Annotated in this window: 57 protein-coding genes; 22 read left to right on the top strand and 35 right to left on the bottom strand. The window is 61.8% G+C overall.

Annotated elements, in window-relative coordinates; genetic code table 11:
- Positions 1–306 precede the first annotated feature (306 nt).
- Positions 307–663 (bottom strand): hypothetical protein, encoded by a 357-nt coding sequence (locus AC1DVN_RS15065; protein WP_229757007.1) that lies wholly within the window; start codon positions 661–663, stop codon positions 307–309.
- A gap of 125 nt (positions 664–788) precedes the next feature.
- Here AC1DVN_RS15065 and AC1DVN_RS15060 point away from each other — a divergent pair, with 125 nt between their 5' ends.
- Complete coding sequence (locus tag AC1DVN_RS15060) at positions 789–1223, top strand: cupin domain-containing protein (RefSeq protein WP_003945598.1); 435 nt, start codon at positions 789–791, stop codon at positions 1221–1223.
- Here AC1DVN_RS15060 and AC1DVN_RS15055 read toward each other — a convergent pair.
- The gene (locus AC1DVN_RS15055) at positions 1212–2417 is read right to left on the bottom strand and encodes a cytochrome P450 (protein ID WP_477993977.1); all 1206 of its coding nucleotides are present in this window, start codon (positions 2415–2417) and stop codon (positions 1212–1214) included. The genes AC1DVN_RS15060 and AC1DVN_RS15055 overlap by 12 nt on opposite strands.
- A 139-nt stretch (positions 2418–2556) precedes the next feature.
- Between AC1DVN_RS15055 and AC1DVN_RS15050 the strand changes: the two genes are divergently transcribed.
- The 3 genes from AC1DVN_RS15050 to AC1DVN_RS15040 all read left to right on the top strand — a co-directional run bounded on the left by AC1DVN_RS15050 (position 2557) and on the right by AC1DVN_RS15040 (position 6361).
- Positions 2557–3417, top strand: coding sequence for an SDR family oxidoreductase (locus tag AC1DVN_RS15050; protein ID WP_019746912.1), 861 nt, complete (start codon positions 2557–2559; stop codon positions 3415–3417).
- Positions 3414–4142, top strand: coding sequence for an acetoacetate decarboxylase family protein (locus tag AC1DVN_RS15045; RefSeq protein WP_007734116.1), 729 nt, complete (start codon positions 3414–3416; stop codon positions 4140–4142). The genes AC1DVN_RS15050 and AC1DVN_RS15045 overlap by 4 nt, the downstream gene beginning before the upstream one ends.
- A gap of 95 nt (positions 4143–4237) precedes the next feature.
- Entirely contained in the window at positions 4238–6361 is a 2124-nt protein-coding gene (locus tag AC1DVN_RS15040) for a neutral/alkaline ceramidase (RefSeq protein ID WP_477993976.1), read from the top strand.
- Here the strand turns inward: AC1DVN_RS15040 and AC1DVN_RS15035 are convergent.
- Complete coding sequence (locus tag AC1DVN_RS15035) at positions 6314–7510, bottom strand: MFS transporter (protein ID WP_477993975.1); 1197 nt, start codon at positions 7508–7510, stop codon at positions 6314–6316. The two genes, AC1DVN_RS15040 and AC1DVN_RS15035, sit on opposite strands and share 48 nt — an antisense overlap.
- Before the next feature lie 143 nt (positions 7511–7653).
- On the opposite strand from AC1DVN_RS15035, the gene AC1DVN_RS15030 reads away from it, so the two are divergent.
- Positions 7654–8100, top strand: coding sequence for a MarR family winged helix-turn-helix transcriptional regulator (locus AC1DVN_RS15030; RefSeq protein ID WP_003945852.1), 447 nt, complete (start codon positions 7654–7656; stop codon positions 8098–8100).
- On the opposite strand, the gene thrS is transcribed toward AC1DVN_RS15030, so the two are convergent.
- Positions 8097–9317 carry a threonine--tRNA ligase gene (thrS, locus tag AC1DVN_RS15025; protein WP_477993974.1) on the bottom strand — a complete coding sequence of 407 codons (1221 nt, stop codon included), beginning with the start codon at positions 9315–9317 and terminating at the stop codon, positions 8097–8099. The genes AC1DVN_RS15030 and thrS overlap by 4 nt on opposite strands.
- 330 nt (positions 9318–9647) lie before the next feature.
- Here thrS and AC1DVN_RS15020 point away from each other — a divergent pair, with 330 nt between their 5' ends.
- Together AC1DVN_RS15020 and AC1DVN_RS15015 are read left to right on the top strand one after the other, a co-directional pair.
- Positions 9648–10922 (top strand): DUF445 domain-containing protein, encoded by a 1275-nt coding sequence (locus AC1DVN_RS15020; RefSeq protein ID WP_019746908.1) that lies wholly within the window; start codon positions 9648–9650, stop codon positions 10920–10922.
- Positions 10923–10936: 14 nt separating this feature from the next.
- Positions 10937–11761: an Abi-alpha family protein gene (locus AC1DVN_RS15015; RefSeq protein ID WP_019746907.1), complete on the top strand. Its 825-nt coding sequence runs from the start codon at positions 10937–10939 to the stop codon at positions 11759–11761.
- Positions 11762–11824: 63 nt separating this feature from the next.
- On the opposite strand, the gene hsaB is transcribed toward AC1DVN_RS15015, so the two are convergent.
- The 4 genes from hsaB to hsaA are packed head-to-tail and all read right to left on the bottom strand — an operon-like array spanning position 11825 to position 15372.
- Complete coding sequence (hsaB, locus tag AC1DVN_RS15010; RefSeq protein WP_003945677.1) at positions 11825–12409, bottom strand: 3-hydroxy-9,10-secoandrosta-1,3,5(10)-triene-9,17-dione monooxygenase reductase subunit; 585 nt, start codon at positions 12407–12409, stop codon at positions 11825–11827.
- Positions 12406–13308 (bottom strand): iron-dependent extradiol dioxygenase HsaC, encoded by a 903-nt coding sequence (hsaC, locus tag AC1DVN_RS15005; protein WP_020906158.1) that lies wholly within the window; start codon positions 13306–13308, stop codon positions 12406–12408. The genes hsaB and hsaC overlap by 4 nt, the downstream gene beginning before the upstream one ends.
- Complete coding sequence (gene hsaD, locus AC1DVN_RS15000) at positions 13308–14186, bottom strand: 4,5:9,10-diseco-3-hydroxy-5,9,17-trioxoandrosta-1(10),2-diene-4-oate hydrolase (RefSeq protein ID WP_019746906.1); 879 nt, start codon at positions 14184–14186, stop codon at positions 13308–13310. Before hsaD ends, hsaC begins: the two co-directional genes overlap by 1 nt.
- Positions 14187–14196: 10 nt before the next feature.
- Entirely contained in the window at positions 14197–15372 is a 1176-nt protein-coding gene (hsaA, locus tag AC1DVN_RS14995; protein WP_029537542.1) for a 3-hydroxy-9,10-secoandrosta-1,3,5(10)-triene-9,17-dione monooxygenase oxygenase subunit, read from the bottom strand.
- A gap of 195 nt (positions 15373–15567) precedes the next feature.
- On the opposite strand from hsaA, the gene AC1DVN_RS14990 reads away from it, so the two are divergent.
- Positions 15568–16728 carry a 3-ketosteroid-9-alpha-monooxygenase, oxygenase component gene (locus AC1DVN_RS14990; protein ID WP_003945847.1) on the top strand — a complete coding sequence of 387 codons (1161 nt, stop codon included), beginning with the start codon at positions 15568–15570 and terminating at the stop codon, positions 16726–16728.
- Positions 16729–16730: 2 nt separating this feature from the next.
- Entirely contained in the window at positions 16731–17102 is a 372-nt protein-coding gene (locus tag AC1DVN_RS14985) for a hypothetical protein (protein WP_007734099.1), read from the top strand.
- A 72-nt stretch (positions 17103–17174) separates the two neighbouring features.
- Here the strand turns inward: AC1DVN_RS14985 and AC1DVN_RS14980 are convergent, their stop codons facing one another.
- The 6 genes from AC1DVN_RS14980 to AC1DVN_RS14955 all read right to left on the bottom strand — a co-directional run bounded on the left by AC1DVN_RS14980 (position 17175) and on the right by AC1DVN_RS14955 (position 21720).
- Entirely contained in the window at positions 17175–18008 is an 834-nt protein-coding gene (locus AC1DVN_RS14980) for a hypothetical protein (protein WP_020968431.1), read from the bottom strand.
- A 194-nt stretch (positions 18009–18202) separates the two neighbouring features.
- Positions 18203–18829: a TetR/AcrR family transcriptional regulator gene (locus tag AC1DVN_RS14975; protein ID WP_019746903.1), complete on the bottom strand. Its 627-nt coding sequence runs from the start codon at positions 18827–18829 to the stop codon at positions 18203–18205.
- A gap of 70 nt (positions 18830–18899) precedes the next feature.
- A complete protein-coding gene (locus AC1DVN_RS14970) occupies positions 18900–20156 on the bottom strand; it encodes an NAD(P)/FAD-dependent oxidoreductase (RefSeq protein WP_477993973.1) in 1257 nt (418 codons plus the stop codon).
- A complete protein-coding gene (locus tag AC1DVN_RS14965) occupies positions 20156–20347 on the bottom strand; it encodes a rubredoxin (RefSeq protein ID WP_007734094.1) in 192 nt (63 codons plus the stop codon). The genes AC1DVN_RS14970 and AC1DVN_RS14965 overlap by 1 nt, the downstream gene beginning before the upstream one ends.
- A gap of 30 nt (positions 20348–20377) precedes the next feature.
- Positions 20378–20548: a rubredoxin gene (locus AC1DVN_RS14960; protein WP_042449409.1), complete on the bottom strand. Its 171-nt coding sequence runs from the start codon at positions 20546–20548 to the stop codon at positions 20378–20380.
- On the bottom strand, positions 20545–21720 hold the full coding sequence (locus tag AC1DVN_RS14955) for an alkane 1-monooxygenase (RefSeq protein ID WP_162113959.1): 1176 nt from the start codon (positions 21718–21720) through the stop codon (positions 20545–20547). Before AC1DVN_RS14955 ends, AC1DVN_RS14960 begins: the two co-directional genes overlap by 4 nt.
- Before the next feature lie 318 nt (positions 21721–22038).
- Between AC1DVN_RS14955 and AC1DVN_RS14950 the strand changes: the two genes are divergently transcribed.
- Positions 22039–23472: a DUF1254 domain-containing protein gene (locus AC1DVN_RS14950; RefSeq protein WP_020968429.1), complete on the top strand. Its 1434-nt coding sequence runs from the start codon at positions 22039–22041 to the stop codon at positions 23470–23472.
- A gap of 82 nt (positions 23473–23554) precedes the next feature.
- Here AC1DVN_RS14950 and AC1DVN_RS14945 read toward each other — a convergent pair whose 3' ends face one another.
- Positions 23555–24061, bottom strand: coding sequence for an HIT family protein (locus tag AC1DVN_RS14945; protein WP_044480534.1), 507 nt, complete (start codon positions 24059–24061; stop codon positions 23555–23557).
- Positions 24062–24164: 103 nt separating this feature from the next.
- Between AC1DVN_RS14945 and AC1DVN_RS14940 the strand changes: the two genes are divergently transcribed.
- Positions 24165–25772, top strand: coding sequence for an FAD-dependent monooxygenase (locus AC1DVN_RS14940; RefSeq protein ID WP_477994012.1), 1608 nt, complete (start codon positions 24165–24167; stop codon positions 25770–25772).
- Here AC1DVN_RS14940 and AC1DVN_RS14935 read toward each other — a convergent pair.
- The 6 genes from AC1DVN_RS14935 to AC1DVN_RS14910 are packed head-to-tail and all read right to left on the bottom strand — an operon-like array spanning position 25759 to position 31338.
- Positions 25759–26247: a VOC family protein gene (locus tag AC1DVN_RS14935; protein WP_020906146.1), complete on the bottom strand. Its 489-nt coding sequence runs from the start codon at positions 26245–26247 to the stop codon at positions 25759–25761. The genes AC1DVN_RS14940 and AC1DVN_RS14935 overlap by 14 nt on opposite strands.
- The gene (locus AC1DVN_RS14930) at positions 26244–26996 is read right to left on the bottom strand and encodes an SDR family NAD(P)-dependent oxidoreductase (RefSeq protein ID WP_182261267.1); all 753 of its coding nucleotides are present in this window, start codon (positions 26994–26996) and stop codon (positions 26244–26246) included. Before AC1DVN_RS14930 ends, AC1DVN_RS14935 begins: the two co-directional genes overlap by 4 nt.
- A 3-nt stretch (positions 26997–26999) precedes the next feature.
- Positions 27000–28043 (bottom strand): 4-hydroxy-2-oxovalerate aldolase, encoded by a 1044-nt coding sequence (gene dmpG / locus AC1DVN_RS14925; RefSeq protein WP_020906144.1) that lies wholly within the window; start codon positions 28041–28043, stop codon positions 27000–27002.
- The gene (locus AC1DVN_RS14920; protein ID WP_020906143.1) at positions 28040–28942 is read right to left on the bottom strand and encodes an acetaldehyde dehydrogenase (acetylating); all 903 of its coding nucleotides are present in this window, start codon (positions 28940–28942) and stop codon (positions 28040–28042) included. The genes dmpG and AC1DVN_RS14920 overlap by 4 nt, the downstream gene beginning before the upstream one ends.
- A gap of 8 nt (positions 28943–28950) precedes the next feature.
- A complete protein-coding gene (locus tag AC1DVN_RS14915) occupies positions 28951–29736 on the bottom strand; it encodes a 2-keto-4-pentenoate hydratase (RefSeq protein WP_477993972.1) in 786 nt (261 codons plus the stop codon).
- A gap of 3 nt (positions 29737–29739) precedes the next feature.
- Positions 29740–31338, bottom strand: a complete 1599-nt coding sequence (locus AC1DVN_RS14910; RefSeq protein WP_477993971.1) for an FAD-binding protein — start codon at positions 31336–31338, stop codon at positions 29740–29742.
- Between the two features lie 115 nt (positions 31339–31453).
- Here AC1DVN_RS14910 and kstD point away from each other — a divergent pair, with 115 nt between their 5' ends.
- The 3 genes from kstD to AC1DVN_RS14895 all read left to right on the top strand — a co-directional run bounded on the left by kstD (position 31454) and on the right by AC1DVN_RS14895 (position 35858).
- Entirely contained in the window at positions 31454–33178 is a 1725-nt protein-coding gene (gene kstD / locus AC1DVN_RS14905; RefSeq protein WP_173362659.1) for a 3-oxosteroid 1-dehydrogenase, read from the top strand.
- Positions 33168–34025: a MaoC/PaaZ C-terminal domain-containing protein gene (locus tag AC1DVN_RS14900; RefSeq protein ID WP_003945880.1), complete on the top strand. Its 858-nt coding sequence runs from the start codon at positions 33168–33170 to the stop codon at positions 34023–34025. The genes kstD and AC1DVN_RS14900 overlap by 11 nt, the downstream gene beginning before the upstream one ends.
- Before the next feature lie 69 nt (positions 34026–34094).
- Positions 34095–35858: a cholesterol oxidase substrate-binding domain-containing protein gene (locus tag AC1DVN_RS14895; protein ID WP_020906140.1), complete on the top strand. Its 1764-nt coding sequence runs from the start codon at positions 34095–34097 to the stop codon at positions 35856–35858.
- 135 nt (positions 35859–35993) lie between these two features.
- On the opposite strand, the gene AC1DVN_RS14890 is transcribed toward AC1DVN_RS14895, so the two are convergent.
- Positions 35994–36230, bottom strand: coding sequence for a hypothetical protein (locus AC1DVN_RS14890; protein WP_125461407.1), 237 nt, complete (start codon positions 36228–36230; stop codon positions 35994–35996).
- Between the two features lie 192 nt (positions 36231–36422).
- Between AC1DVN_RS14890 and AC1DVN_RS14885 the strand changes: the two genes are divergently transcribed.
- The 4 genes from AC1DVN_RS14885 to AC1DVN_RS14870 all read left to right on the top strand — a co-directional run bounded on the left by AC1DVN_RS14885 (position 36423) and on the right by AC1DVN_RS14870 (position 40136).
- A complete protein-coding gene (locus AC1DVN_RS14885) occupies positions 36423–36875 on the top strand; it encodes a MerR family transcriptional regulator (RefSeq protein ID WP_477993970.1) in 453 nt (150 codons plus the stop codon).
- Between the two features lie 144 nt (positions 36876–37019).
- Positions 37020–38207, top strand: a complete 1188-nt coding sequence (locus AC1DVN_RS14880; protein WP_021342855.1) for a serine hydrolase domain-containing protein — start codon at positions 37020–37022, stop codon at positions 38205–38207.
- A gap of 188 nt (positions 38208–38395) precedes the next feature.
- The gene (locus AC1DVN_RS14875) at positions 38396–39205 is read left to right on the top strand and encodes a PE-PPE domain-containing protein (RefSeq protein ID WP_020968420.1); all 810 of its coding nucleotides are present in this window, start codon (positions 38396–38398) and stop codon (positions 39203–39205) included.
- 82 nt (positions 39206–39287) lie between these two features.
- On the top strand, positions 39288–40136 hold the full coding sequence (locus tag AC1DVN_RS14870; protein WP_019746874.1) for a sterol desaturase family protein: 849 nt from the start codon (positions 39288–39290) through the stop codon (positions 40134–40136).
- Between the two features lie 18 nt (positions 40137–40154).
- Here the strand turns inward: AC1DVN_RS14870 and AC1DVN_RS14865 are convergent, their stop codons facing one another.
- Both AC1DVN_RS14865 and AC1DVN_RS14860 read right to left on the bottom strand, forming a co-directional pair.
- Positions 40155–41462: an FtsX-like permease family protein gene (locus AC1DVN_RS14865; protein ID WP_070796381.1), complete on the bottom strand. Its 1308-nt coding sequence runs from the start codon at positions 41460–41462 to the stop codon at positions 40155–40157.
- On the bottom strand, positions 41459–42304 hold the full coding sequence (locus AC1DVN_RS14860; protein WP_070796382.1) for an ABC transporter ATP-binding protein: 846 nt from the start codon (positions 42302–42304) through the stop codon (positions 41459–41461). The genes AC1DVN_RS14865 and AC1DVN_RS14860 overlap by 4 nt, the downstream gene beginning before the upstream one ends.
- Here AC1DVN_RS14860 and AC1DVN_RS14855 point away from each other — a divergent pair.
- Positions 42279–43028, top strand: a complete 750-nt coding sequence (locus tag AC1DVN_RS14855) for a helix-turn-helix domain-containing protein (RefSeq protein ID WP_070796446.1) — start codon at positions 42279–42281, stop codon at positions 43026–43028. The two genes, AC1DVN_RS14860 and AC1DVN_RS14855, sit on opposite strands and share 26 nt — an antisense overlap.
- Here AC1DVN_RS14855 and zapE read toward each other — a convergent pair.
- Positions 43015–44004: a cell division protein ZapE gene (gene zapE / locus AC1DVN_RS14850; protein ID WP_446695024.1), complete on the bottom strand. Its 990-nt coding sequence runs from the start codon at positions 44002–44004 to the stop codon at positions 43015–43017. The two genes, AC1DVN_RS14855 and zapE, sit on opposite strands and share 14 nt — an antisense overlap.
- A gap of 127 nt (positions 44005–44131) precedes the next feature.
- Between zapE and AC1DVN_RS14845 the strand changes: the two genes are divergently transcribed.
- A complete protein-coding gene (locus AC1DVN_RS14845; RefSeq protein WP_438472930.1) occupies positions 44132–44698 on the top strand; it encodes a TetR/AcrR family transcriptional regulator in 567 nt (188 codons plus the stop codon).
- Positions 44699–44708: 10 nt separating this feature from the next.
- Here the strand turns inward: AC1DVN_RS14845 and AC1DVN_RS14840 are convergent, their stop codons facing one another.
- Positions 44709–45869, bottom strand: coding sequence for a lipase family protein (locus AC1DVN_RS14840; RefSeq protein ID WP_438472929.1), 1161 nt, complete (start codon positions 45867–45869; stop codon positions 44709–44711).
- Positions 45870–46076: 207 nt separating this feature from the next.
- Here AC1DVN_RS14840 and AC1DVN_RS14835 point away from each other — a divergent pair, with 207 nt between their 5' ends.
- A complete protein-coding gene (locus AC1DVN_RS14835) occupies positions 46077–46871 on the top strand; it encodes a putative protein N(5)-glutamine methyltransferase (protein WP_020906129.1) in 795 nt (264 codons plus the stop codon).
- On the opposite strand, the gene AC1DVN_RS14830 is transcribed toward AC1DVN_RS14835, so the two are convergent.
- The 9 genes from AC1DVN_RS14830 to AC1DVN_RS14790 all read right to left on the bottom strand — a co-directional run bounded on the left by AC1DVN_RS14830 (position 46862) and on the right by AC1DVN_RS14790 (position 55388).
- A complete protein-coding gene (locus tag AC1DVN_RS14830; RefSeq protein WP_019746866.1) occupies positions 46862–47491 on the bottom strand; it encodes a TetR/AcrR family transcriptional regulator in 630 nt (209 codons plus the stop codon). The two genes, AC1DVN_RS14835 and AC1DVN_RS14830, sit on opposite strands and share 10 nt — an antisense overlap.
- A 30-nt stretch (positions 47492–47521) precedes the next feature.
- The gene (locus tag AC1DVN_RS14825; protein ID WP_003945537.1) at positions 47522–48322 is read right to left on the bottom strand and encodes an ABC transporter permease; all 801 of its coding nucleotides are present in this window, start codon (positions 48320–48322) and stop codon (positions 47522–47524) included.
- A complete protein-coding gene (locus tag AC1DVN_RS14820; protein ID WP_003945489.1) occupies positions 48319–49275 on the bottom strand; it encodes a daunorubicin resistance protein DrrA family ABC transporter ATP-binding protein in 957 nt (318 codons plus the stop codon). The genes AC1DVN_RS14825 and AC1DVN_RS14820 overlap by 4 nt, the downstream gene beginning before the upstream one ends.
- A 239-nt stretch (positions 49276–49514) precedes the next feature.
- Entirely contained in the window at positions 49515–50975 is a 1461-nt protein-coding gene (locus AC1DVN_RS14815) for an MFS transporter (protein WP_438472928.1), read from the bottom strand.
- The gene (locus AC1DVN_RS14810) at positions 50972–51820 is read right to left on the bottom strand and encodes a mycofactocin-coupled SDR family oxidoreductase (protein ID WP_019746862.1); all 849 of its coding nucleotides are present in this window, start codon (positions 51818–51820) and stop codon (positions 50972–50974) included. Before AC1DVN_RS14810 ends, AC1DVN_RS14815 begins: the two co-directional genes overlap by 4 nt.
- A gap of 103 nt (positions 51821–51923) precedes the next feature.
- Positions 51924–53117, bottom strand: a complete 1194-nt coding sequence (gene acmB, locus AC1DVN_RS14805; protein WP_477993969.1) for a methyl acetate hydrolase AcmB — start codon at positions 53115–53117, stop codon at positions 51924–51926.
- A 126-nt stretch (positions 53118–53243) separates the two neighbouring features.
- Entirely contained in the window at positions 53244–53654 is a 411-nt protein-coding gene (locus AC1DVN_RS14800) for a VOC family protein (RefSeq protein ID WP_003945857.1), read from the bottom strand.
- A 134-nt stretch (positions 53655–53788) separates the two neighbouring features.
- Positions 53789–54790, bottom strand: a complete 1002-nt coding sequence (locus AC1DVN_RS14795; RefSeq protein ID WP_256063842.1) for an AraC family transcriptional regulator — start codon at positions 54788–54790, stop codon at positions 53789–53791.
- A 55-nt stretch (positions 54791–54845) separates the two neighbouring features.
- Positions 54846–55388, bottom strand: coding sequence for a GNAT family N-acetyltransferase (locus AC1DVN_RS14790; RefSeq protein ID WP_084326825.1), 543 nt, complete (start codon positions 55386–55388; stop codon positions 54846–54848).
- An 85-nt stretch (positions 55389–55473) separates the two neighbouring features.
- Here AC1DVN_RS14790 and AC1DVN_RS14785 point away from each other — a divergent pair.
- The coding region (locus AC1DVN_RS14785; RefSeq protein ID WP_477993968.1) for a DUF222 domain-containing protein at positions 55474–55933 on the top strand (460 nt) is incomplete at its 3' end.

Below are 55933 nucleotides of genomic sequence, written 5' to 3'. Positions count from 1 at the left end.
GAAGCTATTGGAGCCGAAGCAACTACTTTGGCGGGCTTCGGAGACTCGCCCGAAGCCCACCAAAGTGGCGGCGCACGTCCCGCCAATCTTCGCTGCATCTCGACAGGCCATCGGTGCTGAAGTTCTTTGCCCCGGGTACCACCGAAAGAAATGCCGATTCGAGCGGCCACTTGCCGAGAGGCGCAAGACGAGCACCGACGCTGTGAAGCCGCTGGACACCTTTTCGGTGCCGGCGGCTTTGTCCATGCCGTATCGCAATTGCAGGTAGGCGGGACGGGCGCCCACAGAGTTCCCGCTTTTGGCGAACTATTGGCCGAAGTTGAACCTGAGATTCGCATTTATCAAGGTGTTGAGCCGCTTTCGCATCCGCACGACCTCCGCCTCGGACGGTATCGGATCTTCGAGGAAAAGCGTCCAACGCAGCATCGTGCCGTTTCCGACCGCCTCGATGTCGAATCGGATGACGGCGTCGGGGCGGTCCGGCCAGATCGACGACCAGATCACCAACTCCGGTTCTTCAGCCCTGACGATCTCCGGTGCGATCTCGCTCTCGAGAAGTTCCAGCCAGTGCCGGGCGGGCTGGCGGTACGGATCGATCAATGCCTCGAACATGAAGCGCGCAGGCGGCGGCTGGCTCCGGCGCCTCGTCGCGACTTGCCGCATGGCACGAGCGTAACCGCCTCTCAAGGGCATACCTCTGCCTTCGCAGTGCTGGATCCACGAAAACTGGGATAAACCGGGCATCGACGGAGGACACTCAGGAGCACATCCGTCTGGGAGGGCCGCTCATGCGTAAACGCCATCAGGTTCTGCTTGCAGTGTCCGCAGCGATCGGGCTGTCTCTGACGCCGATCAATGCGTCGGCAACACCGAGCACGGGAGTACACGGTGAAATTCTCGGGCAGGTGACTTTCGACGGCAAGGACTACATCCTGCGTCAGATCACCATCGACCCCGGCGGTTCCACCGGTTGGCACTTCCACGACGGGACGCTCTACGCACTGATCGCGCAGGGCACGTTGAGCCACTACCGATCCGATTGCTCCGTCGACGGGATCTACAGCGCCGGAAATACTTTGATCGAACCGAGCGGTTCAGATCATGTGCACATCGGAAACAACTCGCAGACAACACCATTGGTACTCGAGGTCGTCTACGTCAATCCGGCGGGCAGCCCCCTCTCCGAAGATGCTGCGCCTCCCAACTGCCAACTACCCGGCTGACGGCGCCGAAGCGGTAAACCGCACCGGCATCGATTCGAGACCGGACACGAAGTTGGCGGCACGCCGCTGCAACGGCGCGTCGGTGGCAAGTGCCATTCCCGGCAGCCTGGCGAAGAGTTGCTCGAACATGATCCGCCCCTCGAGCCTGGCCAGCTGATTACCCAGACAGAAATGCGTTCCGAAGCCGAAGGCCACGTGTGGATTCGGTGTGCGGCCGATATCGAACCGTTCGGCGTTCAGGAACACGGACTCGTCGAAATTTGCCGATTCGAAGAGCAGCAGCATCTTCTCACCTGCCTTCAGCTGCGCGCCGAAGAAATCGGTGTCACGGGTCAGGGTTCGAGCCATGTTCTTGATCGGCGAGGACCACCGCAGCATCTCCTCCATTGCCAAGGGAATGGCATCGGGATCGTCGACTAGCTYCCGGCGCTGGTCCGGATGGCGCAGTAGCTGTTCCATGCCGCCGCTGAGCACGTGCCGTGTGGTCTCGTCACCGCCGATCAGGATCAGCAGGGATTCGTTGACGATTTCCTGATCGGAGAGGGCCTCGCCGTCGACCTCACTGTGAATCAACGTGCTCACCAAATCGTCGGCCGGCTCGCTCCTCCGCTCGGCAATGGTTCGCATCATGTACGCGGTGAAGTCGACATACGCAGCCATCATGGCCTGCAGTTGCTCCTGGGAAGCGTTGCTTCCCAATGCCTTCACCAGATCATCCGACCACCGCAGAAACAACGCGCGTTCCTCGGGACGGACACCCAACATGTCGCCGATGACGGCCATGGGAAGTGGTGCGGCCAGGTCTGCGACGAAGTCGGCTTCTCCTTTCTCACAGACGGCGTCGATCAGTTGATCGCAGATCTCCCGGATACGGCCGGCCTTGGCTTCGACCTTCTTACGTGTGAAACCCGCGTTGACCAAGCGCCGACGCGTGAGGTGCTGCGGGTCGTCCATGTCGATCATCTGCGGCAACGGACCCGTTTCGGGGCGGATGCCGCCGGCGTTGGAGAACAGTTCGGGATCCCGCTCGGCTGCGACGACGGCGTCGTAGCTCGCGGCCGCGGTGATTCCGTTGGCGTCGTCTCGGTACACGGGCTCGTGATCACGCATCCAGGCGTATGCGTCGCGCACATTCCCGAGGTCTCCGCTGTAGAAGCGTCCGTCGATCAAATCGAAGGTCGGTCTGGTAGCCATCACTCCACCTCTCGCACAACCCTTGCCACAATAAGTAGAACCTGTTCCTATATAGCGTGGGGCGTTTTCACCGAAGCCGAACCGGAAAACCTCCAGAATCAGCACGCGAGCCCGCCGGAGCAACGACCAGGAGACACACATGGACGACGACACCGCCTCAGCGGGCATACCCACTTTCACCGGCACATCGATACTGGTGACCGGCGGCGGTAGTGGCATCGGTCTGGGCATCGCTCGTTCGCTGGTTGCGTCTGGCGCTCACGTCACGATCTGCGGACGCAACAAGGAGAAACTCGAAGCTGCCGCCGAATCGATCCGGCAGTCGAGTCCGGAAGGATCGGTCAGCGTCTCCCCTACCGACGTCACGATCGAGGCAGACGTCGTCGCCGCTGTTGCCGCGGCGGTCTCCGTCACCGGAAAGCTCGACGGAGTCGTGGCCTGCGCCGGCGGGAACGAAACCATCGCACCGGTCACGCAACTCGACGTCGACGCGTGGCGCCGCACCGTCGACCTCAACGTCACGGGGACCATGCTGACGATCAAGCACGGCGCCCGGGCGCTGGTGGCAGGAGGCGGTGGATCCATCGTCGCGATCTCGTCGATCGCCAGCAGCAACACACATCGCTGGTTCGGCGCGTACGGCGTCTCGAAGTCCGGCGTCGACCACCTGGTGCAATTGGCGGCAGACGAACTGGGCGCCAGCAACATTCGTGTCAATGCGATCCGGCCGGGTCTGACCCGAACGGATCTGGTCGCGCTCATCACCGACGGTGGCCCCATCCTGGACGATTACCTGGCCAACACTCCGCTCGAACGCGTCGGCGAGGTCGAGGACGTCGCCGGACTCGCTTCCTTCCTCCTCGGACCGCAGTCCACCTGGATCACCGGGCAGATCATCAACGTCGACGGAGGCCAAATGCTGCGCCGCGGACCGGATTTCCGCTCGATGCTCGAACCCGTCTACGGATCCGACGGACTCCGCGGGGTGGTCGCGCCATGAGCTACACGATTCTGGGCAAGAAGGTCGAGATGCCCGTCGAAGTTCGCACCGCGTCGGCCTTCATGGCGTTGTACTCGGTACCCAGCGCAACGGCGCAGTCGATCATCGATTACACCGGCTTGACCGTGCTCCAGTACCGTCCCGGCCGGGCGCTGTGCGGCCTGGTTTTTGTCGACTACATCGATGGGGATCTGGGGCCGTACAACGAATTCGGGGTGACGTACATGGTGCGTAGCCACACCGCGCCTCCCGAAACCTCGGTGCTGGGAGATCTACGTTCGCTCGCTGCCGGAACTGCAGGGGCACTCATTCACGAGTTGCCGGTGGACGGAGAGTTCACCAAGGCCGCCGGCCGGGAAATCTGGGGATTCCCGAAGGTGCTCGCCGAGTTCGACACCGAGCACGTCGGCTCGGTCAAGCGCGGATCCGTCTCGCGCGACGGCAAACTCATCACACAGTTGAGTGTGAAGTCCGGCGTCAGCGTGCCTGGCGGCGGAGCCAACATGTCGTTGGCCGCGTACTCGCATCTCGACGGCGCAACCAGGTGCACGTCGTGGGACATGGCGCCGACCGGCGTCAAATCGCGCCCTGGTGGAGCAGAGGTTCAGCTGGGTAGTCACCCGATGGCGGCGGAGCTTCGGAAACTGGGACTCCCCCGCCGGGCCCTGATGACCACGACCATCAAAAACCTGGCGATGACGTTCGGGGAGGCGACAACGATCTGAGTGTCAGCCGACGGCACCCCTTTCGGTCACGTGTGACTCGGGCTACACTCCTGGACGGTTGACCAACTCGCGTCAGACCGCCCGAAAGGACACTCGTGCAGATCACCCGACGCACCGTACTGGCAGGCGCTGCCGCCGCACCTGCGCTCGCCGCTCTGTCGACGAACCAGGCCGTCGCAGCTTCGCCGGCACGCACCGTTTCACCCGCACGTATCGACAAGTCGTCGTCGTTGCAGGTGGGCGTCGGGATCTCCGATGTGACCGGACCGGTCGCCGAAGTCGGCATGATGGGCTACTCGAGCTTCGACCAACGCGCCGAAGGACTGCACCAGCGAATGCGCGCACGCGCCTTCATCTTCGAGTCCGGCGGGTCACGGGTCGCCTACGTGTGCGTCGACAACTGCATGATCTTCCAGTCCGTTCACGACGAGGTCCTACGCCGGCTGGCTGGGAAATTCGGCGACATCTACACCGAACGCAACGTCATGTTGACGGCCATCCATTCACACGCGGCATGTGGTGGGGCCTCGCACAACTACGCGTACAACCTCGCAGTTCTCGGCTTCGAACTGCAGGTGTTCGAAGCCGAGGTCAACGGCATGGTCGAGGCGATCAGCGCTGCCCACGAGAACCTGGCGCCGGGCTCCGTCCGTTTCGGGCGGTCCGATCTCACCGATGCCAGCGTCAACCGATCACGAGTGGCGTTCGACCTCAACCCCGAAGAGGACAAGGCCTACTACCCCGGTGGCAACGATCACCACATGCGTGTCATGCGGATCAGCCGGGGCAGCAAGGACATCGGTGCGATCAACTGGTTCGCCACCCACTGCGCCTCGCTCACGAACGAGAACCATCTCATCTCCGGGGACAACAAGGGCGCCGCGGCGTACTTCTGGGAGCACGACGACCGGGGTGTGCGTTACCTCGACGGCGACACCAGTTTCATTGCCGCTTTTCCGCAGACCAACAGCGGCGACATGTCACCGAACCTCTTCCTCGAGCCCGGACGCGGACCGACCGAGGACGAATTCGAGAATGCACGCATCATCGGGCTGCGCCAGGTTGCGGCGGCTCGAACTGCCTTCGGCTCGGCCTCCGAAACCGTCACTGGTGGTGTCGACAGTCGGATCATGTACCTGGACATGGCAAATCAGGTGGTGAGCGGAAGATTCACCCCGGACGGGCGCGAGCACCGCACTGCACCGGCAGCGATCGGTGCGGCAATGAGCGCCGGAAGCGTCGAGGACGGGCCGGCAATTCCGATCTTCCCCGAGGGCACCCGAAACCCCATGATCGACGCCTTGGGCGGCATGGATGCTCCTGTGCCTCAATGGCTTCAGGATGCACAGGCCCCCAAGCTCGTAGTCGTTCCGGTCGGCCTGTTGCCACCGGGCGGATGGGTGCCGAACGTACTGAAGATCCAGATCCTGCGGATCGGCCAGTTCTACATCGTCGGTGGCCCTGCGGAATTCACCATCGTCTCCGGATTACGAGTGCGTCGAACCGTCGCCGAGGAGCTTGGGGTTCCCCTCGAGAACGTCATCTTCCAGGGCTACGCGAACTCGTACTCGAGCTACTGCACCACGCCACAGGAATACGATTCGCAGCAGTACGAGGGCGGTTCGACGATGTTCGGCCGTTACACACTGCCGGCCTATCAACAGGGGTACGCCGCTCTCGCAGCCGCGATGCGCGACGGCACCGAACCTCCTCGCGGCCCCGCGCCGGCCGACCTGTCCGGGTTCCAACCCAGCTTCGGACCTGGCGTCGACTTCGACGAGCCCTTGCCGGGAACACAATTCGGCGATGCGACCGTCCAGCCCGGCGACGGCTCACCGGGTGCGCAGGTTGCCGTCGAGTTCGTCACCGGCCACCCCAAGAACGACACTCACCGAAACGGGACCTTCTACGAGATCCAGCGAAATACCGGCGGATCCTGGACACGGGTCGCCGACGACAACGACTGGTCCACCAAACTGCACTGGCGCCGGGTCGGGAGCAACGGTTCCGTCGTGCGCATCACGTGGGATGTTCCGGTCGATACTCCGGCGGGTACGTATCGAGTCCAACACTTCGGTGCGTCGAAGGCTCGGGGTAGCGGACGTATCGCTCCCCTTGTTGGACAAGGGGAGCGATACGTTCACGCGGGGGTCAGAGCGCAATGGCCAGGTTCAGGCGGCGGTCGGGTGCAGCGAGGTGCTCGACGTCGACTGCTCTGACGCTGCCGGGCGGTCGATCTTCGCCGCGACGATCAGGACCAGCAGACCGGCGACGGTGACCGCCGCCCCCATCCAGATCGGGGAGGTGAAGCCGAGTCCCGCGGCGATGGTGATTCCGCCCAGCCATGCCCCGAGCGCGTTGCCGACGTTGAAGGCGGCAATATTTGCACCCGATGCCATGGTCGGTGCGGCCGACGCGTAGTTCATGATCCGCATCTGCAGACCTGGAACCGTCGCAAAACCGAAGGCGCCCATGAAGAACAGCGAGATCACGGTCATGACTTTGCTCTCGGCGGTGGCGGCGAACACGATCAGAACGACGGTCAGGATCGCGAGAATCCAGACCAGCGACTTCGTCAGCGAGCGGTCGGCCGCCTTGGCTCCGAGGAAGTTACCGACGAACAGGCCCGAGCCGAAGAGGATGAGCAGCCACGGAACGCTGGACGTCGCGAAGCCGGTGACCTCGGTGAGGGTGAAGGCGATGTAGGTGAAGGCTCCGAACATTCCGCCGTAGCCGAGGATGGTGATGGCGATCGAGAGCCATACCTGCTTGTTGCGGAATGCCCCCAACTCTCCGCGCAATCCGCCACCGGTCGTGCTGGCAGGCGTCGTCGGGACGAGTGCTGCAATTCCGATCAGGGCGATGACGCCGATGACAGTGATGGCCCAGAAGGTCGAGCGCCATCCGAGTTGCTGGCCCAGCAGAGTGCCGAACGGAACGCCGAGAACGTTGGCGATGGTCAGGCCCGCGAACATCATCGCGATGGCGCCGGCACGCTTGTTGGGCGCGACCATGTCGGCGGCAACCACCGAACTGATCCCGAAGAACGCACCGTGGCACAGTGCCGCGACGATGCGTCCGCCCATCATGACCTCGTAGGAGGGCGCGAGCGCAGACATCAGGTTGCCGATGATGAACAGCACCATGAGCGAGAGAAGGACCTTCTTGCGCTCGAAGCGGGTGACGGCAGCGGTCAGGAGGATCGCGCCGATCGCCACCGACAGTGCGTAGCCCGAGATCAGGTAACCCGCGACGGACTCGGTGACCTCGAAATCAGCCGAGACCTCGGGCAGGAGGCCCATGATGACAAATTCGGTGAGGCCGATCCCGAACCCGCCCATAGCGAGGGCAATGAGACCCAATGGCATCTCGATGTTCCTTTCACAGATTTACGCGTAAGCCGTTAGCGGGCGTGTGCAGTAGTTGCAGGCGCGCTATAAATAGTTGCACGCGCGCGCTACATGCGCAAGCTGGTAACCTGGAGTCGCAGGAAACGGACAAGGAGAATCACATGGGGATCGCCGACGACGCCGTCGAAATCCGTTCGCAAGGGTGGCGCACGCTCGCAGCACTGCACGGCGCCCTCGACACCGAACTGGAACGCGCGCTCCAGCGTGAGCACAAACTGTCCGTCGTCGAATACACCGTGCTCGACGCTTTGAGCCGCCAGGACGGCTGGCACATGCGGATGGCCCAGTTGGCTCGCGCTGCCGCACTGAGCAGCAGCGCCACGACGCGCTTGGTCAATCGACTCGAAGATCGAGGACTACTGACGCGCATCCTGTGCGCCGACGACCGCCGAGGCATCTACACCGAACTGACGCCGGCCGGCCGCGAGCTTCTCGAAAGCGCACGGCCGACGCACGACGCCACCCTCGAGGCCGCACTCGATGAGGCATGCAAAACACCCGAACTCGCGCCACTGGTGCGCGCGCTCCACGAACTACCCGTCGGCTAGAAGTCTGCCGGAAGCAGGGCACGCTCCTCGATGCCCGAGACCACCTGAGCGACAAACACACTCGCATCGACGACCGCCCGCCCACCACGCGCAGGGACCAGAACGTCGACGGTGCCGCCGTGCACCTCGTTGTCCCCGATCACCGCGATGTACGGGTCACGGTGAGTGCGTGCCTCGCGGATGCGACGTCCCAACGATCCGTCAGGCGCGATCGCCACTCGAACATCGCGAGCCTCGAGATCGGCCCGCAAACGCTCGGCCTCAACCTGGTGCCGGTCGCCGACGGGCAGAATCGAGACTTGGTTGGGTGCCAGCCACGGCGGCATCCGCCCTTCGAACCTTTCGATCAAAAGCGCAGTCATGCGTTCCATCGACCCGAGCAAGCCCCGATGGATCATGACGGGGCGAGCCTTGGATCCGTCCTCAGCGGTGTACTCGAGGTCGAACCGCGCCGGTTGATTGAAGTCGAGTTGCACGGTCGAGAGTGTTTCCTCGCGGCCGTGCGCGTCTCGCACCTGGACGTCGATCTTGGGACCGTAGAACGCTGCCTCCCCCTTCGCTTCCACGTACTCGATCGAGCGTGCATTCAGCGCCCCGCGAAGGTGATCCTCGGCGTCCACCCACTGCTCGTCGGTGCCGAGGTACTGCCCCTCTCCCCCTCTGATCGAGAGTCGGTACCCCCGTTCGGCAATCCCCAGAGTCGAGTAGCAGCGCTCGATCGCGACGAGCGCGACGATCACTTCCGCTTGCACTTGTTCACGACTACAGAAGACATGTGCGTCGTCGAGATTGATCTGTCGGACTCGACTCAATCCGCTGAGAACTCCGGAGAGTTCACTACGGAACATCGAGCCGAGTTCACGAACACGGAAAGGTAGCTCGCGATAACTACGACCGCGAGCGGCGAATACCTGAGCGTGATGAGGACAGTTAGCCGGACGAAGGAGAAATGACTCTCCCCCTATCTTCATTTCGGGGAACATGTCTTCCGAGAACTTGGACCAATGACCAGATCTCTCGTACAACTCTTTCTTCGCCATAACCGGGGTGTAGACACCCTGACAACCGGAGCGCGCTGCTTGTTCGGCGGCGAACTTTTCGAGTTCGTTCCTGATGACGGCGCCGTCCGGTAACCAGAGCGGAAGGCCGGCTCCGACCATGGGGGTGGTGGCGAAAAACTCCAGGTCGCGCCCGAGTTCGCGGTGGTCAACGCTCATGAGAGCTCTCCAAATCGTTCAAGGGGAGACGCACACGGAGCGACGAAACAGGAAAGCCCCGGGGCGATAACTCCCGGGGCTGAAAGGGTTCGGTCAGCAGTTGCTAAACGATGCGCCGGAAGAGAACCGGCGTCGTCGTGTTGTGCGCAATACTGACCATGTACGTGAGGTTACATCAACTTCCTACCCACCTACAGCCCGAATTGTCGGGCCTCTATGCTGACGCAACTGGGAAGGCGCAGCAGTAGCCAACGAAACACCCACGAAGAGCGAAGTTTCGGCAATCATGTCCGAACGTGAGGTTCTCGGATATGAGGAGGATGTGCGACGGTGCCGGACCACTTGCTCGAACAGTTGATCACCATTCCTTTGTTCACCGGAATCATCGGGTACATCACCAATTGGTCGGGCGTCCTGATGCTGTTTGCGCCGATCAACTTCCACGGGATCAAAGTGCCCGGCCTCAAACTGCTCTTCCCGTTCCTCCCCCGGCGCGTCCAGGTGATCCCCGCGATCACCAGCGACGGCAGATTCGGTTGGCAAGGCATCGTCCCCTCGCGGGCGGAGAAGATGGCGTCGATCGCCGTCGACAAATCCCTCGCGAAAGTCGGAAGCATCGCCGATTTCTATCGCGTCCTGGACCCGGACAGCATCGCCGAGCACTTGGTGAACATCTCCCGCAGTGAAGTGCGCGGCGTGGTCACCAGAATCATGACGGCCGAGAATCCTCAGCTGTGGCACAACCTTCCGACGTCGGTGAAGGAAGCCGTCTTCCGCAAGGTGGAGGACGATCTGCCGGCCAGCGTGCGCATGATCACCGACCGCATCGAAGAGGACATCGACGAGTTCATCGACGCGAAGCTGATGGTGATCCGCTACCTCTCCTCGCATCCCAAACTGCTCAACGACATCTTCCGCACGATGGGCAACAAAGAGCTCAGGTTCATGCAGAACTTCGGCTTCTACTTCGGGTTCCCGATGGGCTTCGTGCTCGTCGGAATCCTCCATCTGGTTCCGCAGTGGTGGGTGCTTCCCATCGGTGGCGTGATCATCGGGTACATCGTGAACTACCTGGGAATCACGATGATCTTCGAACCGATCACCCCCAGCCGTTGGGTGCCGTGGCGGCAGGGACTTTTCCTCAAACGCCGCACCGAGATCATCGCCGGGTACGCAAAAACCCTGGCCGATCACGTCGTGACGCTCGAGAACATCGGCACCGAACTCCTCGAAGGTCCCCGCTCGGACCGAACGCGGCGGATGCTCGATCAGGTACTGCGCGAATCCGTCGACGACGCCGCCGGCTGGGCAAAGTCGGTGGTCAAGATGACCGTCGGTTCGCAGAGCTACAAGCGTCTGCCCGGCCTGGCCACCACCGAAGTGCTCGATCTGTACCCAAGGGTCTTCGAGGACGCGGAGTTCGCCGAGAGCCAGTCGGAGAAGATTCGTGTCTTCGTCACCGAACGCATGAGCATCCTTTCACCGGAAGATTTCAGTGAACTACTACGCTCAGCCGTCAAACAGGACGAGTGGCTGTTGTTCGTACACGGGGCCGTGCTGGGCTCGTTTGCCGGTTTCCTGCACCTCGCAATATTCGGAGTATGAGTCGGAGTATGAGTATGAGTGAGCACGACCATCGCCTGATCGTCGAAGCGGAATCGTACGACTGGGCTGCGGACATCGCGCCGGTCGAATCCGTCGAAAAGCGTCTGATCCGCAGCCTTGTCGGGCTGACTGCCACGACGACGCTCACGTCGATCAAGCTGACGGGTTGGGCTTTCGGAACGGCGAAGGAGGCGACGCGGCAGATCGTTCAGGCTGCCGCCGAAGCCGCGGCAGAGGCCGCTGAATCGGCCAATGTTCAATCCGAACGTCGGGCCGAGAACTCCAACGGAGACGGCTCGCGGACCGAAAACCTACGGGCGGCAATGGCAACTCGTACCAATCGCAAACAGAGCGTCGAAGCCACTCTCGCGGCGCTGCGGGCACGCGGCGACAGGTTGCTGGACCGTTCCGCGGACGTGACCGATCGCGACGATCTGCACCCGGCCTACGACCGGATCCTTGACGAGATCGCGCCGGACGAAGCTCGAATTCTTCGGTTGCTGGCCACTTCAGGTGCGCAACCGAGCGTGGACGTACGTACGGCGCGGCCGTTCGGCGTCGGCTCGGAGATGATCGACGAGGGTCTGTCGATGATCGGAGAACTGGCGGGATGTCGCCATCTGGACCGCATCAGCGCGTACCTGAACAACCTGCATCGGCTCGGTTTGGTGGCGTTCTCACGCGAACCCGTCGAGGCCGACCGGTACCAGGTGGTCGAGGTACAGCCGTCGGTGATCGAGGCGGTCAAGCGAGCCGGACGATCCAACAAGATAGTGCGTCGTAGCATCCTGCTGACGCCGTTCGGTGACGACTTCTGTCATACCTGTTTTTCTCTGTAGGGCCTCCGGCCCCGTGAGTGGTCAAGGAGGCCCTGGACTCCTTAACCACTCACGGGGTTGCCACTACAGCCAGGTATCTTCTGTCGTGGTCGTCAGGAACGCTTCCAGATCGTCACGCCAGGTAGCCGGAACAGTCTTGTCCGGCTCGATGCCCGTGTACTGCCCGCGATAGAAGAGCAGCGGGCGTTCGGTCTTGATCTCACTCATCGACGACACACGTCCGAAGACGACGTAGTGATCACCGCCGTCGTGGACGGTTTCCACCGTGCAGTCGATGTGGGCGAGCGACTTGTCGATGATCGGTGACCCCAACGGTGATGGCGTCCAATCGATACCCGCGAACTTGTCCGGCTCACGCGACCCGAAACGAGCACACACCGCCTGCTGTTCCTCCGCCAACACGTTGACGGCGAACTTCCCGGTCCGCTCGATTGCCGCCCACGACCGAGAACCCTTGGTGGGGCAGAACAACACCAAAGGTGGGTCGAGTGACAGGGCAGCGAAAGACTGACACGCGAACCCGACCGGCTCACCGTCGTCGACTGTCGTGATGATGGTGATACCCGTGCAGAATTGCCCGAGAACCGTGCGGAACTGGCGTGGATCGATGGCCTGTTCCGCACTCACCGACGCGTCGGGCGAACTCACGGCTTCATTCCCACCGTGAAGTCGTGACCCCACAGGCTCACGGCCGTGCTTTCCCTCGCGATCCAGTTTTCGTCCTCGACCTCTAGCCCCTCACAACCGAATTCGATGTCGAACCCGCCCGGAGTCTTCATGTAGAACGAGAGCATCTCGTCGTTGACGTGGCGACCGAGAGTCGCCGACATCTTGACCTTCTTGCGCAGTGCCCGGTCGAGGCACAGTCCGACGTCGTCGGAGTTCTCCACCTCGAGCATCAGGTGCACGATGCCCGTCGGGTTGGGCAACGGCAGGAACGCCAAGCTGTGGTGACGCGGGTTGCAGCCGAGGAACCTCAGCCACGCCGGGTCGCCGTCCGCGGGCCGGCCGACCATCTGCGGAGGCAGACGCATCGAGTCGCGAAGCTTGAATCCGAGTACGTCGCGGTAGAACCGCAGCGAAGCATCGTCGTCGTCGGTGGTGAGCACGACGTGGCCGAGGCCCTGCTCGCCCGTCACGAACCTGTGCCCGTACGGGCTCACGATCCGGCGGTGTTCGAGAGCAGCTCCGTGGAACACCTCGAGGGAGTTGCCCGAGGTGTCCTCGAACGCGATCATCTCGACGACGCGACGGTCCTTGAGCTGCTCCGCCGTGCCTTCCTTGAACGGAACACCGGCTGCCGACAACCTGTCACGGATATCCTGCAGCTCAGCCGCATTCGCGGTTTCCCAGCCCGAGACGAGCAGACGGTCCGTGTCGTTCGGAACGATGACAAGACGCGCCGGGAAGTCGTCCATACGCAGATACAGTGAATCCGCGTCGACGCCCTTGCCCTCGATCATTCCGAGGATCTTGAGTCCGTATTCGCGCCACGCAGCCATGTCGGTGGCCCCGATGCGCATGTACGCCAGAGATCGAATACCCATCATTTACCTCCGTCGAGCAGGAAGTCGGTTGCGAGCCGGTTGAATTCGTCGAACTTCTCGAGCTGCGCCCAGTGACCGCAACCGCCGAAGACGTGGAGTTGCGCGCGCGGGATCATCTTGAGCGCAACCAGTGCGCCGTCGAGGGGGTTGACCCGATCCTCACGGCCCCAGATCAGCAACACACGCTGTCGAAGCTTGTACGCCTCGCGCCAGAGCATGCCGAGCTCGAAGTCACCGCTGGAGAAGGACTTACCCATCGCCTTGGCCGCAGCCAGCGACTCGGGAGTGCTGGCGGCAGCAAAGCGTTCGTCGACGAGTTCCGGCGTGATCAGCTTCTGATCGAAGACCATGATCCGCAAGAATGCTTCGAGGTTCTCCCGTGTGGGCTGGTAGCTGAACTTCCCGAGGTTCTTGACGCCCTCGGTGGGGTCCGGCGCAAACAGGTTGACACTCAGACCGCCGGGGCCCATCAGAACGAGGCGACCCGCACGGTCCGGGTAGTCGAGTGCAAAACGAACAGCAGCGCCACCACCGAGCGAATTACCCAGCAGATCAACGCGACCGGTGATCTCGAGCGTATCCAGAAGATCATTGAGCGCCGACGCACTGTGCACGAAGTACTGCGGATGCTCCGTCGGCTTGTCGGACTGCCCGTAACCGGGCTGATCGACGGCGATGACGTGAAAGTTCTTCGCCAACACCGGAATGTTGCGGGCGAAGTTCGACCACGACGACGCGCCTGGGCCACCGCCGTGCAGCAGCACGATGGTCTTGTCGTTTCCGACGCCTGCCTCGTGGAAGTGCAGTTTCAGATCGGGGCGCACTTGCGCGAACCGCGAAGTGGACTCGTAGGTGAGAGCTTCTTCGGTGGTTGTCACTGAGCCTCCTCTAGACCATCGTGTCGGTGATCGGCAGACCGAATTCGCCGGTTCCGAACATGACGTATGCGCGTTCGGGATCGTTCGCGGCGTGGACGCGACCAGCGTGGGCGTCGCGCCAGAAACGCTGAATCGGAGTGCCGTTCTGCAGCGCCGTGGCACCGGAGTTCTCGAAAAGCTTGTCGATCGAGGCGATCGCGCGGCCCGTGGCGCGCACCTGGTCGCGTCGAGCGCGCAGCCGCAGTTCCATCGGAACCTCTTCGCCTGCAAGGATCAACGCGTACTCGTCGGCGACGTTGCCGGAGAGCTGACGCCACGCGGCGTCGATGTCACTGGACGCCTCGGCGATACGCACCTTGGCGAACGGATCGTCCTTCGACTTCTCGCCGGCGAACGCAGCGCGAACACGCTTGCCTTGATGCTCGACGTGCGCTTCGTAAGCGCCGTAAGCCATTCCGACGATCGGCGCCGAGATCGTGGTGGGGTGAATGGTTCCCCACGGCATCTTGTAGACCGGCGCGGTGTTGTTTTCGAGGCCGGGGGCGGTCAGTTCGCTCATCGCCCGGAAGCTCAGCACGCGATGCGTGGGAACAAAAACATCCTTGACCACAACGGTATTGGAGCCGGTTCCACGCAGGCCGACCACATTCCACACGTCGTCGATCTGGTAGTCCTCGCGAGGAATCAGGTAGCTCACGAAATCGACTGCGCGGCCGTCCTTGAACACCGGACCACCGAGAACGGCCCAGCTGGCATGGTCACAACCCGAGGACCACGCCCACGCACCGTTGACCTTGTATCCGCCCTCGACTACTTCACCCATACCCATCGGAGCGTAAGAGGACGAGATGCGCACGTCAGTGTCGTTGCCCCACACGTCTTCCTGCGCCTGCTGAGAGAAGAGGGCGAGGTGCCAGTTGTGTACCCCGATGATCGAGGAGACCCACCCGGTGGAACCGCACGCGCTGGCGATCTTCTTGACTGCGGAGTAGAACAGCACCGGATCGGCTTCGTACCCGCCCCACTGCTTCGGCTGCAGCAAGCGGAAGAAGCCTGTTTCCTGGAGTCCCTTGATGGACTCGTCGGGGATACGACGCAGATCCTCGGTCTCCTGTGCGCGCTCGCGCAGTGCCGGCAGTAGTGCGTCGAGCCTCTGCATCACCTCGTGGCTGTCATGGTTACCCACTTCGACGCTCCCGTCTTCCTCGATCGGTTGGTTCACTTACACTTGAGACTAGAACACGTTCTCTTTTCTGTCGAGACGCTGACAAAGGTCCCGTTTGTGGCCGCAATGCTGTAACAAGTGCCCCCAAAATCTGGCGGAACCGGATCGAGTTCTATAACGTGTTCTACTAACAGCTAGAAGGGATGTGAGGTCACAATGGCGCAGATTCGCGAGATCGACGTCGGAACGGTGCAAACTCGTTTCGCCCGCGGTTGGCACTGCCTGGGTCTACTGAAGACCTTCAAGGACGGCAAACCGCACGCGATCGAGGCTTTCGGTACGAAGCTCGTGGTGTTCGCCGACAGCAAGGGCGACATCAAAGTTCTCGACGGATACTGCCGTCACATGGGTGGTGACCTCACACAAGGCGAGGTCAAGGGTGATTCCATCGCCTGCCCCTTCCACGACTGGCGCTGGGGCGGCAACGGAAAGTGCACCGGCATTCCTTATGCCCGCCGCGTGCCTCCGCTCGCACGCACCCGCGCGTGGACGACCCTCGAGCAGAACGGTCAGCTCTTCGTCTGGAACGACCCCGAGGGCAATCCGCCGCCCGAGGAGATCGTGATTCCTCGTATCGAGGGTGCGTACAGCGACGAATGGACCGACTGGACCTGGAACTCCATGGTCATCGAGGGGTCCAACTGCCGCGAGATCATCGACAACGTGGTCGACATGGCGCACTTCTACTACATCCACTACGCCTTCCCGACGTACTTCAAGAACGTCTTCGAAGGTGAGATCGCCACTCAGTACCTCAACACCACCGGCCGTCCCGACATCGGAATGGCCTCCCAGTACGGCGGCGACACGCTTCTTCGCTCCGAAGCTGCGTATTACGGACCGTCGTACATGGTCAATCCCCTGTGGAACAGCTACAGCGGATACGAGGTCGAGAGTGTTCTGATCAACTGCCACTACCCGATCAGCCCGGACTCGTTCGTGCTGCAGTGGGGCGTGACGGTCAAGAAGCCGACGGGTGTCTCCGACGAGATGGCCGACAAGTTGGCCGGCAAGTTCACCGAGGGCATCAGCGAGGGCTTCCTGCAGGACGTCGCGATCTGGAAGAACAAGACCAAGATCGAGAATCCCCTTCTCTGCGAAGAAGACGGCCCCGTCTACCAGCTACGACGCTGGTACGAGCAGTTCTACGTGGACAAGGCCGACGTCACCGAGAAGATGACGCAGCGCTTCGAGTTCGAGGTGGACACCACCAAGGCAAACGAGGCCTGGCACGCCGAGGTCGAGGAAAACCTCGCACGCCAGAAGGCCGAGAAGGAAGCTGCAGCAGAAGCGGCAAAGAAAGAAGCAGAGGTCTAATCGTGAGCGCCTCGATCGGAACCGACGCACGGTGGGCTCGCTGGGCCAAGGCACCGGACTTTGCCGGGCAGACGGAACGGCTCGAGGCGATCGCGGCCCAGACGATCGAGGACAAGCACGAATACCTCGACTCGGGTCTGCAGGAAGTCGACTGCAAGGCATGCGGTGCCTGCGTGCTTGTTCGCAAGAACACGTACAAGCACACCAGTGTTCAGTGGACTTCCGACCCGGCGCTGCGTTGCCACACCTTCAAAGAGGCAATTGCTTCCGGGCAGTCGACGGCGTTGAAGGACGGTTGCCCGAAACTGCACGACAGCATCGCCGACGCAGTAAGGGACGGCACCATCACGGTGCGTGATCCCGAGGTCAGCTGACCTGATTGTGTAGAACGAGGGCCGACCACCACGGGTCGGCCCTCGTTTTACTTTCCAGCGACTGCGCGTCCGTCAGGCAGGCGGTCGCACCTTTCGTGCAGCCACTGCGTAGACGTCGCTCGACGTGGTGAGAGAGTTCTTTCCGCTGGCCGCCGGCAGTCCCCCGCGTAGATTCACCGCCCAGTTGAGCGCACCGAGCGGTCCACATCCGCTGGCTCCCGGCGCCGCAAACACAGCATCCGAATGTGGGACTGCCGGGAACACTGCACCGGGGAACTCACCGATAGGTTCCGACGGAGGGTTTCCGGTTGTGGTCAGGTGAAGGTTGATCGGATTCGAAACCGAACCGATGTAGCAATCGTCACCGAGCAACGGATTAGACAGTTTCAATCGAACAGGCATGGTGAGTTCCTGCTCGAGAACCTTCAGATCCGGGACTCCCACCGATTCCACCGTCGCGCTGATCTGAGTCAGTCCCAGCGGAGTATCGATCCCGAGAGCACCTCCGGGTACCGAAATCGGATTGGAATAGACCCCGTTGGACCCGTCCTGCTTGGCGACGAACGTCTCGATGAAACTGTTGTCCGGCTGGGTCGCGTATTTCACGCCGCCCGCAACCTTGAGACTTCCGTCCGGGATCGGCACCGAAAGCGCGCCCAATTTCATGGTCCCTCCGCGAACTACGACGCTGGCGCACGTCGTCACCTCGAGATCCTCGATCGGGCACGTGCCCCAACCGTCGAAGGTCAACGGATCAACCTCTGCCGCACCGGAGGAACCGAGCGATCCGCTGCCGGAAGACCCTGACGATGATTCGTCGGCGATTGCCACACCTGCACCGGCCATGACAAATGTTGCAACTAGCGCAACTGTCGACATCACTCGAGACTTATTGCGGCTCTTCATCTTCGAAACCCTCCACCGTTGACGGAATCTGACGAGAGCCGCCCACGGGCTGCACCTCGACGCACGTCCGGCACGCTACCGAGAAGCGGGACTTGGATTCACACATATCGGCGAAACTTCCCACCAAAGAACTACGGCGATCAGTCTCGATCGAACTTCCGTCCTAGCTCGGAAACCGTATCGATCCTGTCGGCTCAGTTCGGTTCGACTGTGCCCGAACCGATGACCTGATCGAGGAACGGCCCGAACATCTCCCCCAGGTTCTCGGCGATCTGATCTGGAGTACCGAAGGACAACGTCACGTGACTGATCGCCAGACGCACTATCGTGCTGCCGAACATCTCGGCATGGACGCGGTCGACGTTCGCCCAACTGGTCATGAAGATCTCGGCCAACCTCGCGCTCGCATGTTCGAGCAGTGGAGTTCCGTCGGTGGTGACCAGGCTCAGCAGGTCATGTTGCGGACGAGGACCGACAATACTGACCACCATCGGATCCCGGGCACCGGCGTCGAAGAATGCACGGAAGGCCGCCGAGACCGCACCCCGGGGGTCCGAATGGTGCAGCGCTACTTCGCGTTCCACCTCTTCGAGGAACTCGTCGACGAAACGGATGAGGTATCCGGACGCCAATCCCTGCCGGGACGTGAACTCCTTGTACAACGTCTGCCGGCTCATACCCGCAGCTTCCGCGATATGCGCCATCGTGATGTCGTTCCACGATTTCTCGGTCAAGAGTTCGCGTGTGGCGTCGAGCGCTGACGCACGGAGGAGTTGACGAGCTGCCTCGTGGTACGGGACACGGGCACGAGCGGTGGACATATCGGGAAGATTTCCATCGCCCGTGCTCGGTGTCAAAACGGTGGACACGCAAGCCACAGAAGTCACGAACTCAGAGCACCGGTGAGGCGACAAGACCCGCCGCAAGTTCGGTCAGATCCCTGTTCGAATCGGCGAGTACGTCGACGCTGATGTCCGGGTAGCGTTCGATAAGGGTTCGGACGGCGCGAATGTCCTTCGGCCGGCCCACGCTCACAGCACCGACGATATTTCCATCGCGCATGCAGATCGCAGTGAAGTCATAGGAGTCCAAGTCTCCTCGAACAATCACGGTGTCGTCCGCGCCTGGCCAACCAGCTACTTGAATGTTGCGGCCGAATTGGTTCGACCAACTCCATGGGACGGATTCGAAGGGTTCTTCCTTCCCGACGATGGTCTTGGCAACTGCGACTGCGTGGTCCTGCGCAGTGTTCCAGTGCTCACCACGGTGCATGCCGCCGAGAAAACCGTTGGGCACGTTGGCCACATCGCCGATCGCGTACACATCAATGACGGAGGTCCGGAGGTATCGGTCTACCGAAATCCCGTTGTCCACTCCAATACCAGCAGCAGCAGCCATATCGGTATCGGGCAAGGATCCGATTGCGACGACGGCCAAGTCCGCAGTCCACTCACGCCCGTCACGCGCACGTGCGGTGACACCGTCGACACCTGTCGTCAGCGTCTCGAGGTCGACCCCCGTCTGCAAGGCGACGCCGGCCAAGTTGTGCAGCGCGGCGATCTTCTCCGCTATCGACGGTGGAAGCAGCCTGGACAGGGGCAGCGGTTGCGCTTCGAGAACCTGCACACTGCAACCCAAGTCGCGTGCCGTTGACGCCACCTCCGATCCGATCAAGCCACCGCCGACCACCAGTAGCGAGGATCCTTCGATCAGCTGGGATTGCAAGCGTCGCATGTCTGCGATATCCCGAAGATAGTGAACGCGCTCGGAATCTTCCGCGGTCAACCGTCGGGACCGTCCACCCGTGGCAAGAATCAGAACGTCGTAGTCGACGCCGTCACCGTCGGCTAAATGTATGGTGCGGGAATCTGTGTCGATTCTCGTGACAGTCACGCCGATCCGAAGGTCGATACCCTGCTCGTTCCAGAAAGTCGACGGCCGCAACCGAACCCGATCGATCGACGCTTTCCCGGACAGTAGTTCCTTCGACAGCGCCGGGCGGCGGTACGGCTCCTCAGGTTCGCTGCCGATCAGGATGATGCTGCCGCCGAACCCTTCCTTGCGCAGGGCCTGCGCGGCACCGGAACCGGCGATGCCCGTGCCCACGATCACGACGGTGCGTGTGTCGGGCTCGCTGACCGCTGTCATCAGCGGTCCACCTCCACCATTTCGAAATCGACTTTGGCAGCACCACAATCAGGGCAGGACCAGTCTTCGGGAATCTCGTCCCAGCGAGTGCCCGGCTCGATACCGTCGTCGGGCCAGCCGATCGCTTCGTCGTACTCGAACCCGCACTGGAGGCAGCGGAACAATTTGTAGGCAGTGGCAGTCTCGGACATCGGTTTTCCTTTCGCCTGTGAATAGTTCGATCAGGATTGCGCGACGAGCGTGAAGTCGACCTTCTCGCGGACGCCGCAGTCGGGGCAGCACCAGTCGTCCGGGATACTCGACCACGGCGTACCTGGCGGAAAGCCCTCTCGCGCAGCGCCTGTCGATTCGGTGTACGTGTAGTCGCAGATCGGGCAGATGTAGGCGTTCATGCATTCACCCCGTAGGCCGCGAGGATCTTGGCGCGCTTCTTCGGCGCGATGTTGACCTGGGTGATGTCGCCTCGGTAGTGCTCGAGAACGCGGTGGTCCATCACCTTGCGCCACAGGGGTGGGACTGTTGCGAGCATGATCATGCTGGCGTAGCCGCTCGGGAGCTGAGGGGCCTCTTCCATACTGCGAAGCGCCTGGTAACGACGTGTCGGATTCGCATGATGATCGCTGTGCCGCTGCAGGTGGTAGAGAAAGACGTTGGTGCAGATGCGATCACTGTTCCAGCTGTGTGCCGGCGTGCATCGCTCGTACCGTCCGCTTGCGGTTTTCTGACGCAGGAGTCCGTAGTGCTCGAGGTAGTTGATCGCTTCGAGTAACGAGAACCCGATGAAGGCCTGGATCACGAGGTACGGCGCAATGCCGATCCCGAATACTGCAAGCGCGACACCGAACAGGACTACCGACATGAGCCAGGCGTTGAGCACGTCGTTCTTGATGCTCCAGTGTGTGGTGCCCAGACGCTCGAAACGGGTCTTCTCGAGATGCCAGGCCGACTTCAATCCCCCGCCGACGCTGCGCGGCCAGAAACCGTAGAGGGTCTCACCGAAGCGCGAGGTAGCCGGATCTTCCGGAGTCGACACTCGCACATGGTGGCCACGGTTGTGCTCGAGGTAGAAGTGGCCGTAAGCGCTCTGCGCGAGAACGATTTTGGACAACCAGCGCTCGACGCTCTCCTTCTTGTGCCCGAGTTCATGGGCTGTGTTGATGCCGATTCCGGCCGTCACACCGATCGTCACTGCGAGTCCGATATTGGAGAGAACGCTCAAATCCCAACGTGCCCAGATGTAGCAGGACAGGAAGAAGGCCGTGTACTGCAGCGGCAGATAGGCGTAGGTGCACCACCGGTAGAAGCGGTCGTTCTCGAGTTCGTCGATCACCTCGTCGGGCGGATTCTTCCCGTCCTCACCCGCAAGGATGTCGATGACGGGAATGAGAGCAAAAGCAATCAGTGGGCCGGTCCACCAGAAGACATTCCATCCGGTGGCGGCAACAAGCCCCACTGCGATGAAAGTTGCCGATGACGGAATCAGCGCCAACAGCCACAAGTAGCGTTTCCGGTCTCTCCAAGTTGCGAGCCGACCATCTGGCTCGGTGTACACCAACGCCGCCATCGAATTCTCCAGTTCTCGTTCGGATCAGTGAGTGCGTCCTGCGCGGCAACCCGCGACACGAACAACATCTATGTATAGAGAGTGGACAAATTGCGGTCTTTTGTCAACGATTTTGAAGGTAAAAGTTTTACAAACATGCTGATTTGTACACGCCGGAAGCTCTGGGAGGGCCAGGTGTCGCCTTCGGAATCCCCGGTCGATCCGCTCGCCAGAGCGCAGTTCTCATCCTTGACGGGCGATCCCCCAGCGCTCCAACCGTGATTGTGTGGTCGAAGTCGGCGCGCACTGCCACGCCGCGACCGAGCGAGAGGATCGACGATGGGGCACTACGACGACTTGGCGGACTCGAAGTTCGAGACCGGATTCCCGACTCGCGAGACTTCGATCTCGTTGCGAAACGAGTTGGTGTTCCAACGAGCCGTACAGAGCTATCTGTGGTCATTGCCGGCGATCAACATCTGGGCGATGAAAGAGGGTTCGGAATCGACGTTCGGTGCCGGATACAACGTCCTCCCGATATGGCAAAACCGAATCGATGCAAAGACTCTCGTGACAACCCCGAACTTCGACGTCGTTTATGCCATGGGATATCTCGATCTCGACAAATACGGCCCTTTGGTCGTCGAGGCCCCGGCGGGAGTCCAGGGGATTTTCGACGACTTCTGGCAACGTCCGATCGTCGGCCCCACTATCGAGGGACACACTTGGAAAGGTGATGTCGGCTTGGCGGGGCCCGACGCCGGATCCGGTGCGACATACGTGCTGCTGCCACCCGGGTACTCCGGGCCGGAACCGGCCGAGGGATACATCTACCGCTCACGCACGAACAACGTATTCCTTTTCTGGCGTGCGTTCTTCGCCGATCCCGCCGATTTGTCTCCCGCTGTCAACCGGATCGAGAGCACCGTCATATATCCCCTCGGACAGAAGGACGGCGCGTTACCCATGCAGTTCCCTCGCGCTTCAGGGGTGGAATGCAACATGCTCTTTCCACAGGACGGCACCTACTTCGAGATGCTCGACAGGTTCATCCAGAGTGAGGCCGTGGACCCCTATGACCTTGACCTGCGCGGCTTTCTCCACACACTCGGAATCGAAAAGGGAAAAGCATTCGATCCCACTCCTGACGACCGAGAACTTCTCGACAAGGCCGCTCGCACAGCGTTCAAGATGTCCAAGGTGACAGTGACCAGCTTGCTGGCACTCGAACCGGGGGGCACTTACTATCCAAATCAACCGTGGGTCAACACTTTTGCCGGTGAGAATACCGAGTTCCAATCGAGCGGGACATTCACGAATCTCGAGCAGCGCGGTGCGTTCTTCACTGCGGCGTACTCCAATTCACCTGGCATGGTCGTGAACATCGTCGACAAGGGCGCAAAGTACCCGGCGACCATGAAAGATTCCGAAGGAAACTGGTTGGACGGGGGGAACTCGTACTCACTTCATCTACCTCCGGACTTGCCCGCGGCGCTTTTCTGGTCAGTTGCTCTCTACGACAGCGTCACCGCGTCCGGCCTCGACAACGGACAACCCTTCCCCTCGGTCAACACGATGGACAAACCAACGATCAACCCCGACGGGTCACACGACATCTACTTCGGGCCGACCAAGCCGAACGCTGCAGACGAGACGAACTGGCTCCGAACACTGCCGGGAAAGGGCTACTTCGTGATCCTTCGTCTCTACGGCCCTGGCAAGCCATTCTTCGACCAGACATGGACGCCAGGTGATCTCGAGCCGATACGCTGACGCCTACGCGGAAATGGCCATTTCGCGAATTCACTACCCGGTTCCTCCGCCTGCCCCAGCACTCGGCCGAGCGCGTATTGGCTCAGCATTCAGAAAATCGAGCGCGCAGCAGTGCGCCGTAAGGCGCTCGCGCTTGGGGTGAAACGTATGCAGCCTCGCCATGCCGGGAGTACAGGCGATCGTCCTCGTAGCGCGGAAATACGTGGACGTGGTGGTGCCAGACGTCCTGGTTGCCCGCCGGTTCGTTGTGCTGCCTGGTCGAGACACCGTCACAGCCGTATTCTTCACGAATTGCAACAGCCACAGCCTGAACCAGGTCGAACACCGAGTGCCCGACGCTCGTGGGCAAAGTGTAGAGATTCTCGAAGTGTTCGATCGGTGACACAAGTACGTGGCCAGGGTTGCCCGGCCACCACTTCGGGGATATCCGAGCAATTACGTTGTCGGTTCGGGCGACGAGGTCGGTCGACGCGTTGTACTCGTCGAACTCACCGAGCGCGTAGCGACAGAACGGGCAGCGGTACCCCGGCGGCTCATGATGCAACTCGTCTGCCCTCACCTCGCGATCTTCCCACGATCTTCGATCCATGCAGGAAACCCCCAAAATGTCCGATTAGGGTCAATTTCCCCAAAACAGAAGTTCGCTTACCCATACTGAAATGACCGACTGTCCCCGACGTGAGTGGGTCCTCATGGATACCGACGTATTGGTAGCGGGCGCCGGCCCGATCGGTTTGACCACCGCGATCGAGCTGCGCAGACGCGGCATCTCCTGTCGAATAGTCGACCCCCTCGACGAACCGCGGCAATACGCGAAAGCCGTCGGGATTCAGCCACGCACTCTCGAACTTTTCGAGAACATGGGGGTGCTCCGCCATGCACTCGACGCCTCGACACTGATGCGCGGTCAGATCATGTACACGAACGGCGTCGAGGTCGCCCGCGTCGACCTCACCCTCCCCGAGGACGTTCCTTACTGGTTCCTCTGCCTCCCCCAGTACTCGACGGAGCGCATCCTCACCGAGCGACTCGCCGAGCTGGGGACAACCGTCGAACGCGGAGTCGGTCTCACCGCATTCGAACAATCCGACGGCGCCGTCACCTGCACACTCAGCGACGGCAGCACCGTGAATGTCCAGTATCTGGTGGGTTCCGACGGCGCTCACAGCGTGGTCCGCAAAGGGCTTGGCCTGAGCTTCGAGGGCGGCGCGTTTGCGGAAAGCTACATGCTCGGTGACGTCGAAGTCGACTGGTCGATCCCCAGCGGCTACTCCGTCCGCGCCAACCACACCACCGACGACGGAACCACCGACGACCTACTCGTCTGCATCCCACTTCCCGGACACAAGCGGTACCGCATGTCGATGCTCGTTCCGGACGATTTGATGCCGGACGAATCGTCGAACAAAGCCTCTGTACAACACGGTTTTTCAACCGGCAAGACACCTGAACTCCATCACATCCAGGCTGTGCTCGACAGACTGTCCCCAGAACCGACAACCGCCTCGATGCTGCGATGGTCCTCGGTCTTCCGCATCAGCCACCGCATCGTCGACGCTTACGGTCGCGGACGGGTTTTTGTCGCCGGCGACGCCGCGCACATCCATCCCCCGACTGGCGCGCAGGGCATGAACACCGGCATCCAGGACGCCCACAACCTCGCATGGAAGGTAGCGCTCGCCGTCAAAGGCGTTGCAACAGCAGATCTTCTCGAGACCTACGACGCCGAAAGACGTCCGGTCGGTGAAGAAGTCGTCGGCATGACCGTCCGAAATGCTCGAGAAGGAATCGGTTCGGGAGAGTCCTCGATCGACACGGCAATGCGGCGCCAGGCTCAATTGTTGATCGACTACTCGGAGAGTCCGCTGAACACCGGGCGTGATTCTTCGAGTCCACACGTTCAACCGGGCGAGCGTGCACCCGATGCCCGCGGAATACGCCGAGACGGTGTGCAGTATCCAATTCGGTTGTTCGACTTGCTGTCCGGAGTCGACCACACGTTGCTGCTGACTTCGGACGGATCCGCAGAGAGCATCAACAGCCTCGAGAAGGTCGCCGACGCCGCCATTCGATCAGCGCACCGCATGTTGGACGTCTACGCGATAGTGCCACCGGGAACCGTGACCGTCGATTCGTTGGTGCCGATCATCGAGGACAACGACTCGCAGCTATGCGCCGCGTATGGGGTCGAAGGTACGGCGGCGCTGGTCATTCGCCCCGACGGCTACCTCGGATTCCGCGGTCACCCGGAGAACGTTTCCGACTACTTCGCGAAAGTATTTGCCGTCAATCCGGAATGAGCGAAGCGAACATCAACCGGATCTCGGGTGAGAGCTTCATCAACTCGACGTATCCACCCAATGGCCCGGCATCGAGGTAGGAGAACTCCATGCCGGCGCCCTCTACCCGACCTTGTTGCACCACCGACATTCCGCGACGCTCGGCCTCGAGCAACGTCGCCTCGTAATCGTCTGGAACCCAAGCCATGTGATGAACTCCGACGCCGTGAGTCTCCAGGAACTCCGTGTACAGGTTGCGTCCGGACACTGGTTGGATCAGCTCGAGCTGTTGGCTGCCCGCATATCCGATCGACACGTGCACGACATAGTCCGCGGGCTCCCCGCGATACGTTGTGGTCTCGGGGCCAAAGACGATGCCTGGCATACGCAGCCACCGCTCCACTCCCCACTGCCGAGTGAACTCCTGTTCGGCAGCCTCGATGTCCTCGACCACCCAGCAGATCTGGAAGATCGGTCCCGAGACCAACGGGTTCATGCCATTTTTCCGTTGTCGACCGAGTAAACGGCCCCGTGTATCGCCGAGGCGTCGTCGGAGGCCACGAAAGCCACCATCTTCGCAACGTCCTCGGCTTCCATCAAGCCACGCGGCGACGCAACCTTCATGACGAGATCGAAGTCGACTCCGTCGGGGAAGGTGAATCCGGTGACTTGAGGGGTCATCATGCCGCCGGGGCAGATTGCGTTGACACGCAGAGATTTTCCGGTGAACTCCATCGCCATCGCTCGGGTCAGTCCGATGAGTCCGTGCTTGGCAGCGCAGTATCCAGCCGAGTACGCCTGCCCTTCCAGCCCCGCGATCGAGGAGACGTTGACGATGTTGCCGCCCCGTTCCAGCAAGTGCGGCAGTGCTGCTCGGGAAAGGAAGAACGGTCCGTTCAGATTGACCGCAAGGTCATGTGCCCATTCGGAATCCGCAATATCCGCCGTATGACGAAGCGAGTGCGATCCCGCCACGTTGACGAGGATGTCGATACCACCGAGCGCGTCGACACAGGCTTGCACGGCCGCATCACACTGAGCAGAATCCGAGACGTCCGTCGCTGCGTAACGACGCTCACCGTCCGTGCCGGCCACCTCGACCATCGACTGCCGCAGCTTTTCCTTGTCACGGGCGATACCGAAAACCTGTGCGCCCCTGCTGTGGAGTATCTCGGTGACGGCGCGCCCCAGCCCTGAGGACGCGCCGGTCACCAAGGCCACTTTCCCGGCCAGTACGTCTGCCATGGGCTAGGAAGCCGCTGCTTCGCGCTGGAGTTCCAGCGCGATGTCGATCAACTGATCTTCCTGGCCGCCGACCAACTTGCGCTTGCCTGCGCGCACCAACAGTTCCGCGGACGACACTCCGTACCGCTCGGCCTGACGCTCGGCATGCTTGAGGAAGCTCGAGTACACGCCGGCGTAGCCCATCATCAGCGCTTGACGATCGAGCAGGCATTCCTGCGGCATTGCCGGGCGCACAACATCTTCGGCTGCATCGGCGATGGCGAAGAAGTCGATACCGGTCTTGACGCCGATCTTGTCGCAAACACCGACGAAGGCCTCGACCGGGGCGTTGCCGGCGCCGGCACCGAACCGACGGGTACTACCGTCGATCTGCTTGGCTCCCGCACGAACTGCCGCAATGGAATTGGCGACGCCCAGGCCCAGGTTCTCGTGGCCGTGGAAGCCGACCTGAGCGTCATTGCCGAGTTCCTGAACCAGCGCCTCGACGCGATCGGATACCTGCTCGAGTACCAGCGCGCCGGCCGAGTCGACCACGTACACACACTGGCAACCCGCGTCGGCCATGATGCGAGCCTGCTTGGCCAGCTTCTCCGGCGGAATCGAGTGAGCCATCATGAGGAATCCGACTGTTTCGAGTCCGCGCTCACGCGCGAGGCCGAAATGCTGGATGGATACGTCGGCCTCGGTGCAGTGAGTTGCGATGCGGCAGATGGACGCACCGTTGTCCTGCGCGATGACGATGTCGTCCTTGATGCCCAACCCGGGCAGCATCAGGAAGGCGATCTTCGCGTTGGTCGCCGTCTCGACTGCAGCTTTGATCAGTTCCTGCTCGGGAGTCTTCGAGAAGCCGTAGTTGAAGGAGGACCCGCCGAGGCCGTCGCCGTGAGTGACCTCGATGACCGGCACTCCGGCTCCGTCGAGCGCACCGACGATGGCTCGTACTTCTTCGACGGTGAACTGATGACGCTTGTGGTGGGAGCCGTCGCGCAGTGACGTGTCGGTGACGCGGATGTCCCAGCTCGAATCGAAATGAATCATGTCGCTCATGCCTTCACACTCAGAAGCTTCTGGGCGATTTCCTCGCCCACCTTGGTGGCTGCTGCCGTCATGATGTCGAGGTTGCCCGCGTACGGCGGCAGGAAATCGCCTGCACCTTCGACCTCGACGAACGTGGTGACCGTTGCATAGCCACCGGAAACGACGCTCGGTTTGTCGAACTGCGGTTCGTTGAGCAACCGGTAGCCGGGCACGTACTGCTGGATGTCCTTGACGACACGGTGAATGGAGTCGGTGATCGCGGCCTGATCGGCATCTTCGGGGATAGCGCAGAAGATGGTGTCGCGCATGATCATCGGCGGGTCTGCGGGGTTGAGGATGATGATCGCCTTACCGCGCTGTGCGCCGCCGATGGTCTCGATACCGCGGCTGGTGGTCTTGGTGAACTCGTCGATGTTCGCGCGAGTTCCCGGGCCGGCGGACAACGATGCAACGGAGGCGACGATCTCGGCGTACGCCACGTCGACGACACGCGATACCGCGTAGACGATCGGAATGGTTGCCTGCCCACCGCAGGTGATCATGTTGACGTTGGGTGCGTCCAGGTGTTCACGCAGGTTCGCGGGCGGAACCACAGCCGGGCCGACCGCGGCCGGAGTCAGGTCGATGGCACGGATACCGGCGGCCTCGTAGCGTGGTGCTGCCTCGCGGTGCACGTATGCCGACGTCGCCTCGAAGACCAGGTCAGGTTTCTCCGCCTGGCTGAGCAACCAGTCGACGCCCTCGGCGGAGGTCTCGAGTCCCATCTTGCGGGCGCGCGCCAATCCTTCACTCTCGGGATCGATTCCGATCATCCATCGCGGTTCGAGCCACTCGGAACGCTGCAGTTTGTACAACAGGTCGGTACTGATGTTTCCCGATCCGACGATCGCCACACTTGCCTTGGTCATGACTACTCCTACGTGAACTGAAGAGAGACGGAACCGAGGCCGCTGAACTCGGCTCGGAAGTTGTCGCCTGGATGAGCGTCGATCGCTCGCGTGCACGAACCCGGCAGAACGATGTCGCCGGCCTTGAGCCGAACTCCGAACGTGTCGACCTTCTGCGCCAACCACGCGACAGCGGTGACCGGGTTACCGAGAACCGCATCGCTGCGCCCCTCCGCAATCCGCTCGCCGTTGCAGGTCAGCACCGCATCGATCGCCTTGATGTCGATGTCCGACGGGCGAACTCGTTCCTTGCCGAGAATGAACCCGGCGGATGAGGCGTTGTCCGCGATGGTGTCCGAGAGGCCGATCTTCCAGTCCTTGATCCGGCTGTCGATCAACTCGATGGACGGCGCATAGGCGACAGTGGCGTCGATGACGTCTTGTTCGGTGCACCCCGCGCCCGGCAGATCTGCTCCCAGAATGAAGGCGACCTCCACCTCGACGCGGGGGAAGCAGAAGCGTGACGTGTCGACCGGACGGTCCTCGAACTCTTCCATCTCGGCGAGCAGGTGACCGTAATCTGGCTCGTCGACGCCCATCATCTGCTGCATCGCCAGTGACGAGAGTCCGACCTTGTGTCCGACCACCTTTGCGCCACCGGCAACGCGACGCCTGATGTTGATGAGCTGGATCTCGTAGGCGTCGACGACGTCGATGTCCGGATACGTGGCGATCAGCGGGCTGATCGGAGAGCGATCCCGTTCCGCCGAATCAAGATGGTCGGCAAGTTCGCCGCGGATCTGCGTCGAGAGCATCGTTCAGGCCTTTCCGACTGTGGAGAATGTGGCTGCATGCTGTCCGGCTCGTCGTCCGGAGAACACGCAGTCGGCGAGGGACAAGCCGCTCACATACGAGTTGGAACAGATACCGACGGCGGTACGGCCGGCGGCATACAGGCCAGGGATACCCTCCCCGGCCTCGTTTTTCACCATGCCGGACGATTCGTCGACCACCAATCCACCGAGCGTGAGCATCGGGCACGGATTCATCATGTTGGGCTTGATCGAGACGTCGTACATCGTGAACGGCGCAGACAGTATCGGCCTGACGAAGTCCGACGGTTTGCCCATCGGATCAGGTTGTCCGGCAGCGGCAGCGGAGTTGTGCGCGTCGACGGTGGCTTGAAGGCCGGCGACGTCTATCCCCGCTTTACGGGCGACCTCGGCAATGGTGTTGCCACGCACTGCGGTACGCATCATGCCGGTGGTCTGTACCCGCTGGAACCACATCGACTGGTCACTGATCTGCGATTTCGCTTCGCGAACGAGTTCGGAATCTGCCAGCAGCCAACCGATTCCGTTGCTCTTCTCTGCCATCGCCTGACCGAGAGCGGCACCGTAACGTGACTCGTCGACGATTCGCGCACCGGATTCACCCACCAGGATGGAACCGAGAAAAGCACTCGGCGGGACGATGAATCGCCAGGCGGAAACATTGCCGAGCTTGTCGGTGGCTCCCCCGGCTTCGATACCGAGGTTGATGCCTTTGCCGTCGTCCCCGGAGGTGCCGAGCGGGATACCGCCCTTGTAGGCGGGGGCATGGGTGCGCATCATCTCGCGATTGGACACGAAGCCGCCGGCGCTGAGGATCACGCCGCCGCGTGCCTGGATGCGAATCCGCTTGGCGTGCTTCTTCTCGATCTTCGCGATGAGTGCGTCGAGAATCGTGCGCAACTGCGGCGCGTAGACGCCGGGCTTGGAGGACAGAGATCCGAGCGTCGCGTGACGCCGACGAACTCCGGCAGGTGCGTCACGAAGCGTCAGTGCTTCGACGCCGATCACCCGGCCGTCCTCGATGATCAGCCGGTCCGCTCTCGTCTGGCCGAGCAACTGGACGCCCTTGGCCTCCGCGGACTTCGCGAGAGGGGCGTAGAGCATCTTTCCCGACGTGCCACGCCCCTTGGCGCGATGGCCGCGCGGAGCAGGTTTTGCGATGTCACGGAACCCGCCGGCAGATTCGCTGCCCGAGAAGTAGAGGTAGTGCTTGTTGCTCGGGTACGACGTCTTGTACGGACAGAGTGAGGCCTCGAACGGCACGCCGTGACTGCGCAGCCAGTCGATCGACGCCGGGCTCTCGTCGACGAACCGGCGCAGAGTCTGCGGCGTCACCGCGTCACCGACCTCGCGGTTCAGGTAGGCGAGCATGGCTTCGGGACTGTCCTCGACACCGGCTTCCTTTTGAATCACGGTGCCGCCGCCGGCGTAGTAGATTCCTCCGGAAATCGTGCTGGCACCACCACCGAGTGCTCGGTCGATCGCCAAAACCGACGAACCGGCCGCTACCGCTTCGAGCGCCGCACTGGCGCCCGCCACACCGAACCCGACCACAAGGACGTCAACCGAAGTATCCCAGGTCACACCGCACCATCCTCAATCTCACTGCAACGTGTTTCGTTATCAATGACAACGTCCGGAAATACTTCCTGGCAGAAAGCATGGACTGACACCCCCATCATTCTATAACGTGTTCTACATGAGCAAGCAGGAATACGACATCGTCGTCGTCGGCAGTGGTGCCGCAGGTATGACAGCGGCCTTGACCGCAGCCCACCAGGGCTTGAGTGTGGTCATCGTGGAGAAAGCCGCCCACTACGGCGGATCGACCGCCCGTTCCGGTGGTGGGGTCTGGATCCCCAACAACGAGGCACTTCAGGCGGACGGTGTCACCGATACCCCGGAGGCCGCACGTTCCTACCTGCACAGCATCATCGGCGACGTCGTCGCTCCCGAACGCATCGACACCTATCTCGAGCGCGGTCCCGAGATGCTCTCGTTCGTGCTGAAGAACAGCCCTCTCGAACTGCAGTGGGTGCCCGGCTACTCCGACTACTACCCGGAAGCTCCCGGCGGACGCCTCGGTGGCCGCAGTGTCGAGCCCACCCCGTTCGACGGCAACAAGTTGGGCGCCGACCGCAAGAACCTCGAGCCCGACTACGTCAAGGCCCCCAAGAACTTCGTCATCACCCAGGCCGACTACAAGTGGCTCAACCTGCTGATGCGCAATCCTCGCGGACCCCTGCGCGCCATGAAGGTCGGCATGCGATTCCTCGCAGCCAAGGCCACAAAGAAGGATCTGCTGGTTCGCGGCCAGGCACTGGTCGCCGGTATTCGACTCGGACTTCAGTCCGCCGGAGTACCCATCCTGCTGAACACCCCGCTGACCTCCCTGTACACCGAAGACGGCGCAGTTCGCGGCGTCAACGTCATCGTCGACGGCGAAGAGCAGGTCATCCGCGCTCGCCACGGAGTTGTGTTGGGATCCGGCGGATTCGAGCACAACAAGGAAATGCGTGAGAAGTACCAGCGCGCACCCATCGGCACCGAATGGACCGTCGGCGCGAAGGCAAACACCGGCGACGGTATCCGCGCAGGCCAAGAAGTCGGCGCTGCAGTCGATTTCATGGACGACGCCTGGTGGGGCCCGTCCATTCCGCTGACCGGCGGACCGTGGTTCGCTCTCTCCGAGCGCACCCTCCCGGGCTGCATGATGGTCAACATGTCGGGCAAGCGCTTCGGCAACGAGGCTGCTCCTTACGTCGAGGCAACCCATGCGATGTACGGCGGTGAGTACGGTCAGGGCGAAGGCGCCGGCGAGAACATCCCGACGTGGATGATTCTCGATCAGCGCTACCGCAACCGTTACACGTTTGCCGGTATCACTCCCCGCTCCCCCTTCCCCGGCCGCTGGCTCAAGGCCGGCATCGTGGTCAAGGCGGGAACCATCGCCGAATTGGCCGAGAAGACAGGGCTTCCCGTCGCATCGCTGACCGAAACCGTCGACCGGTTCAACGGCTTCGCACGCAACGGCAAGGACGAGGACTTCGGACGCGGTGACAGTGGTTACGACGCGTACTACGGCGATCCCCGACTGAAGAACCCCAGCCTCGCCGAAATCAGCAAGGCTCCGTTCTACGCCATCAAGATGGTTCCGGGTGACCTCGGCACCAAGGGTGGTATCTGCACCGACGTCAACGGCCGAGCACTACGCGAAGACGGAAGCGTCATCGACGGTCTCTACGCCGCTGGCAACGCGAGCGCTCCGGTCATGGGCCACACCTACGCCGGACCAGGCGCGACCATCGGTCCCGCAATGACTTTCGGTTACCTGGCCGTACTCGACATCGTCGAGCGTGCGAAGAAGGCTGAGAGCACCGAGGCACCAGCAGCTGAAAAGACGGCGGTCGACCATGCCAATTGATCCGAAGATCGCACTCGGCGCCGAGCTTGCGCCACAAGAGTTCTCATGGACCCCGTCGGACGTGCAGCACTACCACCTGGCACTAGGGGCAGGTGCTCGGCCGCTCGATCCGAACGAGCTTCGATACCTCGACGACGAAAAGCCTCAGGTACTACCCACCTTTGCCACCGTCGCCGCCAACTTCCACGCCACCGAAGCGCCGAAGGTCTCGTTCCCCGGCGTCGAAATCGATCTGGCGAAGGTAGTCCACGGGAGCCAGGAAGTCACTGTCCATCAGCCGATCCCGGCAAGTGGAAGTGGCCGCACCACAACTCGAATCGCCGAGGTCTGGGACAAGGGCAAGGCCGCGGTGATCGTGCAGGAATCCGTCACGGTCGACGCCGAGGGCAACCCGCTGTGGACAGCTCGCTCGTCCATTTTCGCCCGCGGCGAGGGTGGTTTCGGGGGTGAACGTGGTCCGTCGGAGTCGATTACGCTTCCGGATCGCGAAGCAGATGAGACAGTGGTGACGCCTGTGCTTCCACAGCAGGCTTTGCTGTACCGGATGTGTGGTGATCGGAATCCGTTGCACTCGGATCCGCAATTCGCCTCCGCGGCAGGCTTTCCAGCGCCTATCCTGCATGGACTGTGTACTTACGGAATGGTCTGCAAGACCGCAGTGGATACCATGCTCGACGGCGACAGCAGTCGGGTAGCCGGATTTCGGGCCCGCTTTGCCGGGGTCGTATTTCCCGGCGAGAACTTGAGTATCCAGATCTGGAAAGACAATGGGCGACTCCTGATCTCAGCTTCCGTACTGGAGCGCGAAGCTCCTGCCCTGGCTGACGTAGTTCTCACTCTTGTCTGATACCAACCTGTCTGATACCCACCTGTTAGAACTCACCGTAGTTCTCGAACCCGATGGAGTAGCCCGAAGATGACGGCACAAGACGAAAAGTTCCGACTGTCCCGACGAGGTTTCATGGCCGCTGGAGCCGGCGCCGTGGCAGCGACCGCATTCGCCGGCTGGACGCCGGCCTACGCCGTCCCCGCCGGCTCCTCCGGCTCCGCGGGTGGTCCTGTCTCCACCCTCACACCGCCGCCTGCCTTCCCCGAAGGCATCGCGCTGTACCAGCAGGCATATCAGAACTGGTCCAAAGAGATCATGCTCGACGCGATCTGGACCTGTTCACCCAAGACGCCCGAAGACGTAGTCCGCCTCGCCAACTGGGGCCATGCCAACGGCTACACCATTCGTCCCCGCGGTGCCATGCACGGCTGGACGCCGCTGACCATCGTCAACGGTGCGCCGGTCGACAAGGTCATCCTCGCCGACACCACGGTCCACCTCACCGGCGTCTCCGTCAACGCCGGTGGCAGCCCGGCCACCGTCACCGCAGGACCCGGCGCGACCCTCGACGCCATCACCACCGCACTGCAGGCACAGGGCCTCGGGTTCGCGAACCTGCCGGCGCCCGGTGTGTTGACCATCGCCGGCTGCCTCGCCGTCGACGCTCACGGCGCAGCGCTCCCCGCCGAAGGCGAAGCACACGTTCCCGGACAGACTTTCGGCTCCCTCTCCAACCTCGTCACCTCCCTGACCGCAGTGGTCTGGAACGGCAGTGAGTACGCGCTCGAGACGTACGCGCGTAGCGATGCAGCGATCAAGCCGCTGCTGACTCACCTCGGACGCACCTTCCTCACCTCCGTGACCTTGCAGGCCGCTCCCAACTACCGCATGCGCTGCGTCAGCCACACCGACATCGGTTGGCAGGAACTCTTCGGTGCCCGCGGAGCGTCCGGACGCACCTTCGAGAAGTTCGTCCGCGAAAACGGTCGCGCAGAAGCAATCTGGTACCCCTTCACCGAACGCCCGTGGATGAAGGTGTGGTCACTTGCCCCCACCAAGCCGCCGTTCTCGCGTGAGGTGACCGGGCCCTACAACTACATCTTCTCCGACAACCTCCCGGAGCCGGTCACCGACATGATCGGGCAGATCAACGCCGGAAACCCGGGCATCGCACCGGCATTCGGGCAGATCATGTACGCCACCACCGTTGCCGGACTCGCCGCGACCTTCTCCAACGACCTGTGGGGATGGTCCAAGGACGTCCAGTTCTACATCCGGGCCACCACCCTTCGTCTGACCGAGGGCGGCGGAGCCGTCATCACCTCCCGCGCCAACATCGGCCAGGTCATCCACGACTTCACCCAGTGGTTCAACGGCCGCATGGAGTACTACCGCTCTATCGGACAGTTCCCCCTCAACGGCCCCGTCGAAATCCGTTGCTGCGGCCTCGATCAACCCTCGGACGTCGAGGTCGACTCGGCAGGCGCCCCCACCATCTCGGCCATGCGCCCGCGCCCCGACCATCCGGAATGGGACACCGCCATCTGGCTCAACGTCCTCGGCGTCCCCGGAACCCCCGGCATGTTCGCGTTCTACCGCGAAATGGAACAGTGGATGCGTAATCACTACAACAACAACGACGCCACCTTCCGCCCCGAGTGGTCCAAAGGCTGGGCGTTCGGCCCCGACAAGCCGTACACCGACGCCCCGATCATCACCCAGGGCCTCCCCCAGACCTACCGCGACGGCGTCCCATCGAGCGACAACTGGGACACCGCCAACGCCGCATACAACGCGTTGGATCCGCACAAGGTCTTCAGCAACACCTTCCTGGACCAGTTGCTGCCCTGAGGTCCAAGCACCAGGCACGCACTCTGCCAACTCGACGGTCGTCGCCACTCCCCTACTTTCGGGAGTGCGGCGGCCGTCTGCGTTGCAGTGAGCGGGATGAAGGAGTCCCCCCCGCATCCCGACCAGGTAACTGACTCAATCGCGATCAGGATGGATCGCCTCGTGCATACTTTCCACGGCCCTGGCATGAGTTGAGAGCTCGGACCGAGCCGACCGAATCGTGGCGCTGTCGCTGCGCGCCCCCGGCTCGGACGACGACGAGTCCTCTCCGGGGTTCGACGCGCCACCAGCGGGATGCTCGGAGGAGCCGGTGCGCTCTTCCCTCTCCGCGCGGGCGCGCAACAACGACTCGGACTTCGGGGTATTTCGCATCGGAGCATTGTCCCAGATTCATCTCCCATGACTCACATGGAGCGCTCTCACCCCCGGTGACCAGGCCGTTCCTGAACTCCGATACCTAGAAAGTTCGCAACAAAATATCTACAGCGGTCAGGGTAGACATTCTCACGACGGTGTTGTATCTTTTTTCTCGTAGCAAGGAACGAGTCAAGAGATGCGGGAGAGATGAACTACCCGCAAGCAGTACCGCAGGGCAGGGACGTGCCGGGGCCGGCGCACCTCGCGCCGGGGGCCCCGTCCGTTCAGCGAAAGAAGCGAGCCATTCCGGCAGATACACCACCGGGGGACCCCTCCGGCAGATTCGACGACGAGAACTATCCTGCGTACAGCATGGGACATGCGGCCGAGATCCTCGGTGTCAGGCAAGCTTTCCTTCGTAGCCTCGATGCCGCGAAACTGCTTACCCCACAACGCTCTGAGGGCGGACATCGCCGCTACTCCCGGTACCAGCTGCGCATCGCGGCCCGCGCGCACGAACTCGTAGCCAACGGCACGGCGCTCGACGCGGCTTGCCGCATCATCATCCTCGAAGACCAACTCACCGAGGCTCGTCGCATCAACGCCGAGCTCCAGCAAGCACAGGACCGACGAGCGGAATCGGACGCAACGCCGGACTGAGGACTGACGTGATCAGGCACTGGGAGTAGCAGTCACCCCTAACCGTCAATCTGTTCCCTCCCCCTTCGAACTGCGCTAAATTCAGTCAATTGGGACATTGCTAGGCGTCGGTTGCTCGATTTCCACATCGAAGGGATCGCAGGCATGAATTCCTCCCACCACCGCACTCGGGTGCGGCTAGCTGCTCTGTCGATCGCCTTGACCCTTGCCATTGCAACCGCTGCGTGCAGTTCCGACGAGGACTCGGCAACAAACACGAGCAGCGCATCTCCCAGCACCGCGAGCAGTCAGGAATCCAACGAGATCGCGGACCTCGTCCGCCGTCAAGTGGCCGACTTGGGCCTCAGTGCCGCCGTGTTCGGAGTGTGGCGGGGCGACGACGAGATTGCTCTCGGTGCCGTCGGAGAGTCCCCTATCGGAGTTCCGGCGACAACCGACATGCAGTTGCGCGTCGGTCAGCCGATGGAACCGATGCTCTCGACAGTTCTGCTGCAACTCGACGAAGAGGGAACGCTTCCCCTCGATCAACCGATCGCGAAGTGGGAACCGAACTTTCCACGCGCAGAGACCATCACTCCACGAATGCTGGCCAACAGCACGTCGGGCATCTCCGACTACGTGACCGATCCACAGTTCCTCAAACTCTTCACGGACAACCCGATGAAAGGCTGGACTTCTCAGGAGATCCTGAATCTTGCCAACTCCCGCCCACCGCTGTTCGAACCCGGCACCGGTTGGGCGTACGCGCACAGCGACCTGACGCTGCTCGGCGACGTCATGGAGAAAGCGACTGGAAAACCGCTGGGCGACCTACTTCAGCAGCGCGTCTTCGATCCACTCGGGATGGATCACAGCAGCGTTGTGCTCACGTCGCAGATGGACGAGCCGATTTTGCACGGCTACACCAATGAACGCGGAGTATTCGAAGACTCCACTTTCTGGAATCCGACGGCTTTCCTGCACAGCGGAAACATGAACGCGCCTGTCGCCGACGTCGGAAAGTGGGTGCGCGCACTCGGAACGGGAGAGTTGCTCTCCGACAAAGCTTTCGAGCAGCAGATGGCACCGACGACTGCGGGCTTGGGAAGTATGACGGCGGACAAGTTCTTTTCCTTCGGGACCGGGCACCTCGACGGTTGGCTTGTGATGAACCCGTCGTACGGCGGCTACAACGGGCTTGCGCTCTATTACCCCGACTCGAAGACGACGATCGTCGTCTACGCCACGCTCGGGCCGACAACCAACGCGGACCTCAACAACGCCGTGCCGATGGGCAAGGCGATCGGAACCCTCCTCGAACCGGATCACCCACCGCAGGTCCCGACGCCGTGACGCGCCACACACGCTGGTAGCAAACAGCGTCGGTCGGCAACTTCCTGTTTACGCACGGATTACCTCCAGGACTTATCGCCCCATCACCATTCTCTTCAGTACCGAACGAAACGCGTCGGACCGCGGGTTGTCTCGCCAGTGAACGAGAACGTAGATAGATGGGGACAGGCCCGATGAGGAAATACGCGATGTCAGTGGCATGCACGGTTGCAGTCACAGCGGGGGTGACTCTTGTGATGTCGGTGCCTGCCGGAGCGGACCCGAATGACAGTGGGTCGTGCCCTGCCGGTGCGGTATTCGCGGTCGGCGGAACGTGGGATCCGACGGGACAAACGACGCAACCCGTCACCGACCGCTACGTGGCCCAGGGTTACGCCTCCAAGCCGGTGACCTACCCCGCCAGCTTCTGGCCGCTCGGCGATCAGACGTACGACCAGAGCGTTGCCGCCGGCGCCCAGACGCTTCGCACTGAAGTCAACGCTTTCCACGCTCAGTGCCCGGGCAGCGAGATCGTCGTCACCGGATACTCACAGGGAGCGCGTATTGCCGGCGACGTTCTCGGTGACATCGCACGCGACGGATCCATTCCGCAGTCGCAAGTCGAAGGCGTCCTCTACGCCGACCCTCGCAACTCGGCCGGGGGCATCGAAACCGTAGTGCCCAATGTCGTTCCGGGAGCGACGATGTCCGGAGCACGCGGCGGATTCGGAGACATTGCAGTGCAGGAAGTCTGCATCGAGGGTGATGGCATCTGCAACATGCCCAAGCCGCGTGATGCGCCCGAGGTGTTCGTGGATTCGGTCTTCGGCTACTTCACGAAGCACAACACCTATACGCCGATGATGTCCGAGCCCGCTCCGCCTGCTCCCCCGGCACTGCCGCAGACGCCGTCTGTGCCACTGCAACCCGCTGACGTTGCCACTGCGATCGTGACGCGGGTCGTCGAGAACATCACTCCGTATCTGAGCGCTGCACTCGCCACCGTACTGACGAAGTAACGCGATACCGCCTGTTCGGTTGACTGAAAGTCGACCGATTCGTACAAGTCGAGAGCCACCGGCATCGAGCACCATCGATCACATGCTCACCTTCATCGTCAGATACGGGTACGTCCCGTTCATGCTCTTGGGAATCAACGGAGCCGCAATCGCGCTGGCGGCATCCGGCGCGCCGAAATGGTCACTGGTGGCATTGATTCTCTTCGCAGTGGCCTGCTCTTTCGCGGCCGAACGGGCGCTTCCCTACGAATCTTCGTGGAATGCCCCGGGACCGGACAGGTTTCGCGACGCTGTCCATGCGTTTGTCAACGAATCCCTCATCTTGGTCAGCGTCGCGGTAATCCCGTTGATGGCCGCGGTGATTCCGTTCGACGGGCTGTGGCCGAGCGGTCTTCCGTTTGTCCTTCAGGTCGTCTTCGCAGTGTTGGTTGCCGATTTCGGCATCACCGTGGTGCATTTGATCAGCCACAAGGTTGGATGGTTGTGGCGTTTCCACGCGGTTCATCACAGCCTCGAACGGTTCTACGGTATGAACGGACTGATGAAGCACCCCGTGCATCAGACTTTCGAAACCGCCGGCGGCGTCCTGCCACTGATCCTCCTCGGGATGCCCGTTCCAGTTGCCTCGGCGCTCGCGGTTTGTGTCGCTGTCCAACTCCTGCTTCAGCATTCGAATGCCGATTACCGCATCGGCCCCCTGCGTCCGATACTCGCCCTCAACGCCGGCCACCGATTCCATCACCTGAAGTGGGCGGGAATCGGTGACGTCAATTTCGGTTTGTTCACTCTGATCTGGGATCACCTTTTCCGCACTTATTCTTTCGATCCGGAAAAGCGCTTCAGCAGTGACGATCTCGGAATGGCGGCCAAACCCGACTACCCGGACGACTACCTCGGCCAGTTGGCCGAACCGTTCCGGAAACAGAACTGACGGACGATCGGTGGAGATTCAGCCCGCGAGTACCCGTCGCATGACGGGCTTGGCTGCAAACGCACTGGCCAACACCAACGCGATCCCCACAGCCAGGGTGACGCCCAACTGAACCAGCGCCATCGGAGTGGTCAATACGGCTGCCCCTGCCAGCGGGAAGAGGAACAGCAGTGCAGCGCCGGCGCCGGCCAGTGCCATCACCACCACGGGAGTGCGAACGTGCCTCACGCGGGCGCTGTCCATCACCTCGACAGGTGTGCCGGCCAAAGTCAGACTCCGATACAGCTCACGGTTGTCGAGGATCCCGGATACCTGGGTGAGCGCAGACGAGATGGCCGCCAACGTGAATGTTGCTCCGAGAGTGAACAACACCCCGGTTCTCATGTCCGCGAACAGGAACTCCTGCCCTGGCTGCAAATCCTGTCCTTCCCCGTTGCCTATCGCGGCGAGGAGAGATGTGCCTGCGGCAACGAAGCTGGCCATCGTCACACCGCTGACCGTGCGCCACACAGCCTTCGGATTATCCAAGACCCGACGCGCCGCAATCAGCGAAGCACCGTCTTTGGCGCATTTGAGCATGATCCGTCCAAGCAGCGAAATGACGAACGGACCGACCAACGCAACAACGCCGAAGCAGAGACCAAGGCCCACCAGGATTGCCGCGATGCTTGCCGCGGAGCCCCCGAATGCACTCCATCCCACAAGGACCCCCACCCCAGCCACAGCGAAGATCATCTTCGGTGCGGCGCTGGGATTGCCCGCCGTGACGCCCAACGGGCTCACGAACACCTGGCGCATCCCGAGCATCGACGTCAAAGCAGCCAGGATGGTCATTCCGAATACGATGCCCACCAGCGGAAGTGCGCCTACCCAAAGCTCACTCCACTCGAATGTCCGACCTTGAAATCTCAAGAGAGCTACGAGCGGCAACGCGAGGAGGTATCCCACCACACCGATCAACGCACCGGCCAAGCCCTGGATACCCGATTCCGCAGCGCACAGCGCAACGATCTGGCGAGGGGTGGATCCGATGAGTCGCAGCGAGGCGAGTCGTTCGTCGCGACGGCGCGCGCCCAAGCGGGCCGCCGCCAGACCGAGAGTGACGGCTGGAACGATCATCAACACCGAAGCAACCCCTGCGAGCGCTAGGTACGCCTCGGCTTCGGGTTCGCTCGATCTGCCCGCGAATGCACCGTAGCCGCCGAGCACCGTCAGCAACAACGTCGTCGAGGCGGCAAATGCGGACACTGGGAGCGCGAAGGTACTCAAGGCCTTTCGCCCTTCACCGCGCACCGTCATCAATGCAACGCGTGCTGTGGCCTTCATGCCGCCACCTGTGTCCCGACGAGCGAACCGGCCTGCATCATCATCGTGCGATCACACCACCGAGCGACTTCCGCATCGTGAGTGACGACGACCAACGCAGAACCGATCTGTTGAGCCGAATCACGCAACACCCTCATCACTTCCCAACTCGTCCGCGCGTCGAGGGCACCGGTCGGCTCGTCTGCGAAGAGAACTGCGGGTTTGGTTACCAACGCTCGCGCAATCGCGACACGTTGCGACTGCCCACCCGACATCTGACCCGGGCGACGATCCTGCAGCCCATCCAGCCCCAAGGGCGCGAAGAAGCCGTGCGCCGTCCGCTTGGCTTCTGCGATGGACAACCCGTTGAGTACGAGAGGCAGCGCGACATTCTCGATCGCCGGAAGCTCCGGCAACAGTTGGCCCGATTGAAAAACGAACCCGTACGACTCCCGTCGGAGCCGGCTGCGGTCGTTCTCACCGAGGTTCTCGATATGCCGGCCGCTCAGCAAGATTGCTCCCGAGTCGGGCTTGACGATTCCTGACATGCAATGCAGCAGTGTCGACTTCCCCGATCCTGAAGGACCCATGATGGCCGTGGCAGTACCGGCGCGCACTTCCAGCGATACACCTCGGAGCACCGGAACGTCGCCGTACGACTTGCCCAGCGCGTGGACCGACAGGACTGCGGGTGCTTGTGCGTTGTTCATGATTCCACCTTCTCGTGAACCCCTCGCGAACACATCGGCCCAGCGCACGATCTTCGGACTGAGCTCGGTCCTACCGGAGGATGACCGGACCCCGAGCTCTGTCAGGGTCGTCACTATGATTTCCGACATGACCTGGTCCGGCGCCGTCCACATGCAGCCCGGAATTCTCATGTTCACCGGCGCAGTGGGATCCGCGCACATGCATTCGCACGCCGCTGTTCAGATCATGATCATCGACGACGGGGACGTCACGGTCACGGACGGGGACGGCCACAGTGAAGTCGTGCGGTCCGTGGTCATTCCATCCGGGGCGGTCCACGCGTTGTCCGCCTCCGAGGGTGCGTGGGGACGGGCGATCTACGTTGACTCCACCACCGGGATGGGTCTGCGCATCAGGCCACCGGAGCCGGGCCGCGGTGGTGTGGCCGACTGGTCGGACCGTGGGCAGACCGCAGTAGCGATGACGGACCGCGGCGCTGATTCGGATCTGGAATACGCAGCGAGGCTGATCGATTCACTATCCGAACGCGAAAAGGCGTCGAGCCTGCGCGCTCTTCACCCGGCCCTCGAGCATGCCCTGACGCTACTTCCCGAGAGAATCTCGGGGCAGGTCACACTGACGGACATCGCCGCCCTGGTCTCCATCTCGCCCGGACGGCTGGGAAGAATCTTCAACGATCAACTGCAGATGAGCTTTTCGACCTACATCCGCTGGTTACGGTTACGACGTGCCATGGAAGTGATGAGCAGTGGCGCAACCCTGACAACCAGTGCACACGAGGCCGGTTTCACCGACAGCGCCCATCTCAACCGTATCTGCCACAGCATGTTCGGGCTCACGCCCAGCGCCGCGACCGGCGGCCTCACCTGGAATTGACGCTACTCCTCAACTGACGCTGTCCGTCCCCGTTGACGCTGTCCATCTCCGTCCTCGCGAGCAACGACAGACGACTGTAGAGGCGCGCCAATCCGGGAATGTTCCGAAGACTGCCCGCAACGTCCTCCACACCGGCAGCGGCATACACCGTCAGTCGCGCATCGACGTCGTAGAGAACATCGACGACATTTCCGAAACGGCGAAGGGCAAATTCCGAAGCTTCGGCGAGCACCGGTACTCCGAAGATCACCCAGTCGTCGAAGCGGGAGGCGAGCTCGAGATAGTCGGCAGCCGAGGTCGAGCCAGCGCACAGCACCTCGAAGTCGAACCAGACAACACCGTCTCGAATCGCCGAGCACTCCAATGTGCGTGTGCCTATCGTCAATTCGACACTTTCGCCCGAAGGCCACGTGATTCCCTGGACGACGAGGAATTCCCCTGTCGCAAAACGGTAGTCCCCGGCACCTGGCTGACCCGCCGTCCGATAGTCGACGGAGCCACCCAATTCGATCACCTCGAGAGTCCGCTCGATCAACTCGATCGACGGAACGAACTGCTCGTGAAAAAGCGGATTCGGAAGAAGATCGGTCGGCGGGACATTCGACGTGACAACAACAGTCACGCCTTTCGCGACGATTGTGTCGAGAACCCTTGCCATGAACATGGCGTCGGCGACGTCGTCGATGTGGAACTCGTCGAAACAGAGCACGCGGATTCCGTCGACGACGTGGTCCAGTGCCGCGCCCATCGACCCGAGTTCGTGCGCCCGAGAGTGCAGATCTGCAAAGAACCGATGAAAGTGAATGCGCCGCTTGCCGACTCGGATGCTCTCGTAGAACTCGTCCATGAGCATCGTCTTGCCGCGGCCGACGCTACCCCAGAGGTAGATCCCTCCGCCGACCTCACCGCCGGATATCCGGGCTCGCAGGGCATCGAGAGCTTCACGTGCCGCCAACTGCTCTTCGTCCAGTAACATGAGGCTCCTCTACATCTGTAGAGTCGAGGCTAGTGACCGAAGGCAAATCGAGTCAATGTGACCCTCACGACGCACCATCTGCAGCATGCAACTCCGGCAGCATGCAACATCGACAGCAAGGAACGACATGAAGCCCGATCGCAGAGCCCTCATTGCGGCATCCGCCGTCACGATCATCGCCGAGCAGGGCCCGCGTGCACTCACCCATCGGGCGATTGATCAGTCCCTGGAACTTCCTGCCGGTTCGACGTCGTACTATTTCCGCACTCGCGAGGCACTTCTCGAAGCAACCGCATTGCACATCGTGCACCGGTCACGTTCGACTTTCGGCGAACTCCGCGAGAGGCCCAGCGATCCTGCTGCCCTGACGGCCGAGTATCTCGACGATCTTCTCTCGCACCGCAGACACGAATTGATCGCGCGCTATGCACTACTCGTGGAATCTCCCCGAGATTCGGCATTGCACCAACTCCTCGAAGGCAGTCTGTTTTCGCCGGAGAAGGCAAGACCCGTCTTCGAAACCGCTGGTGTTGGCGACCCTGATGTCTCTGCCGCAAATTTCCTGAGCCTGCTGGAGGGCTTGATCTTCGACTATTGCCTGGGATCACGTAGCCGGGACCCTCACTCCAGCGAAACCGTTCGGCAACTTCGGATCCCGATCGACATCTACCTTCGCGGAGTGGGGGTCATCTGAAAGACTTCGGTCAGCAGAGGCTTCCGGTACAGGGTTGTCGACCAGAGAACAGCGCCGCAACAAAGGGAGTGCTGTCTGGAACCGAAGCCGGGACGGTTCCCAGATGATCAGTGGGATAGGTATGGAATGCAAAATCCACACCGTTGGCAGCGAGGTCAGCCGCGAACTTCAGTGTCAGCGGAGCCGGAACATCGATGTCCGACAACCCCTGACCAATGAAGAACGGGCGGTCGTATCCTGCGGTCGGCACAGTGAGCAGTTCACGCGCAGCCTCCGTGAATACTGGATTGTCCAGCGACTTTGTCAGCACCTGCCCGAGTGTGACGGTTCCGTACTTCGTGCGCGCCTCGGTGTAGCACATGTTGTTCTCGACGTCGTCGAGGATGGTCTTGCCGAGCGGGGTCAGATACGAGTCGATGTCGATGTCCGGCCGCGAAGCACGCAGTCCGTCAAGAACGTTCGCGATGTAGACCGTCGTACCCTTGAGCGGAAGCGCCGGGAAAGCCGGACCACCGAGCGGTAGAAGATTTTCGATGTTCGAGGGGACACCAGTGGCGACAGCGCCGCGGTAGTCCAGCTCCGGCGCGTAATCAGTGGCAAGCGAAGCGGTGAACATAGTCGCCTGCCCGCCCTGCGACTGTCCCATCGCAACCCATTCGCTCGACAGGTCGTCGTCGACCGCACGAGCGGCGCGCACCATGTCCACAACGCTGTGTGCAGCGGAACGACCGTCGAGATACGGGTGAACACCAGGTGTTCCGAGCCCCACGTAGTCGGTCGTCACCACCGCGTATCCCTGCTCCAGCCAGTGACCCAGATGCGTCGCGGTCCGTTCGAGCGGAACACTGCTGCTCGGCGCACACTGATCCGCCACACCCACCGTTCCGTGCGCATAGGAGATGACCGGCCAACCACCCTCGGGCGGAGCTCCCTCTGGGCGATACACCACACCGGTGCTCGTCATCGGCGCGTCCTTCGGGCCCGTCGACCAGTACGTCACCTTTGTTGCGCTCACGGCACCCGGGATCACCCGATCGGGACCGAGTAACTCCCGACTCACGACAGCACCCGGAGCATCATTCGGTTCCGCTCCGGCCGGCGCCGCAACTGTCAACGCCACCAAAGCACTCGCACTCAGCCCGACGAGCGTCCTACCCAGTCGCTTACTCACGTACTTCTCCTACGATTGCGGTGACGGTGCATCTGTGGTGATCGGCCCCACATCAGCCGATCGAGTTCAGACCATAGAACAGCCTTACCAATTGGTCAACCTAGATTCCCATTCCGCATCTACCGTCGTGACACGCCTGCTCGGGTAGGGTGGCGGTGTTCGATACGTGCAGGTCCCAGCGAGATCAGGAGGCCGAAAGGCTCTCTCATGTCAGCACCTGATCTCCCGACCTTCCCTGCTTCGCAGCAGAAGTCGGTGGCCGCGATTCTCCGAGCAGCAGGTTGCGTATTCGCCGAAGACGAGGCTCGCCTACTTCTTCACACCGCACGCTCTCTCGATGAACTCGACGCGATGGTCGACCGACGAGTTGCCGGCGAACCACTCGAACCTGTCCTCGGATGGGTCGAGTTCTGCGGCTTGCGTATTCACATCGACTCTGGAGTCTTCGTCCCACGCCGGCGCACCGAGTTCCTCGCCCGGCAGGCCTGCTCACTCGTCGTCTCGGGAAGCGTCGTCGTCGACATGTGTTGTGGCTCAGGAGCTGTCGGTACCGTCCTGCAGTCGACGCTCGATGCCGTCGATTTGTACGCGGTAGATGTGGAACCAGCCGCGGTGCGGTGCGCTCGCCGAAACATCACACCGCCCGAGCGCGTACTCGAAGGCGATCTCTTCGAACCACTACCAACGGAATTACTCGGTCGCGTGGATGTCGTCGTTGCCAATGCACCTTACGTCCCCACCGATTCGATCAGGCTGATGCCGCCCGAAGCCCGTCTTCACGAACCGCTGGTCTCGTTGGACGGCGGCACCGACGGACTGGACCTGCAGCGACGCATCATCGCGGACGCTGCGCCGTGGCTACGACCGGGTGGCTGTCTTCTCGTCGAGACGAGTACGGAGCAGGTCGAAATGACTGTTGAAACATTCACTCGAGGAGGGTTTCTCACTCGAGTGGCAACCTACAGTGAGACCGCGTCGACCGTGGTGATCGGTCAGTGTTGAAGGCGATCGGATCCTGGCGTGGACCACTCCCGAGCGCGGGCGGCAAAGCCGTCGACAAAAAGCCCGAACGCACGATCGACGCGGGCCCGGTCCCCAGTGGCCAGAAGATCCATCGACAGACCCCGCATTTGCGAGAGCAACAGAGTAGCGACAGAGGCAACATCGTCCTCGGGGCAACCCGCTTGTCGTAGACCGGCTTCCAGTGCCTCGATCCAATCGCCTACAAAACGGTCCAGGAACCGTCCGTAGCGTTCGCGGTCGCCGAGCGCGAGGGCGTAAATCTCGACCATCACTCGGAACCGCGGCAGGACCTCCGGCGTCGTACGTTCGGTCCACCACGCGGTCAGCACTGTCGCCGGATCGACCCCCGGTTTCATCGGAACCGCAATCGGAATGGACTCACCACGCATGTTCTCGATGACCTCGGAGAGCAGGTTCTCCTTGCTCTCGAAATGGTTGAGCAACGACGCATGCGACACACCTACGGCCTTGGCGAGCTGCCTCACCGTCAGTTCCCCGACACCGTTGTCGATGACATAGCGGGTCAGCGCGTCGAGCAACTCCTCACGTCGCCCGGCGTATCTCAGGCTGCGTTTGTCGATGCGTTCGGGCTCCGGCACATACCCACCCTACCGGCCGGAATCACCAGGTCAGCGGCTGACTGCCTTCTGATACCGACGAATAGCGAACGGCACGAAGACGATCAGCAAACCGAAAGTCCACAACAGCGACGCGATGACCGGATTCTGCAGTGGCCACGCATCCGGAACCGTCATCGCAGGATTGGTATTGCCGAACAATTCACGCACCGCCTGAGTCACCGCCGACACCGGATTCCATTCGGCGATCACTTTGAGCGGGCCGGGAAGATTGGTGGTCTCGACAAAAGTGTTCGCGATGAACGACAGCGGAAAGATGACGATGAAACTCGCGTTGTTGAACACTTCCGGCGTGCGGATCCAAAGCCCGACAACAGCCATGACCCATGACAATGCGTACGCGAAGAACAGAAGCAGCGCATACCCGGCCACCGCCTCGAGGAAGCTGGAATGGATGCGCCACCCCACCAGAAGACCGGTCAACGACATGACCACCAAGCTGATGACGTTGATCAACACGTCACTCGATGTTCGGCCGGTCAGCACGGCAGACGGGGCCATGGGCAGCGATCGAAATCTGTCGATGATTCCTTTCTGAATGTCTTCGACCATCCCCAAACCAGTCCAGGTTGCACCGAATATGACCGTCTGCGTGAAGATTCCGGCGATCAGGAACTCTCGATACGACGTGCCCGGGACGGAGATCGCGCTGCCGAACACGTATGCGAACAAGAGCACGAACATGATCGGCGACAAAGTGGTGAACACCAGCAGATCCGGAACGCGTTTGATCTTGATCAAGTTTCGCCTGGCGATGGTCAAACCGTCTTCGAGCGCCATCTGCACGGTCATTTCTGATCCTCCAGTTCAGCCTGGTGCCCGGTCAGTGTGAGAAAGACATCGTCGAGAGTGGGCCGGCGCAGACCGACGTCGAACACCCGGATGCCTCGTGCCGACAGGAGATTCAGCGCTGCGACCAACGCATCGGTGCCGTCGTCGACAGGAACGGTGACGCGACGGACATTCTCTTGAACCTGAATGTCCCCCACGGCAAGCGAGCGCAATTCCTCGCGGACGATGTCGAGATGCTCGACCTCGTGCACACTCAGTTCGATGCGCTCACCCCCGACCCGAGCCTTCAGCTGATCTGCAGTACCGCGCGCGATGACCGAGCCGCGGTCGATGACGGCGATCTGGTCGGCCAACCTCTCGGCTTCCTCCATGTATTGCGTCGTGAGCAACAGTGTTGTCCCCTGCGCCACCAACCCTTCGATGACATCCCAGAGGCCGAGTCGCGCACGAGGATCGAGGCCGGTGGTCGGCTCGTCCAGAAACAACACCTGCGGCCGAGCAACCAATGCGCCGGCGAGATCGAGACGTCGCCGCATTCCTCCGGAATAGCCCTTGACCGGCCGATCTCCAGCCTCGACGAGATCGAACTGCTCGAGCAATTCACGCGCTCGGGCCTTACTGCTTCGGGCGCCGAGGTGATACAGCCTCCCGACCATGTCCAAGTTCTCATAGCCCGTCAGGTACTCGTCGACCGCGGCATACTGACCCGAAGCACCGATCTTGGATCGCAACGCCCGCGCATCCTCGACCACGTCCAGCCCGGCAACCTTGGCGCGTCCACCGTCCGGAATGAGCAGCGTCGTGAATATCCTTACCGCAGTGGTTTTTCCGGCGCCGTTGGGGCCCAACAGGGCCATCACCGAACCCTCGCGCACTTCCAGGTCGATGCCGTCCAATGCCGTGACGTCGCCGTACTTCTTGACCAGCCCCTCGGCCACAATCGCTTCGGTCATGAGCCCTCCCGCATCGGTAATCCGTCGGTAGTCCGTTCCCCAGTGTGACCCAGGAGGCCGACACATTCCAGGATTTTTCACGCAACAGTCCGAAACGCTGCACCACAGAACAGACCACCACCCCCCGGATTGCCAGAAACATCACCTCCCAGGATCACCTAGGATCTCCCGGTCTCGGGTACCTGGTTGATTCCAGTCGAAGATAACGGTGACGACGAAGATCGGGTCAGTCCGTCGACTCACCCGATCTTCGTTGCGCCATCGGTTTCGGCTGCAATTGGTAACTCGGGCAGCGATACCGCCCCCGTCCGCTCCACCTTCACTGCCAACGTCACCGCGGCGGCCAGTGCTGATACGCCCGCTCCGATCCAGTACAAAACCGCGAACGAATGCAGGGTCGGCACAGCGCTCGCACCGATCACCACCGTTGAACTGGCCAATACCGCTGCCGCAACGGCGCTTCCGGTGGAGGTACCGACCGAACGGAGCAGGCTGTTGAATCCGTTGGCCGAGGCAGTCTGATGGATCGGCGCAGATTCGGTGATCAGAGTCGGCATGGCTGCCAGGGAAAATGCCACACCGGCCGATACCACGGCAGCGCCGATCACGATATTGACCAACGTCGGCGCCAACAGCACACGCAAGACATATCCGATTGCAATGACGATCGCACCCGACGCCAACGTAGCCTTCGCTCCCCATCGCCTCGTCACTTTCGACGACACCGGCGCCAATCCGATCATCAGGACTCCGCCCGGCATCATCGCCAGTCCGGCTTCGGCAGCCGAGAGTCCGAGACCGTCCGCCGACGCCAGGGGCAACTGAAGTTCCTGCGTTGCCGCCAACGCGCTGATGAACATGGCAAAACCGAGTAATACTGCGCAGACGTTCGAAACCAGAATCGGAGCGCGAAGGGAAGTCCGCAGATCGACCAGTGGTGCCGGCGTGTGCAGTTCCCACGGAATCCATCCACAGAGCAAGACCACGCCGGACGCGACCAGAACAAGAACCTCGGGGCTTGCCCAGCCCCATTCGGTTCCTTTCGAAACGGCCAGCAGCAGTGCAGTCATAGCGAGTGTGAGGACCGTGGCCCCCAGAAAGTCGAAGCGTCCGCGACTCTTCACCACCGATTCCGGCACCACCAGCGGCAAGACGACTATCAGTACTACCCCAAATCCACCGGTGACCCAGAAAAGCGCGGGTAGTCCCCAGTGCGCCGAGATCACCCCAGCCATCGGCATACCGAACATGCCACCGATCCCCAACGTCGCACTCATGAGAGCTACTGCACCACTGAGCTTTTCCGGAGGAAGGACATCGCGCATGATACTGATTCCGACGGGCAGAAGTGCCGTCGCGAACCCCTGCAACGAGCGCCCGAGGATCAGTAACCAGAAACTCTGGCTGAGCGCAGCAACCATGCAGCCGACGATCATCACGGCAAGACAGACGAGCATCATCGCGCGCTTGCCGAACATGTCGGCGAGTCTGCCGATGAGAGGGGTTGCGACGGCACCGGTCAGCAACGTCGAGGTCACCAGCCAGGAAGCGGTGGACGACGATACTCCCGATGCCGTCGCGAACGCAGGCAGGACCGGCACCACCAAGGTCTGTTGCAGCGCGACCACCACACCGCTCAGACTCAGGACGCCGACGACCCACCCGGTCCGCGCTTTCGCGCGAACAGTCTTGTCCGTCAAGCGTTCGAGCGAGCGGCTACTCCGGCGTCGACAGGAACCACGATGCCACTCATGTGGGCACTCGCGTCGGCGGCGAGGAACAGGACTACTCGCGTGATCTCGAAGGGATCCAGCCAACCGACCGGCTGCGCATGCAGAGTCGCGTACACGGGTTCGACGTCGTCTGCCGTCGGCGATTCGAGGTCAGGCCGCATCATTGCGTACATCATGTCGTTGTGAATCATCGGCGTCGAGATGTTTCCCGGCGCAATAGCATTCACGGTCACACCCGAGTTGGCCAGTTCGAGCGACACACTCTTCGTCAAACCGATGACGCCCCATTTGGAGGCGCCGTACGCCGCCATCTGGGTGCCACCGGATCGACCCATCATCGAGGAAATCGTGATGATGCGACCGTAACCACGTTCCGCCATTCCACCTGACACGGCCGCAACGGTGTTGAACACACCGGTCAGGTTCGACGAGATGACTTCGTTCCACTGTGCCGACGTCATCGACGTGATCGGAGCGGGCACGGACACACCGGCATTCGCGACGGCGATGTCGACACGGCCGAACTCGGCTTCAGCGCGGGCAACGAGCGCGTCCATTGCTTCGCGATCAGCAGTGTCTGCCTTGACGGCAATGCACCGACGACCGGTGGCTTCCACCAAACGAACGGTTTCCTTCAGATCCTCCTCGTTTGCGAGGGGGTAGGCGACGACATCACTGTTCTCGCACCGGTCGCAGATCACGATGTCCGCGCCACGCTCCGCGAATGCGACAGCGTGGGCGCGCCCCTGACCGCGCGCGGCGCCGGTGATCAGTGCAACTTTTCCTTCGAAGCTGCCTTCGAGGCTGTTCATGCCGTCTCCTAGTTCGTCGTATGCAAGCGTGCGCTGTACTGCATGCGTACTCCGAACCCGCCCGAAAGAAACAGTCGATCCCGGACAGCGGGAATCCAGCCGATCACTGGTAAACGGCGGTCTCGAATTCCAGGTATCCGTTGATGGATCCAGCGTCCGCGAACGGCAGAATCTGCGTTGCCCAGAACCCGCCGACGCCGGTCTGCCGGTCGATCCAGTAATAGAGGTTGGCAAGACCCGCCCAAGCCAGCGATCCGGCCGGCCTACCGGTGGGTGCCACCTCTTCATTTGTCATGAAGGAGTATGCCCATCCCTTGGGTACACCGGGGAAGAATTCCGCATCGTTGGACAGCGTCGGGAGAACTCCGGGCAACAACCCCACGTGCTGGCCTTCGAGCCCGTTCTGAACGGCTGCAGCTACCGTCTCCGGCGACAACACGCGACCGGATGTGCCCGCGCCGTCGTTGAGCCACATACGAATGAACTTCATGTAGTCGCCGACAGTGCCGTGCAAACCGTGACCACCCATGTGCACCTCGGGTTCGGCCGGAAGCTCGAATCCGATGAGCGGAGTGAGGCTTCCGTCGCTATCACGCTGATGGATCGGCGCAAGTCGATCCTTCATCGACGGGCTCATCGTGAATGCCGTATCGGCCATCTCGAGAGGTTCGAAGATGCGCTCACGCATGACATCGCCGAGTCGCTGACCTCGAATCGACTCGACGACCTGTCCGGCCCAGTCGATGTTGGTGCCGTACTCCCATTTCTCACCCGGGTCGAAGAGCAGCGGTGTCGTGAGCGCCGCTTTGCTACACGTGATCACGCTGGGCTGCCCATGTTCCTGCGAGAGCCGGTTGTACGACTCGTTGAAGAAGTCGTAGCCGAACCCTGCAGTGTGAAGGAGCAGCATGCGAGTGGTGATGTCGCGCTTGGGTTCCCGAAGAACGGGGTTTCCACCGGCGTCGAAACCGTCCAGGACCTTCAGCTCACCGATGTCGGGAGCATAGGTCGCTGCAGGTGCATCGAGATCGAGCAACCCCTCCTCCACACATTGCAAGACAGCGGTACCGGTGATCGCCTTGGTGGTGGAGAAGAGCGCAAAGGTTGTATCGAAGGTCATCGGAACGCCGGAACCGAGAGTCCGCTCACCCGCAGCACCCTCGTAGATGTTGCCTTCTCGATCCGTGATCATCGCGACAACACCCGGGACGCGATCAGCCCCCTGAGTTGCTCGCGCCAGCACGTCGTCGAGGCGCTGCTTCGAAAGGGGCTTCCGCGCAATATCTTCGATCGTCACTGCATTTCTCCATCCGACTTGCAACTTGTCTTGTCGAACAGAATGTAACGGCGATCACACACCTGGCTCTGCCTCGAAACGGCAGGAAAACTGTCTCGTTTCGGCAGAACCGGGCAGAGTCTGGAGTCAGCTCTGGGGCGCTCCGATATTCACCAGCCAGGAAATGCCGAATTTGTCTGTACAGGCGCCGAATTCGTCGCCCCACATCTGCTTCTCGAGCGGAACGCTGACCGTACCCGTTCCCGACAGTTGCTCCCAGTACCCGCGCAGCACATCGCCGTCGTCGCCGCTGAGGCTCACTGTGATGTTGTCGCCGGGGTTGTACGGCATGCCGGGCGGAGTGTCAGCACCCATCAGGGTGTATCCCTGATCGGTTTCGAGCATTCCGTGCATGATCTTGTCCCCGCCTTCGCCGGGATTGCCGAATTCACCGAACGTGCTCAGCGCCAGCGTGCCACCGAAAATGCCCTTGTAGAACTCCAACGCTTCACGCGCGTTACCGTTGAAACTGATGTACGGATTGAGTCGAGTTGCCATGACGTACTCCTAGCTCGTGGGATTGCTGTCACGTTCGATTTCAATCCTTGCAGAACGCTCCGACACGAAACAACGGATCATCGCAGTTCATCGAGTGCGTAAACCGATCGTCATGACCGTTCAAACAACTGTCCTCAGAGTGGGTTCCGAGTCTCGGAAGGCAACTCTCCGAACCGTTTCCGGTAGGCGGCTGCAAACATGCCCAGATTGACGTAGCCCCAGGCGTTTGCGATTTCGGAGACGGTTCTCCCATCGGAACGCAACAGTTCGCTGCGTACCCCCTCCAGCCGACGCGCGCGCAATCGTTGCCCCGGCGTGGTGTCTCGGTACCGTCGAAATCCCGCAGTGAGCGCCCGGACACTGACACCCACCGCAGCGGCGATCTCGGACGCCGTCGGCACCGAGCGCGCAAACGTGTCGATGTACTCCTCCGCCGATCGCACATAGGCCGGTTCGGCGGAGGCGACGTCGACACCGAGTTGCAACCCGGCCTGCGTCGCCCACTCGTCGAGAAGCTGAGCCGTGATGAGTTCTTGAACTCTGGCGCCCAGCCTTTCACCCGACATCGCGTCAGGTGACTCTGCAATTGCGCGAACGACATAGTCCATCAATGCGAGCCAACTCGAGCCACGGCCGCCGATGGTGCACTTGTGCCGCCACAGACGATCGTCGGGAACCGCCCCGTACCACTGCTGGGCGTGGTCGGCGACAAGCTGATGCGGCACAGTGAGATTCAGCTGCAGATGATCCGCGTCGAATTCGACGAAATAGTCGGTCCGACTACAGTCGGCGACAAAAGTCTCCCCCACGGCAGTATTTGCCGCAGCTCCCCGGCCAAGGGCATGTCGGCCGTTGCCTCTGATCGTCGTCAGAACCAGAATGTTTCCGGCCTCAGGAGAACATTCACCGACAGAGACCGGAATGCCGTAGCAGAATCGGGTGACGTCGATCTTGCCCACCGCCGCCGAGTACATGTCCGAAGCCGGCTTCAACCGACTTCCTATCGGCGTGACCGTATACGGCATGTAGATGTTGTCGGACCATTCCTTGATGCGATCCCAGTCCCGAGAAAAGGCCTGGTGATGCCGCATAGTGGGCCGGCCGGCCGCGTCGATGAGCAAGGCATCCTCGAACATGGTTCGAGTATCGCACCAGGGCCCGGGAAGGTCACGAAAAGTGAGCTGACGCGGTCTATGGCTGTACGGCGGCAGATCGTGTTGCAGCAAAAAGCAGCGAATCCACCGCGGTCCCCCGGATCACCATGTGAGCCCTCATCCGCCCCTCCTCCACCATTCCGATTTTGGTGAGCACCGACGCCGACGCCGAGTTCTCCGGACGACACGTTGCCTGCACGCGCTGTGCTCCAAGGCGAGCGAAGGCGAGTCCCAGGACCGCGCTCCCTGCCTCGGATGCATAACCTCGTCCTTGGGACTTCGGGTTCACGACAAAACCGAGTTCTGCCCGCCGGTGCGCGGCGGATACTTCCCACACAGCTACGGAACCGATGACCGTTCCATCAGCCTTCGACGTGATGGCCAGGGTGAACGTGCGACGTTCGACGAGCGCAGCTTCGAATGCCGCGTCAGCCAGGAATGCCCTGGTCACCGCGGGGGTGTTCGGCCCCCAATCAACATATCTACAGACGGCAGGGTCGGACGCGTACTGATGGACGGCATCTTCATCCGCGGCAGTGAAATCTCGAAGAACAAGGCGTTCCGTAGTCAACGTGAACATCCAGCGATCCTAGAGCGAGCCCGCAAGCACCCCTTTACTCGAACGCATGTTCGAGTATTCTCTGTGTAGGGGATCGGGGGATTCAATGAGTGTCTATCTGTCGGACGTGGTTTCGGGTTCTGCGGTGGGGTTGCGCGGACGCCTGTGGCAGTTGTCTGCTGCGGAGCTGCGTACCGCTGCTATCGAGGCGAGTGCGGAGATTCTGCGTCTCGAGGCTGTGCGTGTGGCGGTGGTGGACGAGTTGTCGTTGCGGCCCGATGATCAGGTGATCGCGAGCCGCGGCGTCGGTCCGTGGTTGGCGGCCAACACGATGCTGCAGGTTCGGGACGGGAAGAAGATCGCCGCCCTGGGTGCAGCGCTGCGGCCTTTTCCCGCAGTGGCGGCCCGGTTCGATGTCGGGGACTGCTCCTTCGATCATGCCGTGTTGATCGTGGCGTTCTGCGAATCACCACCGAAGGGAATGCCGGACGAAGCGCTCCCTCGCTGTATCGACCTACTGTTGGCGGCCGCGTCCGGAGTGGAAGCGACGACCACGAAAGTCCGGA

Source organism: Rhodococcus sp. P4_E4, from assembly GCF_056401575.1.
This window is presented reverse-complemented; position numbering and strand designations above follow the sequence as displayed.

Excerpts from the sequence above, each read along its gene's own strand:
- AC1DVN_RS15065 (WP_229757007.1), bottom strand. The coding sequence starts at position 663 with ATGCGGCAAGTCGCGACGAGGCGCCGGAGCCAGCCGCCGCCTGCGCGC.
- AC1DVN_RS15060 (WP_003945598.1), top strand. The coding sequence starts at position 789 with ATGCGTAAACGCCATCAGGTTCTGCTTGCAGTGTCCGCAGCGATCGGG.
- AC1DVN_RS15050 (WP_019746912.1), top strand. The coding sequence starts at position 2,557 with ATGGACGACGACACCGCCTCAGCGGGCATACCCACTTTCACCGGCACA.
- AC1DVN_RS15045 (WP_007734116.1), top strand. The coding sequence starts at position 3,414 with ATGAGCTACACGATTCTGGGCAAGAAGGTCGAGATGCCCGTCGAAGTT.
- AC1DVN_RS15035 (WP_477993975.1), bottom strand. The coding sequence starts at position 7,510 with ATGCCATTGGGTCTCATTGCCCTCGCTATGGGCGGGTTCGGGATCGGC.
- AC1DVN_RS15030 (WP_003945852.1), top strand. The coding sequence starts at position 7,654 with ATGGGGATCGCCGACGACGCCGTCGAAATCCGTTCGCAAGGGTGGCGC.
- thrS (WP_477993974.1), bottom strand. The coding sequence starts at position 9,317 with ATGAGCGTTGACCACCGCGAACTCGGGCGCGACCTGGAGTTTTTCGCC.
- AC1DVN_RS15015 (WP_019746907.1), top strand. The coding sequence starts at position 10,937 with ATGAGTGAGCACGACCATCGCCTGATCGTCGAAGCGGAATCGTACGAC.
- hsaC (WP_020906158.1), bottom strand. The coding sequence starts at position 13,308 with ATGGGTATTCGATCTCTGGCGTACATGCGCATCGGGGCCACCGACATG.
- AC1DVN_RS14990 (WP_003945847.1), top strand. The coding sequence starts at position 15,568 with ATGGCGCAGATTCGCGAGATCGACGTCGGAACGGTGCAAACTCGTTTC.
- AC1DVN_RS14980 (WP_020968431.1), bottom strand. The coding sequence starts at position 18,008 with ATGAAGAGCCGCAATAAGTCTCGAGTGATGTCGACAGTTGCGCTAGTT.
- AC1DVN_RS14975 (WP_019746903.1), bottom strand. The coding sequence starts at position 18,829 with ATGTCCACCGCTCGTGCCCGTGTCCCGTACCACGAGGCAGCTCGTCAA.
- AC1DVN_RS14970 (WP_477993973.1), bottom strand. The coding sequence starts at position 20,156 with ATGACAGCGGTCAGCGAGCCCGACACACGCACCGTCGTGATCGTGGGC.
- AC1DVN_RS14965 (WP_007734094.1), bottom strand. The coding sequence starts at position 20,347 with ATGTCCGAGACTGCCACTGCCTACAAATTGTTCCGCTGCCTCCAGTGC.
- AC1DVN_RS14960 (WP_042449409.1), bottom strand. The coding sequence starts at position 20,548 with ATGAACGCCTACATCTGCCCGATCTGCGACTACACGTACACCGAATCG.
- AC1DVN_RS14955 (WP_162113959.1), bottom strand. The coding sequence starts at position 21,720 with ATGGCGGCGTTGGTGTACACCGAGCCAGATGGTCGGCTCGCAACTTGG.
- AC1DVN_RS14950 (WP_020968429.1), top strand. The coding sequence starts at position 22,039 with ATGGGGCACTACGACGACTTGGCGGACTCGAAGTTCGAGACCGGATTC.
- AC1DVN_RS14945 (WP_044480534.1), bottom strand. The coding sequence starts at position 24,061 with ATGGATCGAAGATCGTGGGAAGATCGCGAGGTGAGGGCAGACGAGTTG.
- AC1DVN_RS14940 (WP_477994012.1), top strand. The coding sequence starts at position 24,165 with ATGGATACCGACGTATTGGTAGCGGGCGCCGGCCCGATCGGTTTGACC.
- AC1DVN_RS14935 (WP_020906146.1), bottom strand. The coding sequence starts at position 26,247 with ATGAACCCGTTGGTCTCGGGACCGATCTTCCAGATCTGCTGGGTGGTC.
- AC1DVN_RS14930 (WP_182261267.1), bottom strand. The coding sequence starts at position 26,996 with ATGGCAGACGTACTGGCCGGGAAAGTGGCCTTGGTGACCGGCGCGTCC.
- dmpG (WP_020906144.1), bottom strand. The coding sequence starts at position 28,043 with ATGAGCGACATGATTCATTTCGATTCGAGCTGGGACATCCGCGTCACC.
- AC1DVN_RS14920 (WP_020906143.1), bottom strand. The coding sequence starts at position 28,942 with ATGACCAAGGCAAGTGTGGCGATCGTCGGATCGGGAAACATCAGTACC.
- AC1DVN_RS14915 (WP_477993972.1), bottom strand. The coding sequence starts at position 29,736 with ATGCTCTCGACGCAGATCCGCGGCGAACTTGCCGACCATCTTGATTCG.
- kstD (WP_173362659.1), top strand. The coding sequence starts at position 31,454 with ATGAGCAAGCAGGAATACGACATCGTCGTCGTCGGCAGTGGTGCCGCA.
- AC1DVN_RS14900 (WP_003945880.1), top strand. The coding sequence starts at position 33,168 with ATGCCAATTGATCCGAAGATCGCACTCGGCGCCGAGCTTGCGCCACAA.
- AC1DVN_RS14895 (WP_020906140.1), top strand. The coding sequence starts at position 34,095 with ATGACGGCACAAGACGAAAAGTTCCGACTGTCCCGACGAGGTTTCATG.
- AC1DVN_RS14890 (WP_125461407.1), bottom strand. The coding sequence starts at position 36,230 with ATGCGAAATACCCCGAAGTCCGAGTCGTTGTTGCGCGCCCGCGCGGAG.
- AC1DVN_RS14885 (WP_477993970.1), top strand. The coding sequence starts at position 36,423 with ATGAACTACCCGCAAGCAGTACCGCAGGGCAGGGACGTGCCGGGGCCG.
- AC1DVN_RS14880 (WP_021342855.1), top strand. The coding sequence starts at position 37,020 with ATGAATTCCTCCCACCACCGCACTCGGGTGCGGCTAGCTGCTCTGTCG.
- AC1DVN_RS14875 (WP_020968420.1), top strand. The coding sequence starts at position 38,396 with ATGTCAGTGGCATGCACGGTTGCAGTCACAGCGGGGGTGACTCTTGTG.
- AC1DVN_RS14870 (WP_019746874.1), top strand. The coding sequence starts at position 39,288 with ATGCTCACCTTCATCGTCAGATACGGGTACGTCCCGTTCATGCTCTTG.
- AC1DVN_RS14865 (WP_070796381.1), bottom strand. The coding sequence starts at position 41,462 with ATGAAGGCCACAGCACGCGTTGCATTGATGACGGTGCGCGGTGAAGGG.
- AC1DVN_RS14855 (WP_070796446.1), top strand. The coding sequence starts at position 42,279 with ATGACCTGGTCCGGCGCCGTCCACATGCAGCCCGGAATTCTCATGTTC.
- AC1DVN_RS14860 (WP_070796382.1), bottom strand. The coding sequence starts at position 42,304 with ATGTGGACGGCGCCGGACCAGGTCATGTCGGAAATCATAGTGACGACC.
- zapE (WP_446695024.1), bottom strand. The coding sequence starts at position 44,004 with ATGTTACTGGACGAAGAGCAGTTGGCGGCACGTGAAGCTCTCGATGCC.
- AC1DVN_RS14845 (WP_438472930.1), top strand. The coding sequence starts at position 44,132 with ATGAAGCCCGATCGCAGAGCCCTCATTGCGGCATCCGCCGTCACGATC.
- AC1DVN_RS14835 (WP_020906129.1), top strand. The coding sequence starts at position 46,077 with ATGTCAGCACCTGATCTCCCGACCTTCCCTGCTTCGCAGCAGAAGTCG.
- AC1DVN_RS14825 (WP_003945537.1), bottom strand. The coding sequence starts at position 48,322 with ATGACCGTGCAGATGGCGCTCGAAGACGGTTTGACCATCGCCAGGCGA.
- AC1DVN_RS14820 (WP_003945489.1), bottom strand. The coding sequence starts at position 49,275 with ATGACCGAAGCGATTGTGGCCGAGGGGCTGGTCAAGAAGTACGGCGAC.
- AC1DVN_RS14810 (WP_019746862.1), bottom strand. The coding sequence starts at position 51,820 with ATGAACAGCCTCGAAGGCAGCTTCGAAGGAAAAGTTGCACTGATCACC.
- AC1DVN_RS14800 (WP_003945857.1), bottom strand. The coding sequence starts at position 53,654 with ATGGCAACTCGACTCAATCCGTACATCAGTTTCAACGGTAACGCGCGT.
- AC1DVN_RS14795 (WP_256063842.1), bottom strand. The coding sequence starts at position 54,790 with ATGTTCGAGGATGCCTTGCTCATCGACGCGGCCGGCCGGCCCACTATG.
- AC1DVN_RS14790 (WP_084326825.1), bottom strand. The coding sequence starts at position 55,388 with ATGTTCACGTTGACTACGGAACGCCTTGTTCTTCGAGATTTCACTGCC.